Here is a 57,671-nt window from a genome sequence, read left to right as displayed (position 1 = left end):
AGAAATCGGTCTGTTGATTACGCCAAATCCGTCCTCTTCCTCCTCCACGCCAAAACGGCTGGATAACAGTATCAGCACATGCAGGATTTTATCATGCAGCTTGCCAAGCGCCAGATGCTGCGCCAAACGGCTCATATGGGATAACCTTTCGCTAATCGCCTGAATCATATTCATCATAAACTGAGGATGGCGAAGCAAATAGCTTTCGAACCGCTCCCGGTCCATTCTGCAAATATCGCTTTCCTCAACCGCTTCAATAAACAACCCCCGGGTTCCCAGGGAAATATCCTTCATTTCGCCAAAAATATTGCCTTCATTCAAAAGGTCCACGGTGAACTGCTTTCCTTCCTCGTTAAGCCGATATAAGCGCACCTGTCCCCTTTTCACAAAATACAGCATTTCTTCAAACGTATCCGGTCTCTGGATAACCGCATGCTTCGGGAAGGTCGTAACGATGGTCAGCTTGTCCATCTCTATCAGGTCCTCCCGCGAGAGGGATTTCAGCAAATTAAATTGCGACAAATAGTGAATCCGGTCCATGCTCCCTCTCCTTTCGTTCTGCAAGCTAATCTCTGAATTTGTTGCGAAGCTCTGTATTTAGTATACCGCTTTTGGCCTTGGCAAGCTCTCCATCTCTCAATTACTCTATTCCCACATCCCGCAGCGTCTCCGGCGTAACGTTGAAGCCTTTGCTCAACATGCGGCATTACAATTGGTATAATAGAGATAATGCATACAGTTAAGCGGCTTAAGCCAGGGTAAGGCACCTATCTACATTATAAGCTGCAAAGGAGAAAAACGATGTCTAATACTTCCGTTATACCAACCAATGATTTTGAAAAAATAATACTGGAACGCCGCTCCATTAAAAGCTATAATCCGGACGTCATCATCAGCCGCGAGGAAATGGAAGACATGCTGAAGAAGGCAACGCGGGCACCCTCTTCAACCAATATGCAGCCTTGGCATTTTCTTATTATCCAAAGCGCTGAGTCCAAGGCAAAGCTGCTTGAAGTCGCCTCTCCGACCAACCATGTAAAACTGGAAACCGCTTCAGCGGCCATCGCCATTTTTGGCGATCTGCACTATACGACTAGAGCCGAGGAGATTTACAGCACAAATGTTGAACTGGGCTACGTAACGGAGGAAATGAAGGAGCGTCAGCTAGCTGCCGTATTGCAATGGAACAGCCCAAAGACGGAGGAGCAGCGCCGAGATATTGTCATGACGGATTGCGGCCTTGTTGCCATGCAGCTTATGCTGGTTGCCCGCTCGCATGGCTACGATACCAACCCCATTAACGGGTACGATAAAACCCGCATTAATGAAGCGTTTGGATTGGACAAAAAACGATATGCTCCCGTTATGCTCTTGGCATTGGGCAAAGCGGCAGACGAAGGCTTTCCCACCATGCGTCTTTCTCCTGATAAAATCGCTCAGTGGTTATAAAATTAGGAAGGGATGAGGGCTATGTATGTAAAAACAAGCCTGATTACAGGCGCAAACTCGGGAATCGGTTATGCGACAGCGGAGGAGCTGGCACGCCAAGGGCATCATGTCATAATGGTCTGCCGTGACGAGCAGCGGGGAAAAGCGGCCCAACAAGCCGTTATTCAGCAAACAGGAAGCTCAAAGGTGGATCTGCTGCTGGCTGACCTGTCCTCCTTCAAGGAAATAGCACGTTTGGCGCAGCAAGTGAATGAGCGCTACGACAAGCTGGATGTGCTGATCAACAATGCAGGAGGTCTGTTTGGCAGCTACATGACAAGCAAAGACGGCTTCGAGCAGACCTTTGCCGTTAATTATCTGGCTCCTTTTTTATTGACGTGCCTTTTGCTGCACAAGCTGAAGGCTTCGGAGGCAGGCAGAATTATTAATGTTGCGTCGATCATGCAGGCCAAACAATTTGAACCGGACCATGCAGCGCATCCTTCGCAAACGGCCTACCGCAGCATGAAAGCGTATGGTACTGCCAAAACTGCTGTTTTGATGATGACGTACCATCTGGCCAAGGAGTTGTCCGGCAGCGGAGTGACCGTAAATGCCCTTCATCCCGGCGTTATCTATACCCCTCAATCAGCAAAAACGGCTCCTGCCTTTGCAAGACCGCTGATGAAGCTTTTTATGCAGTCGCCCAAGCAAGGAGCGCGCACCTCGATCTACCTGGCTACATCCGATGAAGTTGGTAAAACAACGGGGGAGTTTTTTAAAGGAACACAGAAGGCGCGAACCGTTCCCGTCACCTATAATGCGGAAAAACAAAAGGAACTGCATGAAAATAGCATGGAGTGGACTTCTACATATTTGAAGGATTAGAAAAAAGGTATCCCGTTCATCATCATGATGAATGCAGGGATACCTTTTTATCGCTCCAATTATACGAAGTCTTCTATAAAGAATAGCCACAATCTGCTTTTTGAAACTCATTTTAATGCAATATAGATATCAATGATGGCCTCTTCTCTGTCACCATTCAAATATTCTTCAAAGTCGCCAGTAAAGCTTCTGTCTAAATCCATTTCCCACAGACAGCAGGATGTCAGGTTAATGGTTTTTATCGCCTGCCAATCATCAGTTTATTCTGAGTCCAATGAATACGATAGCCATAACGGTACAGATCAAAGTAAGGACGCAGGCTGTTTTCCGCTTCCTGCAGCCCTTGGTAGCGAGGCCATTGCAGGTAATAAGCTACCCAATAGTCGCATGCGATCGAATAGTATGCTTCGTTCAGCAACCCGATGTTTTCGTCGTAATCGCTGCGCGAGCTGACGAGCTCTGCAAGCGCTTCGTAAATAGCTTCGCCTTCCCCTTCATCAATGCCTTGAATCATCCTTTGCTCAAGCTTGCTGATTTCGCCCGGCGGCAATATGATGATCTCCTTCAGACTATCCAGATCCTGTAGCGCGTCCTCGGCAATATCCGCAGTTTCATCATCCTCCGGCACCAGAGAGAACAACTCTTTTAAGCCTTCAATTAATTCTTGCCCCAAGCCCCGCAATGTTTGTTCGGACACATCTTCATTTCCACCATTAAAATATCCCGGTACAGATTCACCGACAAAATCCTCCGGATTCAGCATGTCGTAGATAGGGCGTATTTTGTGCAAAAAACGTTCGCCATCCGGAAGCGGTGCAAACACACGTTCAACGCCTTCTCCCGTCGGCATGAACCATTGAAAGAAGCCGTAAAGATGGTCTGCCTCGACCCCCTCATCGGCATCCAGCTCCATTTCCACTCCGCCCATCGCCAACAAATAACGTCCGTATTCCTGCTGATTCATTGCTTCGATCTCCCTTTCTCTAATTCTATTTTTCAACCGTCTGCATAAAAACATAGGTGCGCTCGTCGGACAACTCTTCCGAAAAAGCATAGGTTAAGCGGTCAAAAGCTTTGATGTCTTCCACATCTGCAATTTGCCGTTCAGCCATGTACCGGACCATTTCTCCTCTGGCTATTTTGACCTGAGTGCTCCTTTCGATTACCTTTCCGTCTATCATCTGCCCAAACACACATGTAATGAACCGGACCTCCTTACTCAAAAAAGGAGAAACGGACTTGCTATATTCCTTAGAGGCTAAATTCAGGATGCAGTCGCTTTCGGCTAGCAGACGCTCTGCCAATTTCCCGCCCCAATAGTGATAGAGCGAGCTAAAACCCGGGCCTTGCAGCCTGGCCTGCATCTCCAGCCGATAAGGCACAACGCCGTCAAAGGGACGGACTATGCCATAAAATCCCGATAAAATCCGCAAATGCTCCTGCAGATACTCCAGCTCCTCATTTTGAAAAACGCCGGGCGCCATGTATTGATACTGAATCCCTTCATAGGAGTAGATGGCAGGCGTTAGATTACTCCTCAAATTCATGCTTTGTATCCGCTCCACATTAAGCGCAGCAATTGTATCATTGCACTTCCATAACGACTTTAGCTCGTCATAGGATAGCTTTTGCAGAAGAGAAAGGAGAAGCTCCGACTCTTCCATAAAGGAAGGCAATTCCCGGAAAGCCATATTGTCGGTATCTGATCTCATCTTTTTGGCGGGGGAGATAATGATTTTCATGCTGCTGCTTCATCCTTTATATTGCAATTATTATAGTGTAACTACACTGCTCTACCACTCCATTTTACACAATCTATCTCCATTGAACAAAAGAACGCAAAGAGGCGCTTTCACCTGCTCAAAGCGCCCCTTTGCTCAATTTTGTTATTTATTTTGTCAAATAAGTCTCTGCTACTGCAAGCAGCTCCTCTTTGGAGCCTCCCGTAATATCCAGAGTAATAACGTTAAGATCAGTTGTTTTGTGATTGATCTCCAGCATATTTCCATCCGAAGTAGGAGCAAACATGGCAACCGTATCATCGGTATTTATTACATTTTCCCATGCAACCTCTTCATAGGTATAGCTCAATGTTTTTTCGGGATCTCGCAACGTTTCTGTCATAAGAGTATTTAGCTGCTGCTTAGCCACAATTACCGATTCATTGCCCTGGAATACATCGTAAATCCCGCCTAGCCATCTTTCGTTAGGTTGCCAGGTTTTGTTTTCCGGACCTGAATAGATAACGCCAAACGATTTAAGAAGAGCAAGCTCGCCTTCCTGCGGCCTCAATGGATTAAAGTGATATGCAATTGCAGATTGCTCAAGCGATACCTTCTGCCAAAGGTGTGCTGCATTTGCCACAGCTGCTTCGATATCGAAATCCTCCTCTACAGGAGTCTCCGGAGCTGGGGCGGGGTTATATGCTCCGATTTTGATCTGGACATTATTCCAATCGGTATTGAAGAGAGCTGCCGCTCCAACTGATGTGGCTGAGATAAGAAGCAAGGTCAGCATCGCCGCCCAGACCGGGGTCATTTTATGGCGCTTCCGTGCTTGTACACGGGTGGCGGGCTTCACAGTATGTGAGTCATATACTTTTTTCATGACGCCGTCAGATAGCTCAACCTTCGGAATTGCTGCTTCTCTCATCTGACGTACAACTCGATCAATATTCAAATCGTTGTTCATATCGGGCATCCTCCATTTGACTTTGATTTTTTTTCAGCTTAGCTTTAATGCGTTCATATCGTTTGCGAATAGCAGCAGAGCTAATGCCGAGAATAGCGGAAATGTCTTGAAACGGCCGATCCTCAAGCACTCGTAACGCCAAAATTTCCCTTTCCGATGCAGTTAGCCCCTTCAGCAGCTGCAACTGTACATACGTTTGATCAGAAAAAACTTGCTCGGCGCTTTTTTCACTTCCATCACTTCGAAAAAGCGGCATCAGCAGATGCCATCTTTGCTTCCTTTTGAGCAAGGTGCTGCAATGATTGGATGCAATCTTATATAACCATGCCAGAAACAAATCATCGCTTTCATGCCGATAGCTTTCCAGATTCCGATACGCCTTAAAAAAAACCTCCTGCGCCGCGTCCTCGGCTTCCTGCCGATTGCCAAGCATGAAGTAGCAGAACGAAAAGATCTTCTTTTCATACAGTCGAACAATGACTTCAAATGCCTCCGGATTGCCCTGCAAAATCTGTTCTATATGTTCCTTAATCTCCAAAACGAACCCCCCTCCTTTCCCTCTTGTGTGTAATGCTTACACCTTATATAACTAGCAAGCCACTCTCTAATGTGACAGGACAACAAAAAAAAGGAATTGCCTCAAGACTACGCTAAGCCTTGGAGGAAATTCCTTTGATCATGCAATTAGCAACCCGTTTTGGCAAGTGAAGAAGGGTTGCGCTCAACCGGCATCGCCGTCAATTTTAATCAGCTTGCGAGGCTCCTGCTCCTTTTCGCTGTACCATAACAAGGAATCAGCAAGCCTGTCCATAATCGAAATAAAGCGTTCCTTATCTCCCTCCGAAATGCCGTCGGCATACCGGAAAATTTCATGGAAAAAAACCTGGCGAACAAACCCGGTATACGCTTCGTACACCTCGCGCCCTTTGGCTGAAGGCTTCACATAAATATCTTTGCGGTTGCCGCTCAAATGATATTTGTCCAGCAAGCCTTTTTCCGTCAGGTGTTTAACATTTTTGGAGAAGGCGCTGCGGCTGACGCCAAGGCGGGCCGCCATTTCGGACATTTTTTCGTCCTTGTCCTCCGCCTCCAATATATATTCCAGAGTCTGGATTTGCGAGGCGGAAAACATGATATCCGTTCCATAGCTGCGCTGCAGCTTATACGCGTTTGAGTAGGCGTTTCCGAACTTGATGATTTTTTCAACCAGCGTCCGGTGATTACCCATCCATTCTAATTTCATCTGTCTTTCCTTTCTGGTGTCAAATGCGCTTTTGCATCCAGGCAATGACTTCCCCGATCACCTCGTCGCGGCTTGGTTCATTAAAAATTTCATGCATGAGATGCGCGTAAATTTTCAAGGTTTTATCCGTGGAGGCAATATCTCCATAAAACTCGCGGGAATCCCGTTCACTGACCAGCCCGTCGTTGGCTCCATGCAAAACCAGTACCGGATCAACAAACGACGCCGCATGCTGCGTTAACCACTCAATTCCGTTGCCCAGACTATTGAACAAGTCGACGGAAATTTGTTTTTCCACCAGCGGATCGTTGTTATAGGCGTGGACGACTGCCGGATCGCTGCACACCCCGCTGCCCAGCTCATTGGGGAAATAGCTGCCTAAAGGCAGTGCCATTGGCAATTCTCCCGCAACCTTTGTAAAATACCGCGTGAGCGCTCCCGACAATACAATTCCTTTCACTTTGCCAGGATATTTGGTCCCGAAGGAAGAGGATGCAAAACCTCCCATGCTATGTCCAATTACAAAAAGGGGAAGCTCTCCGCTTTCCTGCAATGCTATCTCCACGACAGCATTTACATCGTCGACAAGCTGATTGAAATCGCTGTAGAAGGTGCGCGGGCCCTCTGATCTGGCATGGCCGCGATGGTCAAAACGGTATACATTAAAGCCGTTCAGGTTTAGCTTTTCCGTCACATAATCGTACCGCCCGGCATGCTCGCATAACCCGTGAACGATCACAACCGACGCTTTTGCCCCGTTAACCGGGTTTTTGCTAAAGTATAGCTTTGTGCCGTCAAAGGAGCTGATGGTTGTTTCAACTTTATTCATCATCTGTTCCCTTCCCCTCATTAATTTTATTTCCTTTATACACAATATAGTTTCCTACAGAAACAATATTAGCATCATCCCCACTTCTTGTCCACCACAAATAAAGCGGTTACAAAAGTATAAAAGGATACCTCCCGCTTAACGCGCTGGAGACATCCTTTTCTTTTGGCAGCTTATTCCGGCTCTGCGCCCTTTCCTTATCGATCGCTTAACACTCCCTTCCGAATATGCCTCTGCCGTGTGTTTGCTCATTTTCGTCCATCAGCCTCTTAATCTCCTGAAAATCAGGCATGGAGCTCATTGCGCCCTTCCTTGTCGTTACAAGAGCGGCAGCCGCATTGGCGAACTGCAAAGCAGCCTGAATCTCCTCAACACGCCATTGCTCCGCAGGTTCGCCATGCTCCAGCAGCTTATGCAAAAATGCGCCAAAAAAGGTATCGCCCGCTCCTGTTGTGTCTATCGCCCTTACCGGATAAGCCTGCACAGAGCATGTACGGCTCCCGATTCGGCAAAAGCTCCCTTCGCCGCCAAAGCTGACCAGAATTACCCCTGTGCCAAACCTCTCCATTAGCTGCAGAGAGCCTTCGCTGGCATCGTCCGTGCCGGTCAGAAACAACAGCTCTTCCTCCGACACCTTGACTATATCGGCATATTGTAGCGCTTCAAGGATCATCGTTCGCGCATGTTGGAGCGAAGACCAAAGCGCCGGCCGCAGATTGGGGTCAAAGGAAACCATTTTGCCCGCGGCTTTGGCATAACGCAATGCCGCAAGCGTAGCGGAGGCCGACGGCTCATGCGTCAGCGATACCGAGCCGACATGAAGAATGGAGGCGCTGTCGATCAAGCTCCAGTCCAGCTCCCGTTCCTCCAGCATTTGATCCGCCCCGGGATTGCGATAAAAGCTAAAGGATCGATCGCCCTCCTTGTCCAAATGGACAAAAGCAAGCGTTGTCGCATTCCCCTGATCCCGCACCACGCCGCTGCCCTCTACGCCGGCCCGAGTCAAGGCCTCCGCCAGAAAGCGGCCGAATTCATCGTTGCCGGTTTTGGCAATCAACGCCGTTTTCCTTCCCAGCTTAGCCAGCAAGGCCAATACATTGGCGGGCGCGCCTCCCGCCTGGCAGCCGTAGCTCCACTCAACGCCGTCCGGCGAGGAGTCGTTGCGAAACATATCGACCAGCAATTCGCCAATGGCGACAACATCCCTCATGCTCCCTTGCTCCCTCCCATTACATTTGCACTTCCTTAATGACAGGCTCCTGCTTCAACAGCCGTTTACGCGTCAGCATAAAGATGACAAAGGCCGTAATAATGGGAATAGTCATCATCTGGTACATCATCGAATATCCCTCCACGACGCTTCCGCCGCGGCTTTGCACAAACGTCACGATTGCTCCGGCAATAGTAGGCGTCAGCAAATACCCCAGATCAACGCCGATGTAGCTCGTATTTCCCGCTATGCCGCGCCTGTCTTTATTGACCAGCTTCATACACATCGTTTGAATAATGGGCTGGCAAATCCCGTAGCCAAAGGCGGACACCGCCCCGGCAAGAAGAAACATCGGCAGCGTACGGGCGTAGCTAATGAGGATAAAGGAAAGGGCAAACACGAATATGCCCGGCACCAGCATGGCGCCCAAACCGTACTTATCCGCCATTTTCCCGCTGAATGGACGGGAGAACAGGACGCAAACCGCATATGCGGTAAAAAACAATCCGATTTCCTTAACCCCATTCGCCTTGCCATAGATCAAAATAAAGGAATTAATGCAGGAATACGCCCCTGCCAGAAAAAACATGATGATGGACGGCACAACCACCTCGGCAGCAACAATATTGTTCAGCGATAGCTTAAAGCCGCCCGTCTTGTCCGGGGCATCCGTTTTGAGCCTCAGCGCCATGAGCAGCACCGCAACCATAATAGCGGCCCCAATGATAAACGTAGCTGAATAGCCAAAATAATGAACCAGCTCCAGACCAAGCATTGGACCCACAGCGGTAGCCATTGCCTGCCCCAGAGAAAATATGCCGATTCCGGAGGCCAGCTTGTTGCTCGGCAGCGCATCGCTGGCCAGCGCCAACGACAGCGGCGCCAGAAAGCCCATGCCAATGCCATGAAGCAGACGCCCCATCATGAGAATGGTTATGCTGTCTGCAAACGCATAACAGACAAACGCTATCGCAATAATGCCCACCGCAGCCGCAAGCAGCCGATTGTTTCGAAAATAGCCGGTCGAGGGCCCAACAATCGGCCTGATGCCCAGCGCGGTCACGGCGAACAGGCTGGAGACAACGCCGATAATAACAGCCGTAGCTCCCAGATGCTCCGCGTAGTTTGGAATGAGCGTATTCATCATAAACTGTGCCATGTTTAATGCAATATTAATGATAAAAATAGAAATAAACATCGGACTCCAAATGGATTGCCTGCCTTCAGACAGGTCGATGGGCGTGTTTGTTTCATTCATGCTTGTTGCCCCTTAATACTCATATTTCCAAGCAGGCTCGTCATTTCATCAGCTTTTGAATTTGCGGTCTGATTGCTTCGTAGCCGGACACGCCCAGATGCAGTCCGTCATACGTATATTCAGCCCTTAACCATCCATTCCCGTCACATAAAAGCTCGTATACATCCAGATAGTGAATGGTAAGCCCCGCCGAAAGCTCTCTTATTCCCTCGTTTATAGCTCTGATATCTTCATTGGTGCGTGTGCGCACAACCGGAAACGGCATATCGCGCTCACGCTCAGCATTAACGGGATACAGAGACAGCACGGTCAGCTCGGCATTCGGCACGCCGTCCCGGATGGCGGAGCACAAAGCGGCGATCCGTTTAACAACCTCCTGCCAGAGCACTCCCTCTCCCAAATCGTTTGTGCCAATGAGCAGAATGACCTGCGAAGGCTCCAGCTCCAATACAAGATGCTTAATGCCGCGAAGCATGTCCTGAGTCGTATACCCGCTTATTCCCCGGTTGTAGACCGGCTTTTTGGAAACAAGCAATTCATGAACGGGAAAATGCTCGGTGATGGAATCGCCGGCAAATACCACGCCGTTTTTTTGCGCCAAACGGTTTAAGTCGATGTAATTGTTTAATCTGCGCTCCTGCATCATCGCCCCCAGCTGCTTTAGCTTATCAGCCTCGGGGTTTTCTTGCCCTTGATTCGTTTTTGATTCTTCCATAACAAGCGCTCCTTTACAAAATCTCGTCGCGTATCAGCTCCGCCATATAGCGAGATAATTGTGCATAATGATCGGTCAGATAGAGCACGTCGCCGCAAGAAGAAGCATGACGGTTATAATGACGCTGGAATATCCACTCAATCGGAATATACAGCTCTCCATTGCGGTAGACAGCCTCGCAAAACATCGCTTCGACCCGGTTTCCGGCTACGCAGCCTATGCTGCCTTGCGCAAATTGAAAGCTGCCCCCGTCAGCCAGCCGTATTTCTGTCGAACGCCCTTCCTGCGATACGTGGACCGTTCCTTCCAGCAATGAAGCAACAAAGGACACGGGCGTCATAAAATAGTCGCCGCGCACAATGGAATCGCCGTTTAAGCCATGATATTTGAGCTTTTGATGCTTAAAAACCGGTCCGCCAATAGACATCAGGCGGTTATGCACATAAGCTTTGTCGCTGCCGCTGGCCAGCGCGATTGCCCACTTGTCCCCGCGCCTCTCCATGTGCGGCTCGCTGCCGGACGGTTTCCCCGAATCATCCCGCCGCACTCCGGAAAAAAGATAATCCCAAACCAGCTCCGCATCGTCGAAGGTTTGTCCGTGGTCCCGATTTTTGATTTCATGATACACATAATCAGCGTGTTTTCCTTTATAGAAGGCAAAATTATTTTCGCCCTCGATACGAATCTCCGGCAACTCCAAACAGCCGTTTACCCGCTTCCAATATTCCCGGTTACGCTCAACAAACTGGCCCGTTTCATTATCGTGCAGCGGCACGCTGTCATGCTCCATGCGCGCTTGCCATACCGCAAGAGGCCCTGAGCCGTTAATGGGCTCGCCGTTGGCATCCCAGATTACCTCCGGCCAAGTGAGGCCCGCCGAGCCAGCCGCTCCGGCAAACAAGCTCCCGTAATGCCGGGCCAATTGGCTTGCCATAATATCCCCCATGGACATCCCATGGATAAAAATACGATGTTCGTCGATGCTGCATTTTTGGCCCATATGAGCGATAAGCGTCCTGATTACCTTCATGTCGCGGTTTTCATCCGGGTTTTCCGGCGGCGTGTGAAGATAAAACCCCTCCGGGTTCGGCTTGCCAAAAAGCTCAAGCGTTTTTTTCTCGCATTCCACCATCCAGACCCGCCGCTCGCTGGCATTGGGAAACAAAACGATAAACCCTTCCCGCTCCGCCACCAGCGTCCAGGATGAATAAATGGCTTGTCCCCAGCCGGTCATCAACCCGCCATGCAGGGAAACAACAAGCGGTACCTTGCTCGTTCCGTCATAGGAGGACGGGATATATTCATACCAGGTGCTCGCCGTTTCTCCATCCACAACCGCTGTATATTCCTTAAGCCTTTTTGGATAAGGCAAGGAATTGTTCCCGTTTTCATTAACGACCATATCCGAGCCTTTGATGGCTTCCGGCAAATAATCCCGGTTTGCCTCGTTAGGCGTGCCCGGCGGAATATAAACGCTTCCTGCGATCCCTTTTTCAGTCTCACCCATGCTTCAACGTCCCCTCCGCTCATCTCTCATTCGTTACCCTTTGACCGCCCCGCCCATAATGCCGCTTGCAAAATATTTCTGCAGGAACGGATACATGACCAAAATAGGCAATATAGCCACAAATGCTATCGCCATTCTAATGGACACATGCGGCAAGGTTGCCGTGCTGCTGGAGCTTGTGCTGGTATAGGTAATGACCGCCTGCAAATTCTGGTTCATTTTGTTCAGGAGCGCCTGAATGCTGAGCATGTCGGGATCGGTAATAAAATACAAGCCGTTTTGCCAGTCGTTCCAATAATTCAGACAGGAGAACAAACCGATCGTAACAAGGATGGGTTTGCCCAGCGGCATGCCAATGACCATAAATATCCGGAAAAATCCCGCTCCGTCGATTTTGGCGGAATCATACAGTTCGTTTGGAATGTTGGATGCAAAATAAGATCGTATCAAAATAATGCTGAATGCATTCGTTAGCAAAAACGGGACGACGTAAGCCCAAATCGTGTTTACCGTCCCGAGGCTTGTCCACATAATATAGGAAGGGACCAAACCTCCATTAAACAGCATAGTGAAATAGACGAAAAAGCTGATGGCGTTTTTGCCCGGCAAACCTTTGATGGACAACGCAAACCCCATCATTGCCGTAATGAGCACTCCGACGGCCGTACCAATCGCCGTTGCAATGATCGTAATGCCGTATGCTTTAAAAATCGTGCCTGAATTGGTTGATATATATCCGTATGCGTTTAAACTGAGCTTTTCCGGAAAAAATGAATACCCGTTTGCAACAAGCGCCTTCTCATCCGTCACGGATGAAATAAACAGCAGCAGCAAAGGAATGATCATAGCCAGCGTAACAAGCAGCAACAGGATATGGGATACCGTCTGGTGCGTTTTGTTGTAGGTCATGGCCTCCGCCCCCTCATACCTTCTTTAGAAAATAGCGTCTTTTGCGCTGAATTTGCGAACAATGGCGTTAACCAGCAAGACAAGGCCAAAGCCGACCATTGCCTGCACCAGACCCGCTGCGGCTGAACGGCCGATGCCGCCTGGCGACATCAATGCGCTATACACGTACGTGTCCACCGTAGCTGTTACATTAAACAGCATGCCGGAATTTTGCGGGATTAAATAGAATAATCCGAAATCCGAATAAAAGATTCTGCCGATGCTCAGCAGGAACAGCGTAATAATAGACGGCACCAAAGCCGGGAGCGTAATATGGGTCATTTGCTTCCAGGTGCCCGCTCCGTCAATGGCTCCCGCTTCATACAACGAACGGTCAATGACAGATATGCCGGCAATATAGATCAAAGCGCCATACCCGACATACTTCCAGCACTGCACCAGGGTCAAAATAAGAGGCCACCACGTTGTATCGCTGTACCATTCCACGGGATTATTTTGAAAGATGCTGTTGTTGAGCAATCCGTTCTGCTGGCTTAGAAACGCAAAAACGACATAGCTGATTACAACCATCGACATCGTAAAAGGAAGCAATACAGAGCTTTGATATACCTTTTTCATCTTATTGTTCCTGACGCCGGTTATTAGAATCGCTAATACGATGCCGACGAGGTTGTTCACCAATATAAACGCCGCATTATAGAGCAGCGTATTTCGAATAATAACGCCGATGTCGCTTGTCCGAAGCAGGAACTCAAAGTTTTTCCAGCCTACCCACGGACTTCCCAGCAGCCCTTCCGTCGCTTTAAACGATTTGAATGCAGAAATAATGCCCACCATCGGGATGTAGTTATTGACAATGAGATAAACCGCGCAAGGAATCATCATCAAATAAAGCGGCAAGAAAGGTTTTAATCTCTTTAAAAGGCTTCCTTTGTTCATATAGGTCAGTTCCTTTCCTATCCATCATCGGGAAGGGGCTGTCCGAAAAGTTTGTTACGGAGAATACTTATTCAGCAAAACCGGTCCCTACCGGAAAAGGGTGTCTTGGAAGCTCAAACATTTTTGTCCGCTTTTTTTGATCCTACTCGCCCTCAAGACACCCTTTCCCTCCGGTACTCGCTGCTAAATATTTATTCGTTCCGTTTGATTTTTCGGACAGACGCTTCCGAAACGCTGGCTACTTCTGTTTGGACAGCCAAGCGTCCAGCTGCTTTTGTTTTTCATCCATAACCGTCTGCAGGCCTGCATTGTGCAATTCGTCGTTCAGCTGCTTCAGCGTAGGCTCAGGGTCAACTGCTCCAAACGAGATGGCGTTTTCATATTTGGCCAATACAGCCGCCAGCTGGGATTGCTCCATCGCAACCGACGAGGAATCGAAGGTAAAGCCGAAGGCGCGGGATACGATCGCGTCGTCGCTAAAGGCCTTGTATTTTTCCCAGATGTCTTTAGGGCTGCCCGCCCATGGCGTCATCAAATATTGATTGGGATAAATAAAGCCGTAGTCGGAATGATAATTGACATTAGTTGCGTCGACGCCTTCGGGATAATCGGCTTGACCGTCCGCATTAACGACCCAGTCCTTGCCCGGCACGCCCCAATTGAGCAAATCGTTAAACTCCTTGCTGTTGTATGCCCAGTTCAGGAACTGGAATGCTTTTGCCTTATCCGCAGAGGTGTTAAGCACAACGTTTAATGCACCGTTAACGGCTGTTGTGGATTTCATCTTGCTCGACACCGGAATCAGCACCGTGTCGTACCCGGTTTGCGATTTAACGTCCGTAATGGCGTTTGCGCCGTAGGAGGCGAAGAAAGCAAATGTTTTTCCCGCTTTCATCTTGGCTTGTCCAAGCTCCTTGTCTACGGCAATATCCTTGGACGAAAGCCCTTTAGTAAACCATTCGCGGTTCAGCAGCGCAAATTGCTTGAACTGCTCGGATTCATAATAATTGGTTACTTTATCTGCTTGACCATAGTTTTCGAGAACGCCGAAGTTGTCTCCCATTCCGTCCACGTACGTAATGGTATTGAGGCCAAAGGTACGGAAGCCGTCAAACGGCGTCATATCGGGATATTTCTCCTTAACCTTGGCAAACAGGTCCGTAATTTGCTTAAAGCTGGACATATCGTCTGTCGTAACGCTGAAGTCCGAAGCCTTGTAGCCCAGCTCCTCAAAAATATCCTTGCGAACGAAGATGCCCGACGGCGTGCCTCGAACGTTCATCATGGGGAAGCCGGCCAGCATGTCGCCGATATAGCCGCCTTGCAAATCATCGCCCAGCACCTTGTAAAGATCCTTTGTATATTCCTCGTAGTCGGAGCCATCCACAATATACCCCTGATCAATAAAGCTTGGCAGACTGAAGGCAAACACAAAGGAGATGTCGATAGGCTCCTGCGCGGCCAGCATCATGGGCATTTTGGAATTATAGGTGTCCCATGTAATTGGCATTAAGTTGACTTTCATATTTAATTCTTTCATTGTCAGTTCGTTGATGAGAGCATTTACTTCGGTCTGATTGCCTTCTTTTGGCGCATGATAAGCAAAGTTAACTGTGTACGGCTCCTCGGATGCGGTTTGCCCCGGAGTCGTGCTTGTATTATCCTTGCCGCAAGCGGCCAGCATAGTAAGCGACAATGCCAGAATGGACAATATACTAACGCTCTTTTTCAACATGCCGTTTATCCCCCTTGTTGTTTGTGCTTGAGATTGGTTTACTCGTCTCCGTAAATCGGTGTTCTCTTGAGAGGAAGCCATGTGCTGAGAGCCTTGTCGAGATAGAGATTCCAGAACCCGTAGTCATGCCCCAGACCCGGCGCTTCTTCATAGCTGACGTTTAGTCCCAGCTCGTCCAATACCCTGTAATCGTTATAAACGCGATCCCGAATGAAATCCTCGCTGCCAACTCCGATAAAAAAGGCTGGCGCTTGCTTGCCCCCGGCTATAATCTCCTCCGCGCAGCTGCGAAGATCATGCTCCGAGCCGGCGTATTCATCCTTGCCCGGAAGGGTATTTCGGACAATCGGGAACTCCCAGTCCAGGCTTTCCATGTAGCCCACGCGATCCAGCGTCATGCCGATCCCGCCGGACAGGTCCACCACGGCCTCATATAGATCCGGGCGCTTCAAGCCTAGCGCTAGCGCTCCATTGCCTCCCATTGCCAATCCTACCGCGAAGGTGTTGCTTCTGCCCGGCGCGGATGCAAAAAGCGATTGTACGACCACGGGCAGCTCCTGCGTAACATAATCGAAGTACTTGAAGCCGTATTTCGTATTGGCGTACAAGCTGTCATTCACCGAAGGAGACACAAGCATCACCATATTGCGCTCCGCGAATTGCTCCAGCTGCGTATACCGATACGGAACCGTATCGTCTTCGCCGCCTCCATGAAGCAGATAGACCGTTTGAAATTTCATACCGGGCCGGTACGCCTTTTTCCCCTTCACCTCGGCATGCGGGTCCTGATAGCCCAAGCTTGTTGTCAAGCTGGCGGTGGGATAACAAACCGTAATGTTCGTTGTCAGGCTTAATAGTTCGGAACGATAGCTGAATCTTAGTATGCCCATTTCCTCTATCTCCCCTTTGAATTAGAGACAAGCAATAAACCCGCGACCCCCTGCATTAATTCTGATTGTTATCGGTACCGGCACTGGTGCTGGCGCTGATCGTTTGGCTCATAGCGGCGCTTGCACTGGTGCTGGTATGGCGCTCTTGCGCATCACCTCCTCCAGTCGTTCCGCTCTTGCCGAGCGCCCTTGCCATTGCAGCCACATATTCCAGCCGAACGCGTCTGCTGATTGCAGCGTCCGGTATAAAAAGCTCGCTGGCATGATAGCAGCCGGGATGCACATGAAGCTCAACATCGACATCCGCTTGCGCGAGCCGGGCGGCATAAGAAATCGTTTCATCCCGGAACAGATCCATCTGACCTACGCACAGGTAAGCGGGCGGAAGCCCCTTAAGATCAACGGCGCGGCCCGGCGCGGCATAAGGGCTTCCCTCGCCATGCTCGCCAAGATACATCCTCCATGCAGCCTGATTGTTTTCCCGGTTCCATACGGCAGGGTCCATCTCCTCGTAGGTGGAGGGCGCTTCATTGCGGTCATCAAGCATGGGATATAGCGGCATTTGAAAACAGATGGACGGGCCGCCTCTATCTCTTGCCAGCAACGCAAGGGCCGCCGCCAAACCGCCGCCGGCGCTTCCGCCTCCGATGGCTATCCGCGATGCATCAATACCCAGCGACTCCGCTTCGTTCGCCATATGGGATAACGCCGCATAACAATCCTCAAGCGGGGCCGGATAGGGATGCTCGGGCGCCAGACGGTAATCCGGAGCAAACACAATACACCCGGCCTTCTGCACAAACTGCTCGCAAAGCGCCCCCTCCGCTTCGGGATGGCCCAAAATGTAACCTCCCCCGTGAATCCAGAGCACCGCCGGAAGAAGCTCGCCTGGCGTCTGCTCAACCGGCTCGAACCTTTTGAGCAGCATATTTTGGCCCCCGGCGCCTTGGATGTAAAGGTCGGTTTCCCGAACATCCGAAGCCTTTTCTCGCGGCAACGGACTGAATTTTCTGACTTCATCAAGATCATCCGGCAGCTTGAGAACGGGCAATATGTCCAGGCCTTCTCTCAATTCGGCATCCACTCTGCTTCTAAAGCTCATGACTGCATCTCTCCCGTCAGACTGTTATTGTGAAACAACACCTGTGGCGATTCGTCGCCCTTGCCGCCTGTAATTTGAAACGCCCGGCTCTGGAAGTCTGCCCTGAGCGTGGTCCAATGCTCGTCAAGCCTCCATGTGATGCCCAGCTTTCCGTTTTCCGTGTTTTGATCAATCTGGATTTCCCCGTCAAAGGCCGGGCAGCTGTTGCGGAACCGCATAATGCTGTATAGCTGCTGAAGCATAGGATGCTGCACGCGTTCGGCAATTTCCTCCAGTGTATAATTGTGCCGATTGAGGCTTCTTGCTTCGCCAATGGCTTTGAGCGACTCCACATCGTTTTCGCCTGCCAGCAAGCCGACGTAATAAACCTGAGGAATGCCCGGCGCAAAGAGCTGAACAACCCGCGCCAGCAGGTAAGCGTCGTCCTCTTCGTTAAGCGCCGAATAATAGGTGCTCATCAGCTGGTATTGTCTCGCCTTTTCCCCGGACATTTTGATAATGCCTGACGGCAGCTGGATGTATTGCTGAAAATCGGCCGTTTTGGCGTTGACCCGTTCTCTGACCAGATCAATTTCGTCATTGTCCAGCAATCCCGCTACATCAACTACGCCAATTCCGTCATGGGTGTCCAGCGTTGTAAACTGCTTGCGCGGACAAATGTTCATCCAGTGCACAAGCCGGTCGGTGCGGCCTGTCATCAAGCCGTGCAGCATTAGCATAGGCAGCGCAAAATCGTATACCCAATGTCCCCGTTCCGCCATTTTCATCTGGATTTTGTAATTTTCATGGATTTCCGGCAGCATCTCCGTTCCATGGCGCTCCAGCGGCTTCATGCCGATATCCAGCACATCCCAAACCTCCGGCTCGACGAAAAAGCAGCTTGTTCCAGGCTTTTTGGAAGCGTATGCAAAAGCATCAAAACGAATGAGGGGCACATATTCCGCCAATCTTCCCAAATTCCGCTCATAATATTGCTGCGTCGCCGGCGCCCACGGGTCAATATCGACCTGCTCTTCAAAAAAGGTATTCCACAGCTTGACCGTCTTGCCGTCCTGACGCGTAAATTCCTTATAGGGGCCTTGCATTTTGCGCCGGTACAGCGTATCCAGCTCTTCCTCCGTCGGCTCGCCATTTGGCCAAAACTCGTTCCAATGCACAAACATTTCCTTATACGGAGAAGCGTCGCCATTGGCCATATAATCCCTGAACTCTTCGCTTCGAATGGATACATGATTAATCATGAAGTCCGCCATCAGGTAATAACGCTCTCCAAAGCTGACGATGTCCTCCCAGTCGCCAAATTCCGGATCAACCGTGTCGTAATGAATGACCGCAAACCCCCTGTCCCCCGATGAAGGAAAAAAAGGCAGAACATGCACCCCTTCAATCACGCCTTCAAAATGCTCCGCAAGACTTTGCTGCAATTGCTTGAGGTTGCTTCCCATGCTATCCGCATAAGTAATCAGCATAATTTTGTTTGTTATTTTTTTCATGATACTCTCCCTATCTTTCCCTTATTCTGTTCATTCCGGGCAGCTTTCCCGATACACGCAGGTTGCCTCGAAGCTGATCTTTACATTGTCGTTCCATACGCCGTCCTCGATGTAGCGATGCAGCAGCTTGGCGCAGTTATAGCTCATTTCCTCCGATGACGGAACAAAGCTGGTAATCGTTGGACTTACGATGTTGGTAAAGGGCATGCTACCGTAAGAAATGATTTCCATATCCTTCGGAACGGCAATGCCGTGTTCCTTGATCCGGCGAATCACCCCGCTCATCATATTGTCGATCGACACAAACAAAGCTGTCGGCGGCTCACCGGATTGCAGCAGCTTCTCCATTGCGGCATAACCTCCCGCATCGCTAGGGTCCCCGTAGGTTGTCACATAGGAATAGGAACCGTCCTCCTCCGCTCCGCTGCTTCTGAATTTGTCCCGGTACCCCGTGGACCGGAGGCTAAGCGACCGGCTTGAATAATTGGGCGATACAATGCCCAAACGGGAATGTCCGCGCTTCATAAAATGCTCCATTGCGTTGTAGCCTACGGTATAATCGTCTGTCAGAACGGAGCTATAGCCTTTGGCTGTACGATTAAACAAAACAACGGGGATATCGAATTTGGTATGTTCAATAAAAGAAATATCCTCGTCGTTTAGCGCCATCATGACGGCCCCCGACATAAAGTCCTTGGAAATAAACGAAATTTTATCCTTAAGCTTTCCCAATTCATATGGAAAAACGATGGTTTCATACTTTTGATTAAGCTCTGCGAAGTAACGATGTATGCCGGCATATAATTGCGATATAGGACCATTATTGAAATCCACCGGGCAAAAAGCGCATACCAGCGTTTTGCTAAAGCCGCGTTTCTTGCGTTTCGTGCGCGTCTCATGCTGATAGCCAAGCTCGCTGGCCGTCTGGATGATTTTTTCGCTGGTCACATCCGCAATGCGGAATTCCCCGCCCCTGTTGTTCAGCACCATCGAGACGGTGCTAGGCGATACTCCTACCGCTTCGGCAATTTGCTTGACGCTTACCGTCTGGTTGCGTTTTACCATGAATCCCCCTCCTTACTCCAAAACCTGAGCCCATCCTTAGCTGCCTGCCACTACTTGTCTAAAAGAAGCTATTCTTTGGTATCGTCCGGGTATATCGGCTCGCGTCTGAGCGGAAGCCACTCCGACATGGCCAGACGCAAGGACTCATCCCACAAATCCCATTCATGTCCCATTCCCGTCACGACCTCCAGCGTGGTATCGTACCCCCACTCCCGCAAATCGCGCTCGGCGAGCAAGGTTCTATACAAGGCATGATCGCTGTCTCCAACGCGGAAAAACAGCTTGGGCAACGATTTGTTTTGTTCGACATTGCGCTGCGCGGCGGCGTAAACATCGTTTACCGTGCCGTGGACAAAAGCAGGGTCCACCAGCTTGGCCTGCAGGCTTCCGCTAACCGGGATTTTCATCTCATGCTGGAAATCGAACTCGCCGTTTAACGTTTTGACCATGCTCGGAACACCCGGACGATAAGAAGCGCCCGACATCATAAGCGCAGCCGCATAGCGCTCCGGATAATGCATGGCCAGCTTCATGGCTCCGTGCGAGCCCATCGACAAGCCGGCGACAAAGGTGTCCTCTCTGCGGAGCGACAGCGGGAAAAAGGCTTCGCATAACTTGGGTAGTTCCTCGGCAACATACGTGTAATACTTTGCCCCGTCCTCGACATCGGTATAGCAGGAATTGTGCACGCCTGGCATAATGACGGCCACCTTATGCATGTCCGCATAGCGGACAATATTGGTAAAATTGACGTAATCTCCGTCATCGCCGCTGCCCCCATGGAGCAAATACAACGTTTGATAAGACATGCCGCGAACATACTTGACCTGTTTGCCTTCCATACTGTCCGCAAAGCTGTAGGTCGGCAGACAAACGGTGACATTGGTTTGCATGCCCAGCGATTGGGATAAAAAGTTCATTTTTAACACGGCCATCAGCTTAGCACCTCGTCGCGAATCAGATGCGCCATGTTTTTGGACAAGACCGCATAATGATCCGTCATATAGAACACGCCCTCGCAGGAGGATGCAAAATGATTAAACAAGCTTTGGCCGATCCACTGAATGGGAACATAGAGCTCTCCGTTCTGGAATACAGCTTCGCACAACATCGCTTGCACTTTATTGTCTACGACACAGCCGATGCTTCCGCGAGCGAATTGCAGCTTCCGTCCATCCGGCAATGACAGCTCCGCCGTCAGGCCACTTTCCGAAGCGCTGCAGCTTCCTCCGTACACCTCCGCCGCAAAGGAGACCGGTACGCATACATATTCTCCTCTGACAATGCTGTCGCCGTTAAGTCCATGATATTTCAGCTTTTGTCTAAGGATGGCCGGGCCGCTCATCGTCACCAGCCGATTGTTGACATACGCCTTGCTGCTGCCTTCCATCAGCACGACCGCACAAGCGTCACCTTTCCTCGGCGCAATGGATGGATCGCGGATAATGCTTCCGTCCGCAGCTCTCCGAACACCGGAGAACAGATAATCCCATACGAGCTGCGCATCGTCGAATGTTTGGCCATGATCGCGGTTTTTGACATCCCGGAAGACCAAATCTGCTTTGGAGCCGCTGTAGAAGGCAAAATTATCTTCCCCGACAATGCTGATTTCCGGCAGGCTGCTGCATTCATTAAGCCGTTTCCAATATTCGCGGTTGCGGCGAACTACGTATTCCGTATCTCCCTTAAAATGAGGTGGCGTTATATCATGCTCCAGCCGGGTTTGCCAAACCGCCAGCGGACCGCCGCGATTAATGAGCTCATCCCGCTCATCAAACAGCAGTCCTGGACTGGAAGGTCCTCCTGAACCCGCCTTGCCCGCAAACACATTTCCGTAATAACGGGCAATTTGACTGGTCATCATATTGCCCATGGACATGCCTTGAATGAAAACGCGCCCTTCATCAATTTCGTATTTGTCCTTCAAGCGGTCAATAAGCCCCAATACAAGGTTCATATCATGATTATCCTCGGGATGCTCCGGCGGCATATTGATATAAATTCCGTCGTCTCGCGGAGCAGCCGCAACGTCAAGCTTCTCCTTCTCGCAATCCACGATCCAGAAGCGCCTTAGGCCCGCGCTTGGGAACAGCACGATAAAGCCTTCCCGGTCAGCCACCAATGTCCATGATGTATAAATAGCCTGTCCCCAACCCGTCATCAGCCCGCCATGCATGGACACCACCAGCGGAACCTTCCTGCTTCCGTCATAGGACGCCGGCACGTATTCATACCACGTATCCTCAATGCCGTCCACAACGATATCCTTATGCTCCGCCAGTCTTTCCGGATAAACCTGCGAATTGTTTCCGTTTTCATTTACGACCAGATCGGAGCCTTTAATCGCCTCGGGCAAATAGTCTCTGTTGTTATCATCCGGCGTGCCTGGCGTAATTACGATTTTACCCTTCATTAGTATTCATCCCCCTTATTGCTGATGGTGATAATCTTCTAGTAAGGACTTGCCCCCGAGTCTTCCAGTCCGAAAAATTCAAGCGCCTTCTGAATGGCCAGATCCCAAAATCTCCATTCGTGCCCATAGCCCTCAAGCGTCCAATATTCCGCCGGGATTCCGGTTTTTTCCGCATGGTCCCTAAAAAGCTTGAGATTCTCATAGATCATCGTGTCCGCTGTTCCGCAAGCGAATAGGAGCTTCGGCAGTCTTCCGCTGCCTGCAAGCGAATCCATAATTGACCATACATTTTCTTCAGAATGGATAAATCGCTCAAGCCCTCCCGCATTGTCCACCATGCTCCGTAAACGTCGGGTAAACATATCGTCCTGCTGCAACTCCTCCTCCGTCAGCTTGCTGTATTCGACAGGAGCCGCAGACAGCACAGCCGCCGCCGCAAAGCGTTCCGGGTGATTGACCGCATATTTAATCGTTCCCCGTCCGCCCATGGACAAACCCGCGATGAAATTATCCTCTCGTTTGTCCGAAGCCGGAAACCAATTGTAGATTAGCGGCATCAGCTCCTCCGTCAGGTAGTCGTACATGCCAAATCCCATCATGCTTGAATCCCAGTTGGAGTAGTTGCTGTTAAGCGCGCTTGGCATAACCACGATCAAATCTTTTTCGCAGGCATACAGCTCGATGTTGGTCCGGCGCAGCCAATCGGTGTGATCGCCGTAGGTTCCATGAAGCAGCCAGAGCACCTTATATTTTTTTCCGCTTTCATAAAAGCTTTTGGCTGTTAAATGACGCGGCTTGTTTGGCAAAATAACCGTAATCTCGTGATTGGATTTTAAGTAATGACTCTCAAAATTCAAGGTTGCAATGGACACTTCATCACTCCTTACCATTAATTATTTTAGTGAAGGATAAATTGCATAACTTTTGCTAAATTTAGCAACGTTTCATTCGTTATTTCTGCTGTGAAATTAGTTTATGACAGAATGTAAGCGCTGTAAATAGCTAAACTCGGTGTATATCAGCTTTATTTAAGCTAAATTTAGCTCTTAATTTCATTATTATTTCCCATTTCAGGAAAGAGATGAAGGAATATGAAAAAACGTTCTGCTCCGCTCGTTTTAGCATGGAAATGCATAGAAAAAAGCCACCGCTTTGGCTAAAAGCGATGGCTTTTTTAGTTACTAAATCATTAATCCTCATATCCTGCTAAACCTTTATCCATCAAATAATCCATTTCAGCTTCCAGGATTTCCTCTACCATCATCTCGGTGATCTTAACGTCCTTGCGCTTTAATATATAGTCCACGAGATCGTCAAAATCAATATCGACCTCTTTCCGTCCGCTCTTATGCGCTTGATCAATATACGCTGCCTCATGCTGCAAGACTAAACGGGCTTCCTCCGGCTTTGCTTTTGTTTGTTCCACAATATAGGCTATTAACTCTTGCTCATTTAATGCTTCACTCATTTAATCAGCTCCATTAATAAAAATTACCACATTAATGAGTATAGCATAAGCTTATTGCTCAAGCTTCGAGCTGGCTAGAGCCGCTAATCATTATAAGGAGGTATCCGGATTTGAACCAGAAATCAGGGTTCTGCAGACCCTCGCCTTACCATTTGGCTATACCTCCAGGATATGATTAATTGTATAATCATAATAATAAACTATCATTTTAAATGAAGCAGCCAAGGAGGATGCAAGTTGGAACTGAAGCAACTGGAATACTTTATGACGTTATGTCAGGAATTGCACTTTACCCGTGCCGCCGAAAAGCTTGGTATTACCCAACCCTCGCTTAGCCAGCAAATTCGTCTGCTGGAGCATGAAATCGGCATGTCTCTTTTTGATCGCGTCGGCAAAAAAACGATGATAACCGAGGCGGGTCGAGCGTTGCTGCATCATGGCTACAATGTTTTTCATGAGCTGGATCAGGCGCGAGCGGCAATCAGCGAGCTGCAAGGCTTAAAGAGAGGCACATTAAAAATCGGAGCTCTCCTTACCGTTGTTAATTATTTGCTGCCGCCAACAGTGATGGGCTTCCATCAGGCTTACCCCAACGTCGAGCTTTCCGTGCTTGGCATGCGAACCGGGGATATCTATAGCGGGCTGCTGCAAAATGAGCTTGATCTAGGCATAGTATTTTTGCCGATGGAGCATGAGGAGCTTGAAGTCATTCCGCTTTATAAGGAAAACCTTGCCCTTGCTATAGCTGCAGATCACCCCAGCGCGCAGACCGAATATGCAACGCTTGAACTATTGAAAGAGATACCCTCTGTCTTACTGCCGAATACTTATTTTCTGCGGCAAGTTATAAATGAACAGTGCCGAATGTTAGGCTTTACGCCTCAGCCTGTGCTGGAAATGACAACAATGGAATCCATCATTACGATGGTTGGCGAGGGTGTTGGGGCTACCCTTTTGCCAAAGGGATATCTGGATTACATCGCTAATCCTCGCATTCGCATGATTCCTTTGCAAAATCCGGCGTTCACTACACAGATAGGCGTTGTTTATCGTAAAAACAAACATCTCTGCGCAGCCAGCCGCATCTTTATGGAGCAATTGGTTTCGACTGTTAAAAGCAGGAGCTTTTAAACGGCATGACGTCTCCTGATGTCTCGCTTGACACGCCTGACGCATCTCCTGACACCGCCTTCAGGCGTTTCGCAGAGCCAGCCACTTTGCTACATCCGAGGCATTTTTCTCCGGTTGATTAATGGGGTAAAACACATGCTCGATTCTTCCGCCATTAATGATTAACGTTAGTCTCTGGATAAGCGTCATACCTCCCGCCTTAAAAAGAGGCAGGCTCAGCGCCCGGGAAAAAGCAAGGGTCTCGTCCGACAGCAGCGGAAACGGCAGATGAAGCCGCCTTGCGGCCTCCTTCTGGTAATCAGTCGATTGCGTGGACAGGCCAAACAACCGTTTTACCCCCAGCTCCTTTAATTCAGCATAATGATCTCGAAACGCGCAGCTTTGCACCGTACAGCCGCGCGCGCCGGGAATGAAATCCCAGCCAGCCGGAGTATCGCCGCTTGCCGGGCTTGTGCGCGGGTATGCATAAACAACCGTAAGTCCGCCTTCAGCAAAATCAACAATCGTATCATTTGTAGCGGCCAGTTGAACATGAGGCACATATTGCCCCTTGTGCGGCGCATTCTTTTTAACTGAAAATGATCCAAAATTAATCGCCAATAACGGGATAGGACTCATGAGATTTGTAGCTCAACTCGCTTTCCTGTTTAAACATTGGAGCATTCATTTCCATTGCATTTAGCAATTCTATCAATAATTCATTGGATTTCTCCAATAGTGAGGTCTGATTCAGCATTTGATAGGAATGTTGAACATACATGCCGGGCTCCATTTCCTCTCTGCAATGCTGAATCAATTTGCTGATGCTGTCATTGCTGCTCTCCAGATGAAATTGCAGCCCAACCACGCGGCCGTTATATTCAAATGCCTGATTAGCACATCCCGGCGAAACGGCAGCGCTCCTGATTCCATCAGGCAATTGGAAGGTATCGCCATGCCAATGAAAAGGTGTATACTCCCTTGGAAAATGCTTGAGGAAAACGGTATTCCGAGCCTCTTCCGTCATTTTTACAGGGAGCCAGCCTATTTCCCTATACGGATTTTGGACCACCTTTCCGCCAAGCACCTCTGCGATCAATTGTGCGCCCAAACATATGCCTAACACCAGCTTTTGCTCTTGAATACATGCCTTAATAAAAGCTTTTTCGGCAATGAGCCATGGGAACCGGTCTTCCTCGTAAACGCCCATGGGACCTCCCAAAACAATAAGCAGATCAAATGCAGATTGATGAGGAAAATCGGTGTTTTCATACACCAGGGTACCGCTTAACGAATGCCCTTTATCGGCTGCCCAATCCGTTATCCGTCCGGGCGACTCAAAGGGGACATGCTGCAAATAATGAATGTTCATCCTGGCTGCACCCCCTCAAAATAGGATGCCGCTTTATTCAGCCCATTTAAGAGCTGATCGACATCCGCTTCCGTATTGTACAAATAAAAGCTGGCGCGAGCCGTAGCACCTGCCCCAAAATGTCTCATCAGCGGCTGGCAGCAATGATGTCCCGCCCGAATCGCTACGCCATACATATCCAGAACCGTAGCGAGGTCATGCGGATGAATATGATCCATGTTAAACGTCACAAGACCGCAGCGTCCCTCCTCCGGCCCGTACAGCGTCAAATGCTCCATTCGCTTCATCTGTTCAATAGCGTAACGGGTCAATTGCTTATCATGCGCTTCGATAACATCAAGTCCGATTTGCTTTAAAAAATCAATAGCTGCACCTAGACCAATAGCGCCCGCAACAATAGGGGTACCCCCTTCAAACTTCCATGGAGCCTCCTTCCACGAGGCATCATGCAGCCCTACTTCGGCGATCATTTCTCCGCCAAATTCAATTGGCTCCATTCCATCAAGCAAGGCTTTTTTTCCGTATAACACGCCAATTCCGGTTGGCCCGCTCATTTTATGGCCGGAGAAAGCATAGAAATCGCAATCCAATTCCTGAACGTTCACCTTAATATGCGCAATGCTCTGCGCTCCATCGACCATAATGACGGCTCCGTGCTTATGGGCAATTTGTGCTATTTGCTGTACAGGGTTTGCAACGCCCAGCACATTGGAGATATGGGATATCGCCACGATTTTTGTGCGATTCGTAATCGTGTTTTCTACCTCTTGTATGGTAAAGCTGCCGTCTGCCTGCAGCGGAATGTACTTGAGCACGGCTCCTGTTGTCTTTGCCGCTTGCTGCCAGGGAAGGAGATTGCTGTGATGCTCCATGGCAGACACAACAATTTCGTCCCCCTCCTTGCATACAGCCCGCGCATAGCTGCCTGCAACAAGGTTAATGGAGGCCGTTGCTCCGCGCGTAAAAACAATCTCCTCCGCCTGTTTCGCATGAATAAAGCGGGCTGTCCGGACGCGCGCTCCCTCGTAGGCCTCTGTTGCGCGGGAACCCAATGTATGGACGCTCCGATGAACGTTTGCATTATTTTGCTCGTAATAATGGGTTAAAGCCTCAATGACCTGAATCGGTTTTTGCGCCGATGCCGCGCTGTCCAGATAAGCAAGCGGGCAACCATTGATGGTTTGGTGCAAGATAGGGAAAAATTCCCTTACGTCGGAAATATTCACATTCCTCACCCTTTACTGCTGATTCTGAGCAATGCCCGATAGTGGGCTCTGATCGTTTCCTCAATGTCCTCATCGGAATGAGCGGTTGAAACAAAACCCACCTCGTAAGGCGTGGGAGCAGTTAAAATGCCAAGCTCCAGCATGATGGCATAATAAGCTTTAAACAGCTCTATATCCGAACCTTTGGCTGTATCGTAATCGACAACCTCCTGCTGTGAAAAAAAGGCTGAGACCATCGAGCCTACTCTGTTTATTTGAAGCGGGATGCCCGTCTGTTTGGCATTTTCTTTAAAGCCATCCGCCAATTTGGCCGTTTTTCTGTCCAGCTCCTCATACAAGCCCGGCTCTTCAAGCAAACGCAAGGCAGCATATCCGGCCGCCATCGCAAGCGGGTTGCCCGACAATGTTCCCGCCTGATAGATAGACCCGACGGGAGCAATCTGCTCCATAATGTCGCGTCTGCCGCCATAAGCGCCAACGGGCAAGCCGCCCCCGATGATTTTGCCAAGACAAGTCAAATCAGGCTTGATCCCGTATAATCCCTGTGCGCCATGAAAGCCCACCCGGTAACCCGTCATCACCTCGTCAAAAATAAGCAAGCTGCCGTATTGCTGCGTAATGTCGCGCAAGCCTTGCAGCAATCCAGGCTTTGGCGGTATAACTCCCATATTTCCTGCAACGGGCTCCACGATAACAGCGGCTATTTGCTCCCCGAAGCGTTCAAATAATAGCTGAACGCTATCCATGCTATTATAGGGCGCTGTCAGCGTATGGGCCGCCACGCTATCAGGAACTCCCGGACTGTCCGGCAAGCCAAGCGAAGCTGTGCCGGACCCGGACCTGATTAATAAGGCATCGGCATGTCCATGGTAGCCGCCTTGAAATTTCACTATTATTTGACGCCTTGTATAGCCTCTGGCCAATCGCAATGCGCTCATTGACGCTTCCGTGCCTGAATTGACCATACGCACCATTTCGATAGACGGCATGCTTTTGCATATAAACTCCGCCATTTTGATTTCCATTTCGGTAGATAAACCAAAGCTGGTTCCGCAAGCAGCCGCTTCCGTAATCGCCTCTATGATCTCGGGACGGGCATGGCCGTGAATTAAGGGGCCCCAGGAGCCGATGTAATCAATATACTCATTGCCATCCATGTCAAAGATGTGCGAACCTCGACCTCTTGCGGCAAAAATTGGCGTCAAGCCTACTGTAGAGAAGCTGCGGACAGGGCTGTTGACCCCGCCGGGCATTACTCTTTTGGCTTGCTCAAACGCGGCCCTTGAGTGTAAATCCCTTCTTGCAGCGCCAAGGCTCATGCCTATATCCTCCTCCCATCAATTCAGCCTTTTACATCCTCAATACTAGCGCCAAAGTTGATATGATATACGTTGCCGTCAAGCACTAACGCCGGAACCGATTTAACGCCCGCCTTCTCGGCTTCGTCAATCCGGTTTGGGGCTGTGCCAAGATGAACAATCTCCGTAGTCACCTTTGCCTTATCGAGATACTCCACCACCACTTGCTCTGCATCTACACATACCGGACAACCTGCATGATAAAAAATTGCTTGCGCCATTCTAATCTCTCCTTCATTCGTAATGTAGCTTCGCTACTTGATCTCATTATAGGAATGAACAGGAGCACCATCAATTTCAAATTGCTTATCGTAACCATAGTCTGTCGTTATGATTATTATCCATTACTTCTTTGAAAGCCTATCAAAAAGTCAGAGAGCGCCTTACATTGCTCGTAAGTAACTGCATTGTAAATAGATGCTCGCAGGTGCCCGGCATCGCGATGGCCCTTCAAGCCCAGGAAGCCCTCCTGCTCCAGCTCGTCAAGCAGCCTGTTTTCGATTTCCGGATTATGTGCTCGGAAGGTCACATTCATAATAGATCGGTTGTCCTTATAGGCCAATCCTTCATAAAAGCCTCCGCTATTGTCCAGCACATTGTACAGCAGGTCTGCTTTTTGCCGGTTCCGCGCTCCTATGCCCTGTACTCCGCCTTGCTTCACGATCCATTTCAACACAAGATTTACCATATAAATCGAAAAAACAGGCGGTGTATTGTAGAGCGAACGATGCTTGGCATGTATGCGGTAGCTCAAAATATCTGGAATGGTATCAGGGATACACTCCAGCAAGGACCGTCGAACGATAGCGATTGTCACGCCCGCTGGTCCCAGATTTTTTTGAGCGCCGGCGTAAATAAATGAAAACGGGGTTGCATCAATGGGACGGGAAAAAATATCGCTGGACATATCCACGACTAAAGGAACCTCTCCGGTATCAGGGAAGCTGTGGCATTGGATGCCGCCAATCGTTTCATTGGAAATAAGGTGAACATACGCCATATCCCCGGAAAGAGGCAAACGGCTTAAATCGGGCATTTGCTTGAAGCCTGTTTCCATGCCGCTTGCCAGCAGGCGCGTCTCTCCAATTTTCCCGGCCTCCTGCCACGCCTTGCCCGACCACGTTCCGCAGTGCACATATCCCGCAGCCTTGCCCTCCGTCAAAAAATTAAGCGGCACCATCGAAAATTGCAGACTGGCCCCGCCGTGCAGAAACAACACCTCATAATCCTGCGAGAGGCCCATCAGCTCCCTAATCAACTGTTGTGCTTCAAAATGAATGGCTTCATAGGCTTTACTGCGATGGGATATTTCCATAATAGAAGCGCCCATTCCCTGAAAGCTTTGCAGTTCGGCTTGCGCTTCCTCCAGAACCTCCTTCGGCAACGCGCCCGGTCCAGCGTTAAAGTTATACCTGTAAACCACCCGCCATCACCCCTCTAGTCCTTCATATAAAGGGAAGTTTGACGTTATTTCATGTACACTTCTGCGGATTTGCTCCTTCACCGCGGAGCTTTCGGGATGTTTGAGCGCAAGTCCGATCAGCTTCGCAATGTCCTTCATTTCCTGCGGGCCCAAACCCCGCGTCGTCATCGCCGGCGTACCGAAGCGAATGCCGCTCGTCACAAACGGACTTGCCGTATCATGAGGAATGGCGTTTTTATTGGCGGTAATGCCTACCTCATCCAGCAAACGCTCAGCTTCTGCTCCAGTTCGTCCAAGCGGACGCAGGTCTAACAGCAGCAAATGATTGTCCGTTCCTCCTGAAACAACCGTCAGCCCTTCATTCATTAACGCTTCTCCCAATGTTCTTGCGTTTTCCAGCACTCTTTGGATATAGACATTAAACTCCGGCTTCAGGGCTTCTCCAAAAGCAACCGCTTTGGCTGCAATGGCATGCATCAATGGCCCTCCTTGCACGCCCGGGAACATCATTTTATTAATGGCCTGCGCCCAGGATTTCCGGCATAGGATGATGCCGCCCCTTGGGCCCCGCAATGTTTTATGCGTTGTTGTGGTCACAAAATGAGCATGCGGCACGGGGCTTGGGTGTAGGCCTGCCGCAACAATTCCGGCAATATGCGCCATATCGACAAAAAAAAGCGCCCCTACTTCGTCTGCAATTTGTGCAAACCGCTCAAAATCAATCATGCGCGGATAAGCACTGGCTCCTGCCACGATCATGCGCGGACGGTGCTTGTGGGCAAGCTTTCGCACTTCATCATAATCAATGCGGCCCGACTGCTCATCTACGCCATAAGGCACAAAATGATAGAACCTGCCCGAAAAATTAACCGGACTGCCATGTGTCAAATGTCCGCCATGGGCCAGATTCATGCCCAGAATGGTATCGCCTTGCTCGACGGCGGCAAAATAAACGGCCATATTGGCCTGCGCGCCGGAATGAGGCTGCACATTGGCATGCTCTGCGCCAAACAGCGTTTTTGCGCGCTGAATAGCCAGCTCCTCAACCTGATCCACATATTCGCAGCCGCCATAAAACCTTCTTCCGGGGTAGCCCTCCGCATATTTGTTGGTCAATACCGTCCCCGTTGCTTCCATTACTGCCCGGCTCACAAAATTTTCCGAAGCGATAAGCTCAATTTTATTTTGTTGGCGAGCCGTCTCTTGCCTGATCGCGTTTGCAATTGCTTTGTCCTGCTGCTCCAATACCTTCATAGAGCTCTCCCCTTCCGCCAATCCGTTGCCGCAGCAACGATTTATATGATACGATAGCAAACAATGGACTACAGATAGATACAATTTATACAGCTAATGAACAATCCATAATTTCGACATAGCTTGGAGGCGAAACCCTTGCTTAAAGTGAATCGTCAAGATGATCGTCCTATTTGGCAGCAGCTGCTTGATCAAGCCATCTTTAATATTACAACCGGTAAATGGCCGCCTGGCGAGCTGCTGCTTCCCACCCGCGAGCTGGCACAGCTGCTTGGCGTTTCCCGTTCCACAATCCAAACCGTATATGAGGAGCTGTTCAGCCGCGGCTATACCGTAACCTCCAGGCGCGGCGGCACAAGGGTTAACGAATGGACCTATAACCCCCGTTCTGCCGAAGAGGTTCCCGCTCAAGGACCCGATCTGCCGCAATTGCCCTTATTAAACTCCGCTATCGGCCATTTGCAAAGCTGGTTTGGAAACAAGGAGCAGCACAAGCCCGAGATCGACTTCAGCCCTCATGATCCCTATCTGGATGAGCCATTTCTGAAGGATTGGCGGCATTCCTTTCTGAAGGCCGCCGCCACTACAGCGCCGGGGAGCTGGACCTATGGCGACGCTTACGGATACCTGCCGCTGCGGGAGCAGATTGCCCGTTATTTGTCGCTTGAACGCGGCGTTCATGTCAGCGTCGATCAGATTTTATTGACCTCCGGCGCGCAGCACAGCCTGGATTTGATTACCCAGGCGCTGCTGCATGAAGGAGCGATCGTATCCGTTGAAGATCCCGGCTTTCCTTCCGCCTGGATGGCGATGAAGTACCGGAGCATGAACGTGGAGCCGGTTCCCGTCGATGAACACGGATTATGCGTAGACAGCGTACATCCCGAATCCAGACTGGTGTATGTGACGCCGTCGCATCAATGCGCCGTTGGCGTCATTATGTCCGAGCCTCGCAGACAGCAGCTCCTGCATTTGGCCGCCGAACGACGCTTATGGATTGTTGAGGATGATTATGACAGCGAGTTTCGCTATCGCGGCGATCCTCTTCCCACCTTGTTCAGCCAGCGGCCTCAGAATACGTTATATATGCTGAGCTTTTCCAAAATGATCGCTCCCGGCATTCGGATGTCGGCGCTGGTTGGCCCCAGAGATGCTATTCGCCAGCTTGCGCGCGTTCAGGAATTTACCTATCGCCATCTGCCCATTATGGAGCAGCTGACGCTTACCCATTTTATGGAGCATGGCCACTTCATGCGCCATATGCGAAAGGTGCGAAATATTTACCGGCGCCGGCATGCGGCCATGACAAAAGCGATCATGACAACGGGCCTTGGCGAACGCTTCAAGCTCAGCGGCGCAGAAACGGGGCTGCATATGCTGCTTGAAGCGGAGCCGGCCTTTGATGAAGCCGCCGTAACCAGCCTGGCGCTGCAAAAGGGCATCCGCATTTACCCGCTTAGCCAATATGGCCTGGAGAGCAAGCGAAAAGGCTGGGTGCTCGGCTTCGCCAGAGTGGATGAAGCCGCGATTCAGGAAGGAATGTCCAGGCTGGCTGGAATTATTTTTGCATAAGTGACTGTTCCTGCACCCTTTTGTCTGTTAATGACCGCGCTCCTGCATCCGTTCATGCTGCTGCAGGCTGGAGATTTCAATTCCCTTCATAGGCGTTCCCAGATTTTTGGAGACATTGGCAATTAACGAATAATCCTCATAATGTGTTGTTGCTTCAACAATAGCGCGCGCAAACTTCTCGGGACTATCCGACTTGAAAATACCCGATCCAACAAACACGCCGTCTGCGCCCAGATGCATCATAAGCGCGGCGTCCGCAGGCGTAGCCACTCCGCCTGCGGCAAAGTTAACGACAGGCAGCTTGCCTGCTTCGTAAACCTGCAGCAGCAGATCATACGATACGCCAAGCACCTTGGCCTCGTGATACAGCTCATCCCTGGACAATCCCTGCACCTTGCGAATTTGCCCATTGATCAGACGGATATGACGAACGGCCTCAACAATATTGCCTGTGCCCGGCTCCCCTTTTGTCCGCAGCATGGCTGCCCCTTCCCCAATGCGGCGCAAAGCTTCGCCCAAGTCCTTCGCACCGCAGACAAACGGAATGGTAAATTGACTTTTGCTAATATGGAACACCTCGTCGGCAGGCGTCAGCACTTCGCTTTCGTCGATATAATCCACTCCCAGCGACTCCAGCACCTTGGCTTCTACGTAATGGCCGATGCGGGCTTTGGCCATGACCGGAATCGTTACAGCCTTCATCACTTCCTCCACAAGCGTTGGGTCGGCCATGCGGGCTACCCCGCCTGCCGCACGAATATCCGAAGGCACGCGCTCCAAAGCCATTACTGCCGTCGCCCCTGCCGCCTCCGCAATTTTGGCTTGCTCAACGCTCATCACATCCATAATGACGCCGCCTTTTTGCATCTCCGCCATTCCTCTTTTTACTTTGTCTGTGCCTGTGTTTATCGTATTATTCATGTTGATACCTCCCTGTTTTTAGTTGTGCTGCTCCACTCGTTCTTAGGCATTTGATTGCTTCTGCCAGTATTGCCGATCCGGCAAATACCGCTCACCAAACACGGTTGTTCCAACGCGAATGATCGTTGCGCCCTCCTCAATAGCGATTTCAAAGTCGCCGGACATGCCCATTGAAAGCTCATCCATTGCGACACGAGGAAAGCCCTTTTCCTTGATTTGCGCTTGAAGAGTCTTCAACAGCCGAAAGCAGGAGCGCGTTTCCTCAATCGTTGCATTCAGCTTGCCGATGGTCATCAACCCTTTTATAGTTAACGTTTCATAATGTGACAATTGCTCGACCAGCTCCAGAGTCAGCTCGGGAGAAGCTCCGAATTTGCTTGCCTCATAGGACGTATTGACTTGCACCAGAATGTCCATGGTTTTGTTTTCCTTCAAAAGCTGCTTGTGCAACGCCTCGCCCAGCCTCAAACGATCGACCGAATGAACAAGCGTTGCGTATTTAACAACATCCTTTACTTTGTTACTTTGCAGATGGCCGATAAAATGCCACTGTAACTGGTTGTATTGCTGCATTAGCGGATACTTGTCTCCAAGCTCCTGCGCTTTATTTTCGCCAAACAGAGTTTCACCCGCATTTATCGCCATGTGCAGCTTATCCAGGGGAACCGTCTTGGTGGCCAGCAGCAGCTTCACATCCTCGGCTTTGCGCCCCGATATCTGGCAGGCTAAAGCCATCTGCTGCCGCACTGCTTTTAAATTCTCTTCAACTAAATGGCTCATATCTCCCCTCCTTCCGCCCCTTATTCGGCAAAAGAAATTTCTCGCACTCGCTTGATTTCAGGCATAGCAAGCAGAGCTTCCATCGTATGCTCCGGCGTTTTTTTGTCGATTTTCAGAATCATGACTGCCGAGCCGCCAACCTCGTTTCGTCCCACCTGCATTGTAGCAATATTAATGCCGCTGCCTCCAAGCAATGTGCCGACGCGGCCAATAATGCCGGGTTTATCCTGCTGTGAAATGATCAAAACGTAACCTTCAGGCAAAAGCTCCACCGGGTAAGGACCAATCCGGACAAGCCGTCCGCCAACGCCTGGCACATATGATCCTGTCACCCATCTCTCCTCAACGGTTGTTTTTAATACAAGCGTAACCTCGCTGGAGGCTGTTCCGGAAAACATGGATTTGCTCACGGAAAGCTGAATATCGCGAAGCTTCGCCAGATGCATAGCATTAACCACATTAACTTGCCCTGCGCCGAGATGGTGGGAAAGCACTCCCTTCAGCACATACGGGAAAAGAATGGAAGTGTCCAGCTCCGCAAGCTCTCCTGCACTTTCTATTCTGACTTCTCTGACCGCACCGTCCGTCATCTGGGCAAGCGATTTGCCAAGCTGCTGACATAAAGCAAACCAGGGCTGCAGCCGGTTAAACAGCTCGGATGGAACAAGCGGCATATTTACCGCGTTTTTAAAGGGCTCCTGCCGCAGGATATGGATCACCTGCTCAGAGACATCAATAGCGACATTTTCCTGCGCCTCCAGGGTGGATGCGCCCAAATGCGGGGTAACGATGATTTGGGGATGATTCAGGAACGGATGCTCCGGCGGCGGAGGCTCCTGTTCAAATACATCAAAGGCGGCGCCTGCAAGAATTCCTTTATCTAGCGCCTCAAGGAGCGCCGTCTCGTCGATAATCCCCCCGCGCGCACAATTAATAATTCGCATGCCCCGTTTCATAACATCAAATTGCGGCTTCGCAAGCATATGACGGGTTTCCTCCGTCAACGGCGTATGCACGGTTATAAAATCAGCAGTTCGTACAATCGTATCTACATCCGTCAGCCTGATCCCCAGCTTGTTTGCTCTTTCCTCCAGCAAAAAGGGATCATACCCGATAACCTTCATGCCAAACGCCGCTGCGCGTTTCGCCACCTCGATTCCGATACGGCCAAGTCCAAGCACGCCCAGCGTCTTGTTGCGCAATTCAACGCCGAGAAAAGCTTTTCGGTCCCATTGTCCGCCTGCCGTTTTGGCATAGGCTTGCGGAATATGCCGGGCCAGAGCCATCATCATCGCAAAGGCATGCTCACATGTTGTAACGGTATTGCCGTCAGGCGCATTAACCACAATAATGCCCCAGCTTGTTGCGGCATCTAAATCAATATTATCGACGCCAACGCCTGCCCGGCCCACAACCTGCAAGCGAACGCCCGCTTCCAGCAGTGCCCTCGTCACTTTTGTTTGCGAGCGGACAAGCAGCGCATCATAGGCCGGTATTATAGCAACAAGCTCCTCCTCGCTTAAGCCTGTTGCCTTGGTAACCTCCACATCCTCAGCGTCCATCAATTGCTGCAATCCAAAATCGCTGATCGGGTCTGACACCAAAATGTTAAACATGGACTTCCCCTCCTCTTAAACTTCACCTGTTGCCTGTTAATCTCTCACTGGAATCCGTTCCGATTCCCTTCAATCGTTTTTGAAAGGTTTGCTTCCAATTAGAGGACAGCTCCTCCACCCGGAGAATGCGCTCCATCCCCTCGATGTTTTCCTTTTCATGATGCATAATGCGATTGGCATACGAAATAGTTACTTTCCGGGGATGGCGATGCAATAAAGCTAATTTATCGTTTCTGGAAACAAGCCCCTCTGCCAATACGCGGAAATAAAATCCGGTAAAGCCGGTTTCCTGCACCTTCAGAAGCATTTCCGGCACGCCATACCTGATGGTCAGCTTGTAGCAGGGCTGCCTCGGCTGACTAATCTGAACGATTGCTTGGCCAAGCTCAAAAACATCCCCGATGCAAACCTCCGTTTCCAGCAGCCCCTTTGTTGTCAGGTTTTCGCCCAAGGCTCCATACTCTAGAGGCCTTTTTAACTCCTTTTCCCAAAAGGGATAATGCTCGAAGGGATAGACACATACAGCCTTGTCCCTTCCGCCATGGTGAACCAGATCCCCTTGCCCGTCGCCTTCAAAATTAAGAAAAGACAACAATAACGGTTCATCAGTAGCCGTTTTGAATATCCCTGTGGAAACATCCTTTTGGCGAAATTGAACCTGCTTGGGCAAACCTACATTTAATGAGAGAAGCTCAACTTGCCCCATCTGCCTGCACCCTCTCAGCGATTTTGTTCGATCAGTTGGTTAATAAGGTAAGTATAGCAACAGATGGATTGGTTATATCCATCCAATGAACTTGAATTAGAGCAGTCCAATTCATACTAATAGACTGACATGCAATCAAATCAAGCCGAAGGCTCCTCCAAAGCCTCCCGCAGCGGTCGCAAAAACCTGTCGTTTTGCTTTTTGCTTCCCACGGATACCCGACAAAAAAAAGCGCCAGTTATCCATCCATGCTTCAAAGCATGAACAAACAACTGGCGCTTAAAAGAGAGAGCGCAGCCTTCACGAAAGGTTTAATGCGCTGAGAACTACAAGCGAGTAACGGTGTAACCTTTTTCCTTCAGTCTGGTTACAATTCCGTCCTCCCCTACCATATGAGCGGCTCCTACAACAACAAAGTAAGTCTCCTTGCTTTTATCCTCCAGATAGCCTTCAATTTTTTCAAGCATTCCCACATTCCGGTCTTTAATAATGGCTTGATAATATTCCGGGATGGCTTTCATAGCCTCCACCATCTCAACAAGGGCAGCTTCATCTCCATCAAGCCATATATTCGCCATTGACTCGATACTGCTATCGGGCTGATGAAAGGCCTCAATGGTCTCCTTAATCAAGGAAGACATAAGCTCATCAGAGAAATTATTTAACATCTCATATTGAAGCTCTAATGACTCCAGCTCCAGAATAGACTTGCCGGCAGCGAACGCCTTTTGCAGGAAATACATATCAATGCCAAGAGCGCCTCCGTAACCGTCTTGTGCGGAATTGAGGTTAAGCAGCTGCATATAGGTTACCCATGCCTTCAAGGAATCCCATTCTGCTGTTAACGCTCCACTTTCCTCGAACAGACTTTTAAGCTGCGTATAGGTTTCGGGATCAATATGATCAGCCAACGTTGTATTGTCGTTATACCACATATACTTATCTTCAATATCCGCTGCTCTTTGCTCACTCATTGGGACCGTAATATTTATTTCAACCACCAGATGTTCGGAATTGGCATACGCTGCATTCAGTTCCGGGTGCATCGGGTACATCTCTTCATTGCCATGATGGATAGAGCCAAGCAAATACAACTCCGAGCCGTCCTTTTCTACCTTCCAGAAAAACCCCTTGCTGTCCTGCGGTTCAAGAGCCACGGCACGATTTGCGGCATCCCAGCCTACGCGGTAACCGGCATTTTCAGCCAGGAAGCGAAGCGGTGCATACAAAATGCCGTCCACGATTTTTGGAGCAACATTCAGCAGATAATTTTCGCCATTTGCCATAGCTTGCTTTTGACCACGCTTCAGTTCAAAAGAAAGCTCGCCTTTCGACGCATATAGAGTAGAGGTTGCCGCGTCCCAGCTCAGTTCATATTCCAGTCCTTCCAAAAAAGCTTTAGCCGGAATCAATGTCGTTGCCTGTTCAATATAGGGCTGGCCCTCATTAAAGGTAATTTTTTCGTCTCCAAGCGCAAGATGCACCTTAGATGCGCTAGCCTGCGCTGGCGCGCCACCTATCGACAATACAAACAACAAAATAAAGCTGAAAAGCAACACCGTAATTTTTTTCATTTCAATTTTTATTCCTACATTCATTTCAAGCCTCAATCCTTTCAGAGTATCATTATGATTATTCAAAATTCCTTGTTTCGATGAATTCGTACAGACAGGAAATAGGATAAAACAAACATAATTAACGCTATCGCTACGGAGACATACTCGACGATAGCTGAGCCTTTAAATTGAATCGTATGGTCGGACAAAAACAAGATATACCAGACCAGTACCCGCAAACCATACGAAAATCCGGCTGCAATAAACAGCAAGGTTTCGCTTTTTTCAGCACCCAGCAACAAGATTAGCGGATATACAAGGGCAATCGTTGAAAAGGATAGCTGCAGGCCATAGCCGTAGCCCGATATAATCATATCAAAATCGAACTCGCCCCCCAAAAAATGAAGCGCCAATGTAATCAGGCTTGTCGCAAAGCCCATTAAAATCAATAATAGAAAAGAAAGATATTTAGCGCTGATAATGGCTCTTCTTGTAACCGGCAAAGTAATTTCAAGCTTATTCCATTTAGAAGCTTCATCCATCTTTAGCGATGTGCCCAGATTGGAAGCAAAAACAAAGACCTGAATAGCAATAATGATAGGAATATAGGAAGAGTCCTCTAGAAACAACGAGACGGCTGCTAACGCCAAAGCGATAGTGAGCGACAGCCTGATATTTCCTTGCGTAGAATAGATGTTGTTTACCAGCAAACCTTTCATTTTATTGCTCCCCCTTTATAAGCAAAAGCATGATTTCATCAATGCTTCCCATATCTACAACAACCCCGCCGTATTTGCGTTCAAAAGCCTTCCTGTCCTCGACCAGCACGTCGATTTGGTAGTCCCTCTTTTTATAGGCCAGCATATCCTCGCGGTCAATGATCTGAAACTGTTCGGCCTTGCAGCGGGCAATGCCATAATCATAAATGAGGGCATCTTTTTTCTCCGTCAACAGGATCTTCCCTTGATGAATAAAGGTGATATAGTCCGCAATTTTCTCCAAATCGCTAGTGATGTGGGAAGACATAAGAATAGAGTGATTTTCATCTTCGACAAACTCCAGAAATACGCCTAAAATTTCATCTCTCACGATAGGATCCAGGCCGGAGGTAGCTTCATCCAGAATCAGAAGCTGAGGCCGGTGGGACAGAGCTACGGCAAGCGCCAGCTTCATTTTCATCCCCCGCGAATATTGTTTGATTTTTTTGCCCATATCCAGCTTAAATCGTTCTACGGTTTCTACAAAAAACGGCTGATCCCATTTCTTGTATATGCTAGCCATCACCTTAGAAAGCTTGAGCGGCGTCAATACCTCGGGGAAGTTGGCAGCATCAAACACCACGCCAATTTGCTCGCGAATATCCGTATCCTTGTCGTCCATTTCACGGCCAAATAGTTTTACGGTGCCGCTATCCTTTTTAATCGTATTTAAAACAGCATTCATTGTTGTCGTTTTTCCAGCTCCATTTTCGCCAACAAAGCCCATAATCGTTCCGCGAGGAATGGAGAACGAAACATTGTCCAGACGAAAATTGGAGTTGGGGTAGGTTTTGGTCAAATGATCAATTTCCAGGCTATAGGTCATAGCTATCCCTCCGTATAAAATATGGTTAGCAATTCGATCACTTTAGGCAATGGAATACCGCCGGTTCGAGCTGTTTCGGCTGCCAGATTCAAATACTCTTCAACCTTTTTTTGAAGCTCCTCTTGAATAAAATCTCTATTTTTTGCCGCTACAAAGCTGCCCCGTCCAACCGTTGTTTCGATAAATCCATCCCGCTGCAAATCCTCATAAGCCTTCTGTACCGTAATGACACTGACATGGATAGATTTGGCCAGCGAGCGCATAGATGGGATCGGATCACCCGTCTGCAGCTCTCCATTCATAATCATGGCTTTAATTTGCGAGGTGATTTGCTCATAAATGGGCTTGCTTGTGTTGCTGCTGATTATTATCTCCACATAAATCACCTCATTCGACTTTAGTGTACTTATTGTATAAGTACACTATGATACATTCAAGGCGTTTTGTCAATGAAAAAAAGAGAGGCTCATCGCCCCTCTCGTCATTATTTTCACTTTTGCTGTTGATTCATACCACTAACGCCATTCAGCTTATTTGTCGTTTTCCTCTACCCCGTCATTCATGCTGCTCTGAAACTCGTCCAGCAAAACATGCGCTTCTGCTGTTGTTTTGAGGCTCATCAGGCTGTTACGAAGCTCGCTTGCCCCTCGGAATCCGCGAACATATATTTTAAAGAAACGGGCTAGAGCGCTAAACGAACGCCGTACCTCCTCCGAATAGTGATCGTGGAGCTCCAGATGCAGGCGCAGCAGGTCCAGCAGCTCCTCGCTGCTATGCTCCTTGGCTTCCTTCTCAAAGGCAAACGGATTCTGGAAAATGCCGCGTCCAATCATAATACCTTCTATCCCATATTGCTCCGCAAGCTTGATGCCGGTTTGACGGTCGGGGATATCGCCGTTAATGGTCAGCAACGTATGGGGCGCTATTTCATCACGAAGCTTCTTGATCTCCGGAATGAGCTCCCAATGCGCATTTACTTTGCTCATTTCCTCCCTCGTCCGCAAATGAATGGACAAATTGACGATATCCTGCTGCAGGATATGGGTCAGCCAGTTGCGCCATTCCTCTACGTGAGTGAAACCCAATCTTGTTTTTACACTGACAGGCAGTCCGCCGGCCTTGGCCGCCTGGATAATATCCGCAGCGATGGCGGGACGGCAAATCAGCCCGCTTCCCTTTCCGTTTTCCGCTACATTCGGCACCGGACAACCCATGTTGATGTCAATGCCCTTAAAGCCTTCCTTTGCCATGCCGATGCTCATCTCGCGAAAATACTCCGGCTTGTCTCCCCATATATGAGCCACGATAGGCTGTTCATCAGGAGTAAAGGTCAAGCGCCCGCGCACGCTTATGTGCCCCTCCGGGTGACAGTAGCTTTCAGTATTCACAAACTCGGTGAAAAACACATCCGGCCGGCCGGCCTTACTAACGACATGACGAAACACAACATCCGTGACATCCTCCATCGGCGCCAATACAAAAAACGGCTTTGGCAAATCACGCCAAAAGTTTTCCTTCATCATTGAAATCCCCTCTATGCGAATCAGAACACGTCATTGTTCCGAAAATAATTAATCATCACATTATAGAGTATATCATAAGCCTGAAAGCAGCATACTCAAGTGCATTTGATCTGCCATTAAAATCAGCTCGAACAGCCCTCTTCCAACCCAATAAAAAATCGCCCTGTCCCTTCGAGAAAAGAAGAGACAAGGCCATTGATTATCACCGTATAATGAATGCGCTAAATCAAATCTGATTTTTGCAGTAGCCGCTTAACGATCACAGCTACCTCGGCTCTCGTTATATAGTCTTTCGGAGCGAGAATTGTTCCGTCTTTCCCCGTTACGATGCCAGTTTGTATACTGTCAGCAATGCCGCTCTGCGCCCAAGTGGATGCTTTAGCCGCATCTGTATACGGACTTAATATCTTGTCGATAGATTGACCTTCAGGATTCGCGTTTAATCCAGTGATCTTCATCGCTTTAGCGATAATGACCATGGCTTCTTCGCGGGTAATCCCGGCATTCGGACGGAAGCTGCCATCCTTGAAGCCGTTGATCAAATGATACGAATACGCGGTATTAATTGCGCCGTTATACCAGTCAGAAGCTTTTACGTCCGTGAAAGGAGCAGCTTCGTTTTCCGGCTTTAGCCCCAATCCGCGAACAAGAATAGATACAAATTCAGCGCGAGTGATATCCGACTCTGGATGGAATGAACCGTCCCCTTTGCCGTCGATAACCATTCGCGAGCCCATATCATTGACAGCTTCTTTAGCCCAATGGTTGGCAGCATCGCTGAACTCTATTGGATGCCATATGATCAGGTATGGACTATTGGTCAAGCTATTTACTTTTGCGTAATTTTTCCCATCAATTTCAACAATTTTGGTAGGCACATGACGAACGGAGCCGTCCGCTTCGGCAACAACGCCTGTTGTGATCTTCTTGGGATCAATTTCGCTCGGAATTGCAATTGTTCGTTCAACATAAACGTTGAACTTCGATACAATAATCGTTTTTCCTTCGTATATCGCTTTAACCCTAAATTCAATCGGCGGAGCTACAATGGTAAAGCTGCCCTTATCCGCTGCATTTTGCACTACTTTTATCTCGTCCGCAGCCGGTTCGGCAATTTCAATCTGCACCTTTATATCCTTCAGGGCAATCGACGTACCAATCTGGTCGGAGATAGAACCGATGTTGATTTGTTGTGCGGGTATCGTGTACGCCGCCAGATTCGTTCTCACTTCCAGAACCGCTTGCCTATTTTCCATGTTTTGAATCATTTGCCCGTTCAGCTCGCCTACGACGATATCGTAATCGGCTTTCACCGGAATGATGACAGTTGCGCCCGAGCCTTCCGCGGAGAGCTTGTCCTCCAGCTTTTTCTGGTCGATCGTTACTGTAAGTACGGTTTGCCCATTAACTGTAGATGTTGTTGCTGTCCCCGCGCTCTCCGCTTTACCATTAACAAGCACATCCACGCTTGTTGTAGTGAAGATTGGATTTGAAAAAATCGGTTGTGACGGGACGTTTACTTGGGTCACGGCCGCTGTTAATGCACTTTCCGCTGCCGCCCCCGTAGTTGCTCCTGTCTTCGCGATCGGCGTGACCTCGAAGCTCATGTATTTTCCAAAATCAGCCGCCTGCAAGGTATAGGCAGTCGATGTCGCTTCCGGGATGGCCGTCTTGCCCGCTCCAAGCGCATCATCGGACCGGTACCACTTAAATAGACTCAGGCCTTCCTCATCCGAGTTCACATCGTAATAGGTGTAGCTTCCGGTTAAGGCTGAGCCAACCTGAGCTGTTCCCGTAATGCTGACATTAAGTGCTTGCGGTGCGGCTTGCCCGATAATGATGCCGGACGTGCTTCCCACGTTGTTAAGGGTCAGATCGGCTTGCAGGCCGTCCCCATCTTTACCAATTAAGGAGCCTCCGTTGGGAAGCAAGGCGCTTCCTATCGTAATGGCATTGGCACCCAGGTCAGAAGCCTTTACTACATATTTAAATGTCAGGATTTTAGTGCGCGTACCTCCGGCATAAATGGCATCTACCGTGTTGCTTCCGATCATAACCGGCAAAATGGCAGGACTTATACGCGCCCGCACCACTTCGGAGAAATGAACCTTAAAGAGTAATTCATCTCCCTCATCATACGTTTTTGCCGCAGGCATCTCGACCAATGTGATCGTTGGAGTTGCAGCATTTAGCAACACTTGGACAAACTGGGTATAGGTAACGTTCGCCTCGCTGGCATTGCCTCCGTAATCAACAATTGATCCATTTGTGCTGTCAAGCTGTCCTACTGCGTCAATGATGACATCCTTATCCGTATCTTGAACGGTGTAACGGAATACGAGATCGGTTGGCTCCAGGCCCGGAACATCAGGCACATACACAGCCTGAGCTACGGAGCGGCCGCCAGACATTAACGACAAGCTTGGAGCGCCGCTAACCTTTACGGGCTCCGTGAAGCGAGCTCTGTACTCGAGACTTTCTCCTGTAACGTAATTCTGATTGATCGGATTTTTATAGAAATGCTGTACTTTAGGGAGGACGGCATCAACCCGCACATCAGCAAGCGCAAGCTTGTGAACGATGGTTGGCATTGGCGTCAGCCCGTTGGAGTCGTTGATGCTTCCGCCGTTTAATTGAATGGCGTTGCCGACTCTTATACCGTTCAAAGCTTCATTCCCGCTTTGAACAATATACTGGAAGACAACCTTGTTCCCGGTTACTTCCGCAACCTTTGCCTGGTGTTCTGTCGGTGTTTCTGTTGTCCCGAAGAACAAAGGGAGATATGGTTCTTCAGTTACGGTCACGTCCGCTGGATACAGGAATGCGAAATTCAAAACATCGCCTTCTTTATAATAGCCGTCAGCAGGGATCTCCGTTACGAACGCATCTCCACCAGCGCTTATTTGTACGCCGGAAAGATGGGTAGCCGTTCCATTCGGAAATACGAGGTTGATCAAATTATGTGCGGCATCTTCAATGACGCCTCCGTACATCTTTACTTCATTGTCGATAGTAATCCCGTCGAGGTCTTCAAGCCCGGCTTCGACCGTATATTGAAAGCCAATCTGATTCGCCCCGATAGACGCATAAACTGCCGCTTCTGCGCGTACTTCCGTTCCGCCGATATTGAGACTGAGATATGGCTTGCCATACCTGGTGTTGACGATGATATTTTCAGAAAATTCGACAGTGAATAAAAGCGATTCGCCCGCCGTATACGTTTTATCAGGAGGATAACTGACGGAAACGATACTCGGAATAACGGTATCTATTTTTATGCTGGTATCAAGCACCGTGGCGCCGCCTGGACCATAGCCGTTGCCTAGATCAGCATCCTCCGCTGTTGTACTATTCGTTATGGACGCGCCATTTAACTGAATGGGGCCTGCTACTTGAATGCCGTCCGCATCATTATCGCCCGGTTGAACCGTGTAAGAAAATTGCAAATACTTCGACGGGCCAGACACATAAACATAAGCTGCTTCCCTCATCATCCCGCCAATATCAAGGTTTAGGCTGGGCGTTCCGCCCGTCACGTTCACATTTTCAGAAAAGACCACAGTAAAGTTAAGCACTTCTCCGGCTTTATACGTTTTGACCAAGGGCAAGTTAAGCCCCGTAGTCGTTGGTGAAGCTGCACTTGCCAGAATACCGCCAAACGATGTCATAAAAAGCAAAAGCACAAGCAATGATGCGGTCATCTTTTTCAGCGCCATGATGTGGCCTCCTAAGTATTCTCGTAATTTTATCCAGAATATATCATTAATCTATAGTAGTAAATAGAAATTTACTTACAACTTCGATTCCTCTGGAATGAGACAGCTTAGAATATAATCAATCAACTTGGCGTATCCGACCGGGCCTTCTCCGCCGACAAAGTCACGTGTGTCCAACGGAAATACATGCTCCGCCTGAACAGCCTTTAAATTTTTCCATATACTGGAGTCCATTAATTCCTTGGTTGCTTCATCTCCATTAAACTCGGCAGCCAGCCGATTTTCAATAAAGATATAATCCGGATTAAGCTCTGGTAAAATCTCCAACGATATAGGAGTAAACCATGCCTCTTCCTTCGCCAATTTATCAGGAATGGTCAAGCCTAGCTGATGATAGAACAGCACGCTGCTTCCCATTTTGGCCACTTGACCCAATACGCGATAATTGTTTGGTTCCGCCCGCAATACCAGCACGGTGCTATCTCCAATCGCTTTATCCAGAGCACTTTTGGCCTCTTCCGCCTTGCTGTCAAATGCGGCCTTTACGACCTCGTATTCGGCCTGTTTATCAAATAATTGCGCTAATACCGGCATCGCTTCTTCCATCGAGGGACCGGAATTAATAGCAACAGTCGGAGCAACCTTTGATATTTGCTCATAGACATTTTCCTCCATACCGGCGCCCATCGTCAGAATCATATCGGGAGCAAGCGATAGAAGCAGTTCAAAATTTTCTTCATACTGCGGGTAGTCAATAAACTCTATCCCATTCGTTTTAAAATAATCCATTCGATACTCCGGCTCTACGCTCGCCACACCAGCTACCATTGCAGGCTTTATCCCCATGGAAATCAAATATTCGGTATAACGGGTCCCAATAACCAGCAGCTTTTCAGGCTCCTGCGGAATTGTTACTTCTCCAAACATGTCTGTATACGTACGTGTCTGAGCGTTCGTATTTTCCTGATTCCCCTCTATGTTGGAGCTGTCCTCCACATTTTCTCCAGGCAATTGCTGATTGGATTCCTCATTTGTCGCATTTGCTGAACAGGCTGCCAAAACAACCATAAGCGCTAATACTAAAAATAACCCCATCTGTTGCAGCCATTTGTTTGACATGCTTCAATCTCCCCTTAAGTCGGCTCTTTTTGAGAATGTTTCTCACTGATAAATCGTATCAAATTCTTGTTTCGCTCTCTATAGGGGATAGTGCTATATTTTCAGGACATTTGTGCTGTCATCATTTACTTAATGCCGCTACAATTTGTTCCATAACAAGCGGATAACCGTATGGCCCGCAGCCAATCCACAAGCTTGTATCAATCCGACAAACACGATTGTTTCTAACCGCGGGAAGCTGGCTCCAGCAGGGATGATTCATAAGCGACTCCCTCATTAAGGCCGTATCGTTCCCCTCCATCACCCGATCTTCCAAAATAATATAATCAGGATCAATGGCGGGCAACATCTCTATGTCTAATGGATTAAACCAATATTGCCCCCGATTTAATAACGCGGGAATCGTTAAGCCCAATTCCCGATAAAGCATACGCGAGAGGCCAAGCGAATGCGCGCCAAGATACCGGTAACCGCCGAATTCAATTCGCAAGACCATAACCGTGCGGCGATTTTGAATAATCGGCTTTAATTTTTCACGCGCCTGAGCGTCCGCTTCCTGCAAATAACGATATATTTTTGCGGCCTCACTCTCTTTTTTGAACATTGCCGCCAATTGCGCAATAGCCGGCAGCAAGTCGCGCGACAAGCCGGATAGCATAGGAGATATCGACATCAGAGCTCTCCTGGCTTCCCCGTGAAGCGTTTGACCTACTATAAGCTGAGGTTTGGCTTCAGCAATAGCATCCAGATCAAGAGCAAACTGCGAGGTCGGAATCATTTGTACGCGATATTCCTCTAATAAAGAACGCTGATGCGGCGGGAGCAGCATCGGAACCGTTACAACAGAGCTCGGAACAATACCTAGCATTAACAATATTTCAACATATAACGGAGCCAGCGCGCATATTTGCCGATGAGCGGCAACGGTAACATATTGTTTGGGAGAAACTCCCTCCATCTGTTTAAATCTGCGGCTAAAGTATGCGGAGTCCTCAAACCCCACTTGTTTGGCTATATCATGCATATGACCTTCATGTTGAATCAGCCGCTCTTTTGCGCGATAAATGCGATACCGATTCAAATATTCGAGAGGAGCATAATCCGTTAGCTCTTTAAACTTGCGTGAAAAATGCCATGGACTAAGGCCCGCCACCTTCGCGAGTTCCTTCCGTGTCATTGGCTTATAGTAATTTTGCTCCAGGTATTTAATGGATCGCACTATCGCTTTTTCCGTCGTCTGAGTGTCCCATTCAACAGGCTTGTACAATACATCAAGGATCGTATACAGAATGTGATGATGACGCACCTCTTTCTCTACATTAGCGTCATCACCGAGCATACGGAGCGCCTGCAATTGATCTTTTATATGGCGCCCGTCAATTGTTCCTGTAAGGAACTCGCGATTGAACGGCGGCTGCCAGCGGCTTTGGGCCAGTTGGCTGTCCAGCCTATTCGCCTGCAGCTCAAAATAACGAAATTGTATAACCCAGCCTTCCAGCCCATACGTCTGTGTGCGATCCGGTTCAAGCCATGTCCATGCCGGTATTCCGACCACCATGCCTGGCCGCAATAAAACCTCCTGGTCATTCAGTTGCCAGACCGCTTGTCCGCCCGTAATATAGAACAACGAATTCTCTTCAAGTCCAACACGGTCAACCGCATAATCTATATAATCATCCAGCTTTTGATAGCTATGCCAACGAAACATAACCTGCTCTCCAGATGCTTTTTCTTCGTACAAAGCTGTCACCCCGCACCTTCACGCTCATAGTATCGTCATCATAGCATAAATCCCTTTCCATCTGGCTTCCCGATAAAACTTATACCAGCCTTATATCTGCCGCTTTTACATGGCCGGGCAATTGCTCGTAGCTCCCCATCTCTTTAATAATCGGGTATATTTCCTGCAAAGCCTCCTTGCTCAGCCTGCCGATTGTTGAATATTTCACCATATCTTTAGCCGTCACGCCCGAAAAAGCCCTTGCAAAATGGTTAGTTGGCAGCACTGCGGTAATCCCGATTCCATAATTAGCAGCAGAAAACGGAGTAAATTCCCCAACAAGTATTTCACCTGCATGGGTTACTCCGCTTAACGCGAGAGCCTCCGTTTCTTTATCGCATACAACCATTAAATGCTCCGGCGCAAACCAATTAATAAAAGCAATAGCTTCGTCCAGGTCTGCTGCAACAACGATGGCTCCCTTTCCGTTTGCGCCAAAAACATGGTTCAGATATTGCTTCCGCTTATCCTCCATCTCGTCTATGCAAGTCCAAAGCAAAGCCTCTACCTGGCCGGCAAGCTGTTTAGAGGTTGTAACCAGAAGAGAAGATGAATCGGGCCCATGCTCCCCTTCATTGATTAAGTCATAAGCTATTTTTAACGGATCGGCCGTTTCATCTGCAAAAATGGCACATTCGGTTGGACCGATGCCCAATACGCTCTTTTTGCCATAGGTCATGGCTACACTCATGGCTGCCGCAATTCCTCCTGGCCCTGGCCCGTAAATCCCGTCAACCTCAGGAATGGAAGCCGTGCCTTGTGCAAAGCCTGCAATAACGGACACCCCGTTGCCCATCACAAAATAATCCGCTCCCGCCAGCTTTGCCGCCGCTACTGTCCCCGGATCGCCAAGCCCATTTTTTAACGGAGGCATCCCGACGACGATTTTTTTAACGCCTGCCGTTTTTGCCGCCACAACCAGCATGATTGCTGTCGAAATTAACGGCCCTTTCCTTGCCGGTATCCATATCCCTACCGAGTCCAATGGAACGACCTTTTCGCCGATTATCGTTCCAGGTCTGATTTGCTTTTCCCACGATTCCGGCAGAATAGCTAAATTAGCATCTCGCACATTGGCAATGGCTTGTTCCATAGCTGAGCGCAATGTTGGCGACAACGAGACTACGCAGTCTTCAATATAATCATTGGAAAGAACCAGCTCATCCAAATCAACTTCATCATGCTTCCTTGTCAGACTTCTTATTCCTTCATCCCCACGGCTGGCCACTTCATCAAAAATGGCTAAAACTCCATTAAGCACAGCTCTGTCAAAAAGCGTTTTATGTGTTTTGAAGCGATCCTCGAGCATTTCCTTTTGTTCTGGGGCCTTGAAAATAATACTAAGATTTTTCATCCCTTTAACCTCCCAAATTGTATTAGTTCTGTGAAAAACAAAAAAGAGCCATACAGGATAAAAAATACCTGCATGACTCTTATGCTTCAAGTCCGCAGGTAAAACGCCAATAAGCGCTTGTACCTACGGAAAACATTCCGTATTACAAACGCCTAACTGTGATGATGGCTATAGGATTTTATTAACGCATACATATACCGGTTCATTTAAAATATCCTCCTCAACCATGCTTGGACCTATTATAAAGATTACGCTGCTATTTGTAAATACTTACCTATATGTTCATGTGGCTATTACGACCAGCATGGAGTTTTGGAGCAATCATGCGGACACCGACTGTGACTGCCTTATCCATTAAACAGCTCTAATATTCGGGCTGTAAACTCATCCGCTAACCTTGTTGCCGAATCTTTTTTTCTGGTGATTCGTCCCAAAATTACAGCCTCTGTATGATACTGCTGCAATGGAATAACCGCCAGCTGCTCCCGATACTCTGGAGGCAAGGAATGAACAATAAAGTCGGGACCAATCGTTGCCGCATTTCCTCTAACAACCATTTGATACAGGGCTTCCATATTGTTGGTTGAAAGCGCGATACGGTTTGAAGGATGCCGCGAAATCAAATGCTGAGCAATACGTTCAATATCCTCATCCTTGTAAAGGGCAAATACTTCATTAATTAAATCTTCTGCCGAAATGGCATGCAACGCGCTAAGCGTTGAATTTTTATTAACAATTAATACCGCCTTGCCTTGAATTAAAGGCATCCATTCCAATGAGGCATCCCGTTGCTGTTTGGCACTGTAAGTAATCAGCCCCATACTTGCGTATCCTTCGTTAACATGATTAATAACTGACTGGGTATCGCCCTCCAGCATTTGAACATTAAGGGACGGATATTTCTTTGAAAGCTCGATAGTCGCCTGCACGACTTGCGGAACCATTCCCGGAATTGTAGAAATGATAAAAGGCTCTGAATAGCCCTCCTTCAGTTGGGAAAGCTCTTGTTTCATTACATCCAGACTTTTGAGAATAGACGCTGCATGCTGAAGAACGAGCTGCCCCTCCTTCGTTGCCGCTATCCCTTTTTTTGTCCGATTAAAAATAACGGTATCCAGTTCTTCCTCAAGCTGCCGTATCGATTGACTAATCGCAGGCACCGTCATTTGATGCACGCTAGCCGCCTTCGTAAAGGAACCGAAACCCGCAGCCGTAATCAAATAATGCAGCTGTGTCATATTCATAAAATCATATCCTTAAATAAATATTTATAATACTAAATTTTATTTAAATATATTTTATCATAATTATTTGATAGTATACACGTATAAAGGGAAAGTCTAGGAAGACAATATTCTTCTCTACATTAAGGGGTGTATAAAGATGAGGAGTTGGCAAAGCTTTCTTGTCGAATGGTTATTGAAAATACTAAAAAAGCAGGTTGATCCAGCTGCCTATCTGGAGAAAAAAAGGATAGAGCACCAGCACCCTTATAAATTGCCTGAAAAGCTGCAACGAAAATACAACATAATGAAAATAACGACTTATGATATCGATACCTACATGCTGAAATCTTCCTCGCAGCCGGAGGAAAGACAAATCCTGTTTTTGCCTGGCGGAGGGTATATTGAGCAGCCCTTGTTATGGCACTGGCGTTTTTTATACCAGCTTTCCCAAAAGCTTAATGGAACCATAACCGTTCCCATCTATCCAAAAGCTCCAAATCATACCTATAAGGAAAGCTTTGAGAAAGTGCTTCCTATCTACAAGCAGCTATTAACAAAAACATCGCCCGAAAACATTGTTATTATGGGCGACTCGGCAGGCGGCGGTTTATCGCTAGCCTTGTCTCAATTATTGCTGGAGGAAGGGATTCCGCAGCCAGGAAACATCGTCCTTCTTTCCCCTTGGCTGGATATTGCCTTAAATCATCCAGAGATAGCGGCTATGGACAAAAAAGAGCCTATGCTGGATTTGAAGCTTCTGATTGAAGCAGGCAAAGCTTATGCCGGAGATACACCAAGAACCCATTATCTGGTAAGTCCAATCAACGGACCTTTGCGCGGACTAGGAAAAATCACATTATTTATAGGCACCCATGAAATTTTCCTGCCGGATGCCCGCAAATTCAAAGCGCGAGCAAAGATGGAAAGGGTTAACATCAACTATTTTGAATACCCAAAAATGAACCATGTGTTTCCTGTTTTCCCTATTCCGGAAGCCAAACGCGCGATGAAGCAAATCATTGATATCCTGAGTTAATTTAATTAAGCAAGCATATCTCTCAACAAAGTCACGATAGACGCCGCTTCCTCGCCGCCTGCTTCAGCGTGGCGGAGCAGAGGGATGCCATGCGGGCCAAGCGAATGAACGAGGTCAGGATTATCTGCAAGCAGCGCTTGCACCAGCTGCAGCTTCCCTAGCATGGCCGCCGCAAACAAGTCAATGCGAGCGCCCTTTTTGAGCAAATATTCCGCAATATCCTTTCGGCCCATATGCGCCGCAGCGCCAAGCGCGGTTTCCCAATCGCCGCCTCCCCAGTCCCAGGCTGCATTCAATAGCCCGGGCTCTTGCTCAAGCAGAGCCTTTACAGCCTCCAGGTCTCCATGGCCTTTTCCAACAAACTCCTGTACAAGCTCCGGCGCAATCGCCGCTTGGTTGCTCATTGTCAACTCTCCTCTATTCATTTATTGCAGCATAGCTGCGGATGTTGGATGTTCTCTTAGGATTGCCAGATCGTAAGGCGTTTTGCCTTGTTCTGTAACGATTCTTTTGTCTGCTCCCGCTTCCAGTAAAAGCCCAATTATCGTATCACGGCCAAAATAAGCGGCTACATGCAGCGGCGTAAATCCTCGCCGCCATTCTCCCTCGCATTTAACGGTTATATCGGCTCCCCGCTCCAGCAGCAGCTTGACGACGTGGGCATGGTTGCCGGCTATCGCCGCATGAATCGCCATATTGTTCAAATTGCCGTCCCGGCCTCTCTGATTAATATCCGCGCCATACTCCAGCAGCAGCTTTACCGTATCTTCATTGCCAAAATGTGCGGCAAGCCCGAGTGCTGTAAAACCATCTGCATTCCAAGTTGCGGCTAGCTCAGGAGAGTCGCCAAGCACTTGTCTAATTCTGTCTGTATCGCCAATTGCCGCAGCTTCAAACAGATTCAACTCCGCCCCGCGGCTGAGCAGCAGCTCCTTAATCTCTTGCGAACGGTAATAAGCAGCCATAAGCATAGCGGATTCTCCGCGCTGGTTCGATGCATTTACAAGTGAAGCATCCTGCGAAATCAGCCTTGAAACCTGCTCGATATTATTTTGCTTAACGGCGTCAATCATCTGATTACGAAGCAGCTGAACGTTGTCGGCAAGAATTCTGGCCTTCTGCAGCAGCTCCTGTGAGGACTGAATCCCAGCTTGAAGCAAATAGGATACCGCTCTGGAGCGATTGGATTCCAGGCCCGATTCCACCAGCAAATCTACTGCCTTTAACGAAATATCATCTAATCGTATGGATAGAACAACGCTTTGTTTTTTTTGTGGCATACCTTTTATCCTGTCAATTTGTAATTTATATTACAAAATTACAATATCACTTTTTGCATAAAATGACAAGACGGTAATTCCTGAAGGAGATTTTGTTATTTCTCTCGGATTTTACTATATAATTGAATAAAACAAACAAGCGACACTGCTAAACCATGTTAGGAGCGATGCCATGATAACTCTATTTCGGTATAACTGGATGGTAAGAGATGAATGGTTTGAACTATGCAGTACCATTTCACAAGAAGAATTGCTGCGTAAACGCGTCGGGGGAGCAGGCAGTATCCTCTACACGCTGTTTCATATTATGGATGTGGAGTATAGCTGGATTCGCGGCATACAAGGCAAGCCTGATATCCCGGTAACATTTGAGGACTATCAGTCACTTCAGCAGGTGAAGGAGCTTTCAGATTTTTGGAGAAATGAAATGCTGGTCTTTCTTGAAGCATGGACAAGCAAATGTGAAGATGAGGCTGTTTCCGTTGCATGGAGCGATGGAGTGTATACCAAAGGAGAAATTTTACGCCATGTGATAGCTCATGAAATACATCATATAGGGCAGTTATCCATATGGATAAGAGAGCTGGGGCTGCAGCCCGTTTCGGCAAATGTCATCGGCAGACCCCTTCGACATGACGGCTGAATCACAGGAAAATAAACTTCAGCTCGCCTATGCTTGGGAGGGTAACGAGTACTCCTGCACCTATGTCAAAAGTAAATGAAGACAGCGGCTAATCGGCTAATAAGATAGACAATCTATTTTGCTCTCATGTTAATGAGTACAGGGCTGTCCAAAAAGTCTAATACGGTGAATAATGATTCAGCAAAACCGGTTCTTACCAAAAAAGGGTATCTTGGAAGCTCAAACCTCCTCCGGTCCTCTCTGCTGAATACCTATTCGTTCCGCTTGACTTTTTGGGCGGCTCTTTTTTTGACAATTAAACAATGTTACAGTAAACTGTAACAAAGACACTTTAGTGTAACATAAACAGTTAAATGTCATTGGAGGTGTACCATGAATAGCTATACCGCTAAACAAATAGCTGAAATTCTTCAACAGGATGAACCGCGCATGAATTTGCGGACGGTCAGGTATTACACACAAATTGGTCTGGTACCGCCCCTTGAATTGGCGGGCAACAAAAGAGTTTACACAGACACCCACATCCATTATTTTCGCGCAATCATTACATTGTCCAGAACCGGGGAGACTTTGGCTTCCATCCAGGAAACCTTAAAAAAGCTGTCCTTGGAGGACATTCAAAAAATAAGCCAGCAATTAACCTGGTACGAAGCTAGCCGCATTATTGAAAATGAAACGCTAAAAATAACGGATGATATCCTTATAACGATTAGTCCTCGAATATCCGCGGAGTTAAAGCAGAGGGTTATAGAATCCGTATCTCAGGTGCTAAAGGAGGAAAACCAATAATGCTTGACCTAAAGCTAGCCAAGTCCAGGATGGAAAACGAAGAAGGAATGAATCATTTATGGATTCAGCTATTTCGAGATGAAAAAATAGCCGAAAAATCAGAAATCCAGATCCGATTACCTGAAGGGATATACCGCTCCCCTAACCTTAATGGCTATGTTGAAAACGCGAGAGAGCATATTGTTATTGATGGCTTCGACCGGGATGTTATCATAGAACTCTTTACCCAAGAAGCCGTTCCATGTGGTGAAAGGTCAATAGAAGTTAGCTTATTGACGGCTGGAACTACGATAAGCAAGGAAATTTCGATACCAATTGTCCTAGAGGATGATATGGATAGGGTGGAGATTGACGAGCAAGTAGTGGAACGAGTCAAAGAGTTAAGCAATGCGGGGCCAGCGTTCGATATGGAAACAACTATGGTCAACATTTCACCAAGGATTTTGAAAAAAAGCGAAAATGAATATTCGTATTTAGAAAAGAAATATCGCATTGACTACTGATGAAGGGGATATGACCATGAATCTGATTCCTTATGTTGTCGAACAAACCGCCAAAGGTGAAAGATCCTACGATATTTACTCCAGACTCCTGCAAGACCGCATCTTGTTTGTGTCGGGAGAAATTACCGATGATACGGCCAATATCGTCATCGCGCAGCTTCTATACCTGGATGCTATGGACTCGGAAAAGGACATTAACATGTACATCAACTCGCCGGGGGGCTCCATTACAGCCGGAATGGGAATCTACGATGCTATGCATTTGGTAAGAGCCGATGTATCGACATTATGTGTTGGAATAGCGGCTTCAATGGGGGCTTTTTTACTGGCAAACGGCGCTAAAGGTAAACGCCTTGCACTTCCCAACAGCGAAATCATGATTCACCAGCCGCTTGGCGGCGCCCGCGGACAAGCAACCGATATTGAAATAAGCGCCAAACGAATTATTTCATTGCGGGATAAACTAAACAAAATATTGTCTGAACAAACAGGCCAGCCGCTTGAGAAGATTGAAAAAGATACCGACCGGGACAACTTTATGGATGCCCATGAAGCCACGACCTACGGTCTGATAGACAAGGTGATATATGTGGCGCAATAAGACGGCATTTATGAGCAATAGACCAACAAGGCGATTAAAAGCGGGCGTGTTAGCGCTATTGCCGCTATCGTTATTTCTCATGATCCTTATTGTATCCGGCTGCTCCGATAAAGCTGAGCTTTCGTTTAGCGGCGATGAGCGCAAGGCTGCTGATATCATTGAAGCCAGGGGCTACAGCATCATTTCAGCAGCAGGCCAGTCAGAAAGCTATGAGCTAAGTAAGGAGAAGCTTAATCAGCCGCCCTATATGACTATTTGGTCTGTACAAGAGACGGAGCCAGATCCCTATATCGGGAAAACCATAGCTTCTTATAGCTTTGTGGTGTCGGGTCATCCCTTAGAGCAAATGTATGCCGCCTCCGCAGATCACAGCTCGGAGTATGAGATTCATATTAACGTTTTGTTGTCTGATGGAGAAGTGATTGCCGGTTACTCCTACCCGGTCAAAAAAGATAATGCGGCATTAATGGGCGGCGTTTACTCTCTGGATGGCAAGACTCAGGAGGAACTGACTGGATTAAGCTATAGCGAATGGTTTGCGCAGTGGAAGAACAAATATAGTGAATAATTACTCAGCAAAACCGGTACCTCCCGGAAACGACTGTCCCGTTGACGTATCCTCCAGCAAGACAATATCTTCTCCTCGCTGTTGTCTGATTTGAATGTTCTCTTTTCCCCAAGAGCACATAACGTCAACGATTTTATTGGCTGTAACGCCATATTCCGTGAGGCTATATTCAACTTTTGGCGGCATCTGCTGATATACATATCTGCTTACAAGCCCATCCTTCTCAAGCTCGCGAAGCTGCTGAATTAGTACCTTTTGGGAAATGCCCCGAATATTCCGCTGTAATTCGCTTGTTCTCTTTACGCCCGACATTAACGAGCATATGATTAATGCTTTCCATTTTCCCCCGATGATTTCAAGTGTTGCCTCTATGCCCAAATGATATTGTTTCATAGATGTACACCCCATTTTTACTGATCTTATAATGCCGAACCGAGAAAGTATTGTGTCATATCTTTCCTTTCGGGTCTAGTACACACTTTGAAGTAACCACCTTACTTCATTGTGTGTATTTTCATTTATTTAAACATCCAGCATAATGAGGATACTCAAAATAATTGGTCTGAGAGGGGAGATTTTATAATGAAAACACTGGTTATTTTGGCACATCCCAACCTTGAGGCTTCCAGGGTAAACAAGCGGTGGAAAAAAGAACTGCTGCAGCACCCAAACGATATTGCCATTCACGAAATTTACAAGGAGTATCCGGAGTGGAAAATTGATGTTTCTAGAGAGCAAACCCTGTTAGAGGCCTATAATCATGTTGTCTTTCAATTCCCGTTTTATTGGTACAGCTATCCGCCACTTCTGAAAAAGTGGTTCGATGATGTTTTTGCTTACGGATGGGCATATGGATCAAAAGGTGACAAGCTTAAAGGAAAAAAGCTAGGGCTTGCCATGTCCATCGGCGATAAAAAAGAAAATTATTTGCCAGAGGGCTCCGTTTCTTTTACCGTTGATGAATTGATTACACCTTTTAAAGCCAGCGCAAGACATGTAGGCGCGAAGGCACTGCCCTATTTTGCTGTCTTTGGCGCTTCATTCCAAGCTAGCGACGAGGCGATCAATCAAAGCGCTAAAGAATATATCCGCTATATCTTTAGGCATGCTATATAAGTTGAACAAAAGAAAAGTAGCGACAGGCCAGAGTGTGAGGGGTTCTGGAGAAGCGGAGCGTTCGCTTGTGTTCCCGGATTTCACCATTTGAACCTATCATTCAGGGAAATCTGGGAACAACTGCGATCGGAAGAACTTTTCACACGCCGGCCTACA

The 57,671-nt window shown here is 48.4% G+C and carries 57 protein-coding genes and 1 tRNA gene (1 of these 58 cut by a window edge); 11 read left to right on the top strand and 47 right to left on the bottom strand.

What is annotated here, in order from left to right; all coding sequences use genetic code 11:
* A protein-coding gene (locus A7K91_RS13370; protein ID WP_068683495.1) for a Crp/Fnr family transcriptional regulator crosses the window boundary here: on the bottom strand, positions 1–540 show its 5' portion. It extends 138 nt beyond the left edge of the window; 540 of the gene's 678 nt are visible here — the first part of the coding sequence; its start codon is at positions 538–540; its stop codon lies off the left edge, out of view.
* A 261-nt stretch (positions 541–801) separates the two neighbouring features.
* Here A7K91_RS13370 and A7K91_RS13365 point away from each other — a divergent pair, with 261 nt between their 5' ends.
* Both A7K91_RS13365 and A7K91_RS13360 read left to right on the top strand, forming a co-directional pair.
* A complete protein-coding gene (locus tag A7K91_RS13365) occupies positions 802–1,449 on the top strand; it encodes a nitroreductase family protein (RefSeq protein WP_068683493.1) in 648 nt (215 codons plus the stop codon).
* A gap of 21 nt (positions 1,450–1,470) precedes the next feature.
* On the top strand, positions 1,471–2,316 hold the full coding sequence (locus tag A7K91_RS13360; protein ID WP_169833408.1) for an SDR family oxidoreductase: 846 nt from the start codon (positions 1,471–1,473) through the stop codon (positions 2,314–2,316).
* A 238-nt stretch (positions 2,317–2,554) separates the two neighbouring features.
* Here A7K91_RS13360 and A7K91_RS13355 read toward each other — a convergent pair whose 3' ends face one another.
* The 22 genes from A7K91_RS13355 to A7K91_RS13245 form a co-directional block, all read right to left on the bottom strand.
* Entirely contained in the window at positions 2,555–3,280 is a 726-nt protein-coding gene (locus A7K91_RS13355) for a hypothetical protein (protein ID WP_068683489.1), read from the bottom strand.
* 25 nt (positions 3,281–3,305) lie between these two features.
* Complete coding sequence (yaaA, locus tag A7K91_RS13350; protein ID WP_068683487.1) at positions 3,306–4,058, bottom strand: peroxide stress protein YaaA; 753 nt, start codon at positions 4,056–4,058, stop codon at positions 3,306–3,308.
* 148 nt (positions 4,059–4,206) lie between these two features.
* Positions 4,207–5,007 carry a hypothetical protein gene (locus tag A7K91_RS13345; RefSeq protein ID WP_068683485.1) on the bottom strand — a complete coding sequence of 267 codons (801 nt, stop codon included), beginning with the start codon at positions 5,005–5,007 and terminating at the stop codon, positions 4,207–4,209.
* Complete coding sequence (locus A7K91_RS13340; protein WP_068683483.1) at positions 4,985–5,545, bottom strand: RNA polymerase sigma factor; 561 nt, start codon at positions 5,543–5,545, stop codon at positions 4,985–4,987. The genes A7K91_RS13345 and A7K91_RS13340 overlap by 23 nt, the downstream gene beginning before the upstream one ends.
* A gap of 183 nt (positions 5,546–5,728) precedes the next feature.
* On the bottom strand, positions 5,729–6,250 hold the full coding sequence (locus tag A7K91_RS13335) for a MarR family winged helix-turn-helix transcriptional regulator (protein ID WP_068683481.1): 522 nt from the start codon (positions 6,248–6,250) through the stop codon (positions 5,729–5,731).
* Between the two features lie 19 nt (positions 6,251–6,269).
* Positions 6,270–7,082, bottom strand: coding sequence for an alpha/beta hydrolase (locus tag A7K91_RS13330; protein ID WP_245697493.1), 813 nt, complete (start codon positions 7,080–7,082; stop codon positions 6,270–6,272).
* 205 nt (positions 7,083–7,287) lie between these two features.
* On the bottom strand, positions 7,288–8,289 hold the full coding sequence (locus tag A7K91_RS13325) for a carbohydrate kinase family protein (protein WP_068683479.1): 1,002 nt from the start codon (positions 8,287–8,289) through the stop codon (positions 7,288–7,290).
* A gap of 19 nt (positions 8,290–8,308) precedes the next feature.
* Positions 8,309–9,547: an MFS transporter gene (locus A7K91_RS13320; RefSeq protein ID WP_068683477.1), complete on the bottom strand. Its 1,239-nt coding sequence runs from the start codon at positions 9,545–9,547 to the stop codon at positions 8,309–8,311.
* A gap of 40 nt (positions 9,548–9,587) precedes the next feature.
* The gene (locus A7K91_RS13315; RefSeq protein WP_068683475.1) at positions 9,588–10,262 is read right to left on the bottom strand and encodes a GDSL-type esterase/lipase family protein; all 675 of its coding nucleotides are present in this window, start codon (positions 10,260–10,262) and stop codon (positions 9,588–9,590) included.
* A gap of 13 nt (positions 10,263–10,275) precedes the next feature.
* Positions 10,276–11,769, bottom strand: coding sequence for a CE1 family esterase (locus A7K91_RS13310; protein ID WP_068683473.1), 1,494 nt, complete (start codon positions 11,767–11,769; stop codon positions 10,276–10,278).
* A gap of 33 nt (positions 11,770–11,802) precedes the next feature.
* Positions 11,803–12,678 carry a carbohydrate ABC transporter permease gene (locus A7K91_RS13305; protein WP_068683471.1) on the bottom strand — a complete coding sequence of 292 codons (876 nt, stop codon included), beginning with the start codon at positions 12,676–12,678 and terminating at the stop codon, positions 11,803–11,805.
* A gap of 24 nt (positions 12,679–12,702) precedes the next feature.
* Positions 12,703–13,617, bottom strand: a complete 915-nt coding sequence (locus tag A7K91_RS13300) for an ABC transporter permease (protein ID WP_068683468.1) — start codon at positions 13,615–13,617, stop codon at positions 12,703–12,705.
* Positions 13,618–13,855: 238 nt separating this feature from the next.
* A complete protein-coding gene (locus A7K91_RS13295; RefSeq protein WP_068683466.1) occupies positions 13,856–15,352 on the bottom strand; it encodes an ABC transporter substrate-binding protein in 1,497 nt (498 codons plus the stop codon).
* A gap of 38 nt (positions 15,353–15,390) precedes the next feature.
* Positions 15,391–16,242: an alpha/beta hydrolase gene (locus A7K91_RS13290; RefSeq protein WP_068683464.1), complete on the bottom strand. Its 852-nt coding sequence runs from the start codon at positions 16,240–16,242 to the stop codon at positions 15,391–15,393.
* Between the two features lie 55 nt (positions 16,243–16,297).
* The gene (locus A7K91_RS13285) at positions 16,298–17,344 is read right to left on the bottom strand and encodes an alpha/beta hydrolase (protein WP_082967450.1); all 1,047 of its coding nucleotides are present in this window, start codon (positions 17,342–17,344) and stop codon (positions 16,298–16,300) included.
* A complete protein-coding gene (gene gtfA, locus A7K91_RS13280; protein WP_068683462.1) occupies positions 17,341–18,837 on the bottom strand; it encodes a sucrose phosphorylase in 1,497 nt (498 codons plus the stop codon). Before gtfA ends, A7K91_RS13285 begins: the two co-directional genes overlap by 4 nt.
* Positions 18,838–18,867: 30 nt before the next feature.
* On the bottom strand, positions 18,868–19,902 hold the full coding sequence (locus A7K91_RS13275; protein WP_068683460.1) for a LacI family DNA-binding transcriptional regulator: 1,035 nt from the start codon (positions 19,900–19,902) through the stop codon (positions 18,868–18,870).
* A 68-nt stretch (positions 19,903–19,970) separates the two neighbouring features.
* Positions 19,971–20,837, bottom strand: coding sequence for an alpha/beta hydrolase (locus A7K91_RS13270; RefSeq protein WP_068683457.1), 867 nt, complete (start codon positions 20,835–20,837; stop codon positions 19,971–19,973).
* Positions 20,837–22,315, bottom strand: coding sequence for a CE1 family esterase (locus A7K91_RS13265; protein ID WP_068683455.1), 1,479 nt, complete (start codon positions 22,313–22,315; stop codon positions 20,837–20,839). Before A7K91_RS13265 ends, A7K91_RS13270 begins: the two co-directional genes overlap by 1 nt.
* Positions 22,316–22,353: 38 nt before the next feature.
* Positions 22,354–23,187 carry an alpha/beta hydrolase gene (locus A7K91_RS13260; protein WP_068683453.1) on the bottom strand — a complete coding sequence of 278 codons (834 nt, stop codon included), beginning with the start codon at positions 23,185–23,187 and terminating at the stop codon, positions 22,354–22,356.
* A 317-nt stretch (positions 23,188–23,504) separates the two neighbouring features.
* Entirely contained in the window at positions 23,505–23,783 is a 279-nt protein-coding gene (locus A7K91_RS13250) for a hypothetical protein (RefSeq protein ID WP_068683449.1), read from the bottom strand.
* Between the two features lie 95 nt (positions 23,784–23,878).
* Positions 23,879–23,949 (bottom strand) — tRNA-Cys (locus A7K91_RS13245).
* A gap of 71 nt (positions 23,950–24,020) precedes the next feature.
* On the opposite strand from A7K91_RS13245, the gene A7K91_RS13240 reads away from it, so the two are divergent.
* Positions 24,021–24,914 (top strand): LysR family transcriptional regulator, encoded by an 894-nt coding sequence (locus A7K91_RS13240; protein WP_068683447.1) that lies wholly within the window; start codon positions 24,021–24,023, stop codon positions 24,912–24,914.
* A gap of 60 nt (positions 24,915–24,974) precedes the next feature.
* On the opposite strand, the gene A7K91_RS13235 is transcribed toward A7K91_RS13240, so the two are convergent.
* The 7 genes from A7K91_RS13235 to A7K91_RS13205 all read right to left on the bottom strand — a co-directional run bounded on the left by A7K91_RS13235 (position 24,975) and on the right by A7K91_RS13205 (position 31,526).
* The gene (locus A7K91_RS13235) at positions 24,975–25,454 is read right to left on the bottom strand and encodes a peroxiredoxin (RefSeq protein ID WP_211274529.1); all 480 of its coding nucleotides are present in this window, start codon (positions 25,452–25,454) and stop codon (positions 24,975–24,977) included.
* Positions 25,455–25,503: 49 nt separating this feature from the next.
* Positions 25,504–26,265, bottom strand: a complete 762-nt coding sequence (locus A7K91_RS13230; RefSeq protein WP_068683443.1) for a type 1 glutamine amidotransferase — start codon at positions 26,263–26,265, stop codon at positions 25,504–25,506.
* Positions 26,262–27,491, bottom strand: a complete 1,230-nt coding sequence (locus tag A7K91_RS13225; RefSeq protein ID WP_068683441.1) for a cysteine desulfurase — start codon at positions 27,489–27,491, stop codon at positions 26,262–26,264. Before A7K91_RS13225 ends, A7K91_RS13230 begins: the two co-directional genes overlap by 4 nt.
* A gap of 5 nt (positions 27,492–27,496) precedes the next feature.
* Positions 27,497–28,810: a glutamate-1-semialdehyde 2,1-aminomutase gene (gene hemL / locus A7K91_RS13220; protein WP_068683439.1), complete on the bottom strand. Its 1,314-nt coding sequence runs from the start codon at positions 28,808–28,810 to the stop codon at positions 27,497–27,499.
* A gap of 23 nt (positions 28,811–28,833) precedes the next feature.
* The gene (locus A7K91_RS13215) at positions 28,834–29,070 is read right to left on the bottom strand and encodes a thioredoxin family protein (RefSeq protein ID WP_068683437.1); all 237 of its coding nucleotides are present in this window, start codon (positions 29,068–29,070) and stop codon (positions 28,834–28,836) included.
* Positions 29,071–29,186: 116 nt separating this feature from the next.
* Positions 29,187–30,272: a 3-phosphoserine/phosphohydroxythreonine transaminase gene (gene serC / locus A7K91_RS13210; RefSeq protein WP_068683435.1), complete on the bottom strand. Its 1,086-nt coding sequence runs from the start codon at positions 30,270–30,272 to the stop codon at positions 29,187–29,189.
* A gap of 6 nt (positions 30,273–30,278) precedes the next feature.
* On the bottom strand, positions 30,279–31,526 hold the full coding sequence (locus A7K91_RS13205) for a serine hydroxymethyltransferase (protein WP_068683433.1): 1,248 nt from the start codon (positions 31,524–31,526) through the stop codon (positions 30,279–30,281).
* Between the two features lie 138 nt (positions 31,527–31,664).
* Between A7K91_RS13205 and pdxR the strand changes: the two genes are divergently transcribed.
* Positions 31,665–33,098: a MocR-like pyridoxine biosynthesis transcription factor PdxR gene (gene pdxR / locus A7K91_RS13200; protein WP_068683431.1), complete on the top strand. Its 1,434-nt coding sequence runs from the start codon at positions 31,665–31,667 to the stop codon at positions 33,096–33,098.
* Positions 33,099–33,125: 27 nt separating this feature from the next.
* Here pdxR and pdxS read toward each other — a convergent pair whose 3' ends face one another.
* The 14 genes from pdxS to A7K91_RS13130 form a co-directional block, all read right to left on the bottom strand.
* Positions 33,126–34,019, bottom strand: a complete 894-nt coding sequence (gene pdxS, locus A7K91_RS13195; protein ID WP_211274528.1) for a pyridoxal 5'-phosphate synthase lyase subunit PdxS — start codon at positions 34,017–34,019, stop codon at positions 33,126–33,128.
* Between the two features lie 42 nt (positions 34,020–34,061).
* The gene (locus A7K91_RS13190; RefSeq protein ID WP_068683429.1) at positions 34,062–34,799 is read right to left on the bottom strand and encodes a YggS family pyridoxal phosphate-dependent enzyme; all 738 of its coding nucleotides are present in this window, start codon (positions 34,797–34,799) and stop codon (positions 34,062–34,064) included.
* A 20-nt stretch (positions 34,800–34,819) separates the two neighbouring features.
* On the bottom strand, positions 34,820–36,415 hold the full coding sequence (gene serA, locus A7K91_RS13185; protein ID WP_068683427.1) for a phosphoglycerate dehydrogenase: 1,596 nt from the start codon (positions 36,413–36,415) through the stop codon (positions 34,820–34,822).
* 22 nt (positions 36,416–36,437) lie between these two features.
* On the bottom strand, positions 36,438–37,121 hold the full coding sequence (locus A7K91_RS13180; RefSeq protein ID WP_068683425.1) for an MOSC domain-containing protein: 684 nt from the start codon (positions 37,119–37,121) through the stop codon (positions 36,438–36,440).
* 326 nt (positions 37,122–37,447) lie between these two features.
* Positions 37,448–38,719 (bottom strand): TraB/GumN family protein, encoded by a 1,272-nt coding sequence (locus A7K91_RS13175; RefSeq protein ID WP_068683423.1) that lies wholly within the window; start codon positions 38,717–38,719, stop codon positions 37,448–37,450.
* Positions 38,720–38,757: 38 nt separating this feature from the next.
* Positions 38,758–39,396, bottom strand: a complete 639-nt coding sequence (locus A7K91_RS13170; RefSeq protein ID WP_068683421.1) for an ABC-2 transporter permease — start codon at positions 39,394–39,396, stop codon at positions 38,758–38,760.
* Between the two features lies 1 nt (position 39,397).
* Complete coding sequence (locus A7K91_RS13165) at positions 39,398–40,261, bottom strand: ABC transporter ATP-binding protein (RefSeq protein WP_068683419.1); 864 nt, start codon at positions 40,259–40,261, stop codon at positions 39,398–39,400.
* A 2-nt stretch (positions 40,262–40,263) separates the two neighbouring features.
* Positions 40,264–40,638 (bottom strand): GntR family transcriptional regulator, encoded by a 375-nt coding sequence (locus A7K91_RS13160; RefSeq protein WP_068683416.1) that lies wholly within the window; start codon positions 40,636–40,638, stop codon positions 40,264–40,266.
* Between the two features lie 153 nt (positions 40,639–40,791).
* Positions 40,792–41,781 (bottom strand): tRNA dihydrouridine synthase, encoded by a 990-nt coding sequence (locus tag A7K91_RS13155; RefSeq protein WP_068683507.1) that lies wholly within the window; start codon positions 41,779–41,781, stop codon positions 40,792–40,794.
* A gap of 224 nt (positions 41,782–42,005) precedes the next feature.
* Positions 42,006–45,500, bottom strand: a complete 3,495-nt coding sequence (locus A7K91_RS13150; RefSeq protein WP_068683414.1) for an S-layer homology domain-containing protein — start codon at positions 45,498–45,500, stop codon at positions 42,006–42,008.
* A 75-nt stretch (positions 45,501–45,575) separates the two neighbouring features.
* Positions 45,576–46,619, bottom strand: a complete 1,044-nt coding sequence (locus tag A7K91_RS13145) for an ABC transporter substrate-binding protein (RefSeq protein ID WP_068683412.1) — start codon at positions 46,617–46,619, stop codon at positions 45,576–45,578.
* Positions 46,620–46,740: 121 nt separating this feature from the next.
* Positions 46,741–48,327, bottom strand: a complete 1,587-nt coding sequence (locus A7K91_RS13140) for a helix-turn-helix domain-containing protein (protein WP_156739533.1) — start codon at positions 48,325–48,327, stop codon at positions 46,741–46,743.
* Between the two features lie 112 nt (positions 48,328–48,439).
* Positions 48,440–49,753 carry a histidinol dehydrogenase gene (gene hisD / locus A7K91_RS13135; RefSeq protein WP_068683408.1) on the bottom strand — a complete coding sequence of 438 codons (1,314 nt, stop codon included), beginning with the start codon at positions 49,751–49,753 and terminating at the stop codon, positions 48,440–48,442.
* Between the two features lie 347 nt (positions 49,754–50,100).
* Entirely contained in the window at positions 50,101–50,997 is an 897-nt protein-coding gene (locus A7K91_RS13130) for a LysR family transcriptional regulator (RefSeq protein WP_068683406.1), read from the bottom strand.
* Positions 50,998–51,136: 139 nt separating this feature from the next.
* Between A7K91_RS13130 and A7K91_RS13125 the strand changes: the two genes are divergently transcribed.
* The gene (locus A7K91_RS13125; RefSeq protein WP_068683404.1) at positions 51,137–52,015 is read left to right on the top strand and encodes an alpha/beta hydrolase fold domain-containing protein; all 879 of its coding nucleotides are present in this window, start codon (positions 51,137–51,139) and stop codon (positions 52,013–52,015) included.
* Positions 52,016–52,020: 5 nt separating this feature from the next.
* On the opposite strand, the gene A7K91_RS13120 is transcribed toward A7K91_RS13125, so the two are convergent.
* Complete coding sequence (locus tag A7K91_RS13120) at positions 52,021–52,419, bottom strand: ankyrin repeat domain-containing protein (protein ID WP_068683402.1); 399 nt, start codon at positions 52,417–52,419, stop codon at positions 52,021–52,023.
* Between the two features lie 21 nt (positions 52,420–52,440).
* Positions 52,441–53,295 (bottom strand): ankyrin repeat domain-containing protein, encoded by an 855-nt coding sequence (locus tag A7K91_RS13115; protein WP_082967449.1) that lies wholly within the window; start codon positions 53,293–53,295, stop codon positions 52,441–52,443.
* Between the two features lie 172 nt (positions 53,296–53,467).
* Here A7K91_RS13115 and A7K91_RS13110 point away from each other — a divergent pair, with 172 nt between their 5' ends.
* The 5 genes from A7K91_RS13110 to A7K91_RS13090 all read left to right on the top strand — a co-directional run bounded on the left by A7K91_RS13110 (position 53,468) and on the right by A7K91_RS13090 (position 56,399).
* Entirely contained in the window at positions 53,468–53,938 is a 471-nt protein-coding gene (locus tag A7K91_RS13110; RefSeq protein ID WP_068683400.1) for a DinB family protein, read from the top strand.
* A gap of 372 nt (positions 53,939–54,310) precedes the next feature.
* Positions 54,311–54,727 carry a MerR family transcriptional regulator gene (locus tag A7K91_RS13105; protein ID WP_068683398.1) on the top strand — a complete coding sequence of 139 codons (417 nt, stop codon included), beginning with the start codon at positions 54,311–54,313 and terminating at the stop codon, positions 54,725–54,727.
* A complete protein-coding gene (locus A7K91_RS13100; RefSeq protein WP_068683396.1) occupies positions 54,727–55,230 on the top strand; it encodes a hypothetical protein in 504 nt (167 codons plus the stop codon). Before A7K91_RS13105 ends, A7K91_RS13100 begins: the two co-directional genes overlap by 1 nt.
* A 16-nt stretch (positions 55,231–55,246) precedes the next feature.
* Positions 55,247–55,831 (top strand): ATP-dependent Clp endopeptidase proteolytic subunit ClpP, encoded by a 585-nt coding sequence (clpP, locus tag A7K91_RS13095; RefSeq protein ID WP_068683394.1) that lies wholly within the window; start codon positions 55,247–55,249, stop codon positions 55,829–55,831.
* 10 nt (positions 55,832–55,841) lie between these two features.
* Positions 55,842–56,399 carry a hypothetical protein gene (locus tag A7K91_RS13090; protein ID WP_068683504.1) on the top strand — a complete coding sequence of 186 codons (558 nt, stop codon included), beginning with the start codon at positions 55,842–55,844 and terminating at the stop codon, positions 56,397–56,399.
* Here A7K91_RS13090 and A7K91_RS13085 read toward each other — a convergent pair whose 3' ends face one another.
* Positions 56,400–56,792 (bottom strand): winged helix-turn-helix transcriptional regulator, encoded by a 393-nt coding sequence (locus A7K91_RS13085; protein WP_068683392.1) that lies wholly within the window; start codon positions 56,790–56,792, stop codon positions 56,400–56,402.
* 189 nt (positions 56,793–56,981) lie between these two features.
* Between A7K91_RS13085 and A7K91_RS13080 the strand changes: the two genes are divergently transcribed.
* Positions 56,982–57,515 (top strand): NAD(P)H-dependent oxidoreductase, encoded by a 534-nt coding sequence (locus A7K91_RS13080; RefSeq protein ID WP_068683390.1) that lies wholly within the window; start codon positions 56,982–56,984, stop codon positions 57,513–57,515.
* The last annotated feature ends 156 nt before the right edge of the window (positions 57,516–57,671 follow it).

Origin of the sequence: Paenibacillus oryzae, assembly GCF_001675045.1 — a bacterium.
Classification (GTDB): domain Bacteria; phylum Bacillota; class Bacilli; order Paenibacillales; family Paenibacillaceae; genus Pristimantibacillus; species Pristimantibacillus oryzae.
Note: the sequence above shows the minus strand (reverse complement) of the source record. Positions and strands in the feature narration are given on the sequence as shown.

Bases quoted from the DNA above. Each gene is read 5' to 3' on its own strand.
- A7K91_RS13230 (WP_068683443.1), bottom strand. From the start codon at position 26,265: ATGAACATTCATTATTTGCAGCATGTCCCCTTTGAGTCGCCCGGACGG.
- serA (WP_068683427.1), bottom strand. From the start codon at position 36,415: ATGTTTAACATTTTGGTGTCAGACCCGATCAGCGATTTTGGATTGCAG.
- A7K91_RS13345 (WP_068683485.1), bottom strand. From the start codon at position 5,007: ATGAACAACGATTTGAATATTGATCGAGTTGTACGTCAGATGAGAGAA.
- A7K91_RS13365 (WP_068683493.1), top strand. From the start codon at position 802: ATGTCTAATACTTCCGTTATACCAACCAATGATTTTGAAAAAATAATA.
- A7K91_RS13360 (WP_169833408.1), top strand. From the start codon at position 1,471: ATGTATGTAAAAACAAGCCTGATTACAGGCGCAAACTCGGGAATCGGT.
- A7K91_RS13090 (WP_068683504.1), top strand. From the start codon at position 55,842: ATGAGCAATAGACCAACAAGGCGATTAAAAGCGGGCGTGTTAGCGCTA.
- A7K91_RS13080 (WP_068683390.1), top strand. From the start codon at position 56,982: ATGAAAACACTGGTTATTTTGGCACATCCCAACCTTGAGGCTTCCAGG.
- A7K91_RS13170 (WP_068683421.1), bottom strand. From the start codon at position 39,396: ATGAAAGGTTTGCTGGTAAACAACATCTATTCTACGCAAGGAAATATC.
- A7K91_RS13270 (WP_068683457.1), bottom strand. From the start codon at position 20,837: ATGGCCGTGTTAAAAATGAACTTTTTATCCCAATCGCTGGGCATGCAA.
- A7K91_RS13335 (WP_068683481.1), bottom strand. From the start codon at position 6,250: ATGAAATTAGAATGGATGGGTAATCACCGGACGCTGGTTGAAAAAATC.
- A7K91_RS13115 (WP_082967449.1), bottom strand. From the start codon at position 53,295: ATGCCACAAAAAAAACAAAGCGTTGTTCTATCCATACGATTAGATGAT.
- A7K91_RS13325 (WP_068683479.1), bottom strand. From the start codon at position 8,289: ATGAGGGATGTTGTCGCCATTGGCGAATTGCTGGTCGATATGTTTCGC.
- A7K91_RS13290 (WP_068683464.1), bottom strand. From the start codon at position 16,242: ATGGGCATACTAAGATTCAGCTATCGTTCCGAACTATTAAGCCTGACA.
- A7K91_RS13105 (WP_068683398.1), top strand. From the start codon at position 54,311: ATGAATAGCTATACCGCTAAACAAATAGCTGAAATTCTTCAACAGGAT.
- A7K91_RS13100 (WP_068683396.1), top strand. From the start codon at position 54,727: ATGCTTGACCTAAAGCTAGCCAAGTCCAGGATGGAAAACGAAGAAGGA.
- pdxS (WP_211274528.1), bottom strand. From the start codon at position 34,019: ATGAATAATACGATAAACACAGGCACAGACAAAGTAAAAAGAGGAATG.
- A7K91_RS13155 (WP_068683507.1), bottom strand. From the start codon at position 41,781: ATGAAGGAAAACTTTTGGCGTGATTTGCCAAAGCCGTTTTTTGTATTG.
- A7K91_RS13215 (WP_068683437.1), bottom strand. From the start codon at position 29,070: ATGGCGCAAGCAATTTTTTATCATGCAGGTTGTCCGGTATGTGTAGAT.
- A7K91_RS13175 (WP_068683423.1), bottom strand. From the start codon at position 38,719: ATGAATGTAGGAATAAAAATTGAAATGAAAAAAATTACGGTGTTGCTT.
- A7K91_RS13140 (WP_156739533.1), bottom strand. From the start codon at position 48,327: ATGTTTCGTTGGCATAGCTATCAAAAGCTGGATGATTATATAGATTAT.
- A7K91_RS13330 (WP_245697493.1), bottom strand. From the start codon at position 7,082: ATGATGAATAAAGTTGAAACAACCATCAGCTCCTTTGACGGCACAAAG.
- A7K91_RS13110 (WP_068683400.1), top strand. From the start codon at position 53,468: ATGATAACTCTATTTCGGTATAACTGGATGGTAAGAGATGAATGGTTT.
- hisD (WP_068683408.1), bottom strand. From the start codon at position 49,753: ATGAAAAATCTTAGTATTATTTTCAAGGCCCCAGAACAAAAGGAAATG.
- A7K91_RS13250 (WP_068683449.1), bottom strand. From the start codon at position 23,783: ATGAGTGAAGCATTAAATGAGCAAGAGTTAATAGCCTATATTGTGGAA.
- A7K91_RS13190 (WP_068683429.1), bottom strand. From the start codon at position 34,799: ATGAGCCATTTAGTTGAAGAGAATTTAAAAGCAGTGCGGCAGCAGATG.
- A7K91_RS13165 (WP_068683419.1), bottom strand. From the start codon at position 40,261: ATGACCTATAGCCTGGAAATTGATCATTTGACCAAAACCTACCCCAAC.
- A7K91_RS13275 (WP_068683460.1), bottom strand. From the start codon at position 19,902: ATGGTAAAACGCAACCAGACGGTAAGCGTCAAGCAAATTGCCGAAGCG.
- gtfA (WP_068683462.1), bottom strand. From the start codon at position 18,837: ATGAAAAAAATAACAAACAAAATTATGCTGATTACTTATGCGGATAGC.
- A7K91_RS13130 (WP_068683406.1), bottom strand. From the start codon at position 50,997: ATGAATATGACACAGCTGCATTATTTGATTACGGCTGCGGGTTTCGGT.
- A7K91_RS13265 (WP_068683455.1), bottom strand. From the start codon at position 22,315: ATGAAGGGTAAAATCGTAATTACGCCAGGCACGCCGGATGATAACAAC.
- A7K91_RS13180 (WP_068683425.1), bottom strand. From the start codon at position 37,121: ATGGGGCAAGTTGAGCTTCTCTCATTAAATGTAGGTTTGCCCAAGCAG.
- A7K91_RS13145 (WP_068683412.1), bottom strand. From the start codon at position 46,619: ATGTCAAACAAATGGCTGCAACAGATGGGGTTATTTTTAGTATTAGCG.
- A7K91_RS13315 (WP_068683475.1), bottom strand. From the start codon at position 10,262: ATGGAAGAATCAAAAACGAATCAAGGGCAAGAAAACCCCGAGGCTGAT.
- A7K91_RS13150 (WP_068683414.1), bottom strand. From the start codon at position 45,500: ATGGCGCTGAAAAAGATGACCGCATCATTGCTTGTGCTTTTGCTTTTT.
- A7K91_RS13285 (WP_082967450.1), bottom strand. From the start codon at position 17,344: ATGAGCTTTAGAAGCAGAGTGGATGCCGAATTGAGAGAAGGCCTGGAC.
- A7K91_RS13295 (WP_068683466.1), bottom strand. From the start codon at position 15,352: ATGTTGAAAAAGAGCGTTAGTATATTGTCCATTCTGGCATTGTCGCTT.
- A7K91_RS13300 (WP_068683468.1), bottom strand. From the start codon at position 13,617: ATGAACAAAGGAAGCCTTTTAAAGAGATTAAAACCTTTCTTGCCGCTT.
- A7K91_RS13305 (WP_068683471.1), bottom strand. From the start codon at position 12,678: ATGACCTACAACAAAACGCACCAGACGGTATCCCATATCCTGTTGCTG.
- A7K91_RS13125 (WP_068683404.1), top strand. From the start codon at position 51,137: ATGAGGAGTTGGCAAAGCTTTCTTGTCGAATGGTTATTGAAAATACTA.
- A7K91_RS13120 (WP_068683402.1), bottom strand. From the start codon at position 52,419: ATGAGCAACCAAGCGGCGATTGCGCCGGAGCTTGTACAGGAGTTTGTT.
- A7K91_RS13085 (WP_068683392.1), bottom strand. From the start codon at position 56,792: ATGAAACAATATCATTTGGGCATAGAGGCAACACTTGAAATCATCGGG.
- A7K91_RS13320 (WP_068683477.1), bottom strand. From the start codon at position 9,547: ATGAATGAAACAAACACGCCCATCGACCTGTCTGAAGGCAGGCAATCC.
- clpP (WP_068683394.1), top strand. From the start codon at position 55,247: ATGAATCTGATTCCTTATGTTGTCGAACAAACCGCCAAAGGTGAAAGA.
- yaaA (WP_068683487.1), bottom strand. From the start codon at position 4,058: ATGAAAATCATTATCTCCCCCGCCAAAAAGATGAGATCAGATACCGAC.
- hemL (WP_068683439.1), bottom strand. From the start codon at position 28,810: ATGAGCCTTGGCGCTGCAAGAAGGGATTTACACTCAAGGGCCGCGTTT.
- A7K91_RS13310 (WP_068683473.1), bottom strand. From the start codon at position 11,769: ATGGGTGAGACTGAAAAAGGGATCGCAGGAAGCGTTTATATTCCGCCG.
- A7K91_RS13205 (WP_068683433.1), bottom strand. From the start codon at position 31,526: ATGAAGGTATTGGAGCAGCAGGACAAAGCAATTGCAAACGCGATCAGG.
- A7K91_RS13355 (WP_068683489.1), bottom strand. From the start codon at position 3,280: ATGAATCAGCAGGAATACGGACGTTATTTGTTGGCGATGGGCGGAGTG.